Source organism: Flavobacterium cryoconiti, assembly GCF_048158645.1.
GTDB classification, from domain to species: domain Bacteria; phylum Bacteroidota; class Bacteroidia; order Flavobacteriales; family Flavobacteriaceae; genus Flavobacterium; species Flavobacterium cryoconiti.
Window position 1 is genome coordinate 57,672 of sequence record NZ_JBLNKW010000009.1, and the last position, 57,671, is coordinate 115,342.

50 protein-coding genes (2 of these 50 cut by a window edge) are annotated in these 57,671 nt (G+C 34.2%); 25 read left to right on the forward strand and 25 right to left on the reverse strand.

Going from position 1 to position 57,671, the window contains the following annotated elements; translation table 11 throughout:
• The 3 genes from ACM55H_RS13525 to meaB all read left to right on the forward strand — a co-directional run.
• Positions 1 to 263, forward strand: partial view of an RrF2 family transcriptional regulator gene (locus ACM55H_RS13525; RefSeq protein WP_416836995.1) — the 3' portion only. Its footprint begins 145 nt before the window's first position; only the last 263 of its 408 coding nucleotides appear in the window; the start codon falls outside the window, past its left edge; the stop codon is at positions 261 to 263.
• Between the two features lie 56 nt (positions 264 to 319).
• The gene (locus ACM55H_RS13530) at positions 320 to 967 is read left to right on the forward strand and encodes an NAD(P)-dependent oxidoreductase (protein ID WP_416836996.1); all 648 of its coding nucleotides are present in this window, start codon (positions 320 to 322) and stop codon (positions 965 to 967) included.
• Between the two features lie 96 nt (positions 968 to 1,063).
• On the forward strand, positions 1,064 to 2,152 hold the full coding sequence (gene meaB, locus ACM55H_RS13535; protein WP_416836997.1) for a methylmalonyl Co-A mutase-associated GTPase MeaB: 1,089 nt from the start codon (positions 1,064 to 1,066) through the stop codon (positions 2,150 to 2,152).
• A 26-nt stretch (positions 2,153 to 2,178) separates the two neighbouring features.
• Here meaB and ACM55H_RS13540 read toward each other — a convergent pair whose 3' ends face one another.
• From ACM55H_RS13540 to ACM55H_RS13555, 4 genes are all read right to left on the reverse strand, one after another.
• Positions 2,179 to 2,976: a hypothetical protein gene (locus ACM55H_RS13540; RefSeq protein ID WP_416836998.1), complete on the reverse strand. Its 798-nt coding sequence runs from the start codon at positions 2,974 to 2,976 to the stop codon at positions 2,179 to 2,181.
• A gap of 242 nt (positions 2,977 to 3,218) precedes the next feature.
• Entirely contained in the window at positions 3,219 to 3,449 is a 231-nt protein-coding gene (locus ACM55H_RS13545; protein ID WP_039110009.1) for a hypothetical protein, read from the reverse strand.
• Between the two features lie 76 nt (positions 3,450 to 3,525).
• Positions 3,526 to 4,434: a prohibitin family protein gene (locus tag ACM55H_RS13550; protein WP_416836999.1), complete on the reverse strand. Its 909-nt coding sequence runs from the start codon at positions 4,432 to 4,434 to the stop codon at positions 3,526 to 3,528.
• Between the two features lie 82 nt (positions 4,435 to 4,516).
• Positions 4,517 to 5,896: an MATE family efflux transporter gene (locus ACM55H_RS13555; RefSeq protein WP_416837000.1), complete on the reverse strand. Its 1,380-nt coding sequence runs from the start codon at positions 5,894 to 5,896 to the stop codon at positions 4,517 to 4,519.
• A gap of 233 nt (positions 5,897 to 6,129) precedes the next feature.
• On the opposite strand from ACM55H_RS13555, the gene ACM55H_RS13560 reads away from it, so the two are divergent.
• Entirely contained in the window at positions 6,130 to 6,705 is a 576-nt protein-coding gene (locus ACM55H_RS13560; RefSeq protein WP_416837001.1) for a hypothetical protein, read from the forward strand.
• Between the two features lie 45 nt (positions 6,706 to 6,750).
• On the opposite strand, the gene ACM55H_RS13565 is transcribed toward ACM55H_RS13560, so the two are convergent.
• The 3 genes from ACM55H_RS13565 to ACM55H_RS13575 form a co-directional block, all read right to left on the reverse strand.
• Entirely contained in the window at positions 6,751 to 8,523 is a 1,773-nt protein-coding gene (locus tag ACM55H_RS13565) for a cytochrome-c peroxidase (protein ID WP_416837002.1), read from the reverse strand.
• A gap of 90 nt (positions 8,524 to 8,613) precedes the next feature.
• Positions 8,614 to 10,062 (reverse strand): PhoX family protein, encoded by a 1,449-nt coding sequence (locus ACM55H_RS13570; RefSeq protein ID WP_416837004.1) that lies wholly within the window; start codon positions 10,060 to 10,062, stop codon positions 8,614 to 8,616.
• Between the two features lie 187 nt (positions 10,063 to 10,249).
• Positions 10,250 to 11,131, reverse strand: coding sequence for a PPK2 family polyphosphate kinase (locus ACM55H_RS13575; protein WP_416837006.1), 882 nt, complete (start codon positions 11,129 to 11,131; stop codon positions 10,250 to 10,252).
• A 152-nt stretch (positions 11,132 to 11,283) separates the two neighbouring features.
• Here ACM55H_RS13575 and ACM55H_RS13580 point away from each other — a divergent pair, with 152 nt between their 5' ends.
• A complete protein-coding gene (locus ACM55H_RS13580) occupies positions 11,284 to 12,105 on the forward strand; it encodes a DUF6929 family protein (RefSeq protein WP_416837007.1) in 822 nt (273 codons plus the stop codon).
• 147 nt (positions 12,106 to 12,252) lie between these two features.
• Positions 12,253 to 12,969: a 3-ketoacyl-ACP reductase gene (locus ACM55H_RS13585; RefSeq protein ID WP_416837008.1), complete on the forward strand. Its 717-nt coding sequence runs from the start codon at positions 12,253 to 12,255 to the stop codon at positions 12,967 to 12,969.
• Positions 12,970 to 13,042: 73 nt separating this feature from the next.
• On the opposite strand, the gene mtaB is transcribed toward ACM55H_RS13585, so the two are convergent.
• Positions 13,043 to 14,371: a tRNA (N(6)-L-threonylcarbamoyladenosine(37)-C(2))-methylthiotransferase MtaB gene (mtaB, locus tag ACM55H_RS13590; protein WP_416837009.1), complete on the reverse strand. Its 1,329-nt coding sequence runs from the start codon at positions 14,369 to 14,371 to the stop codon at positions 13,043 to 13,045.
• Positions 14,372 to 14,503: 132 nt separating this feature from the next.
• Between mtaB and ACM55H_RS13595 the strand changes: the two genes are divergently transcribed.
• Positions 14,504 to 15,091 carry a hypothetical protein gene (locus ACM55H_RS13595; RefSeq protein ID WP_416837010.1) on the forward strand — a complete coding sequence of 196 codons (588 nt, stop codon included), beginning with the start codon at positions 14,504 to 14,506 and terminating at the stop codon, positions 15,089 to 15,091.
• On the opposite strand, the gene ACM55H_RS13600 is transcribed toward ACM55H_RS13595, so the two are convergent.
• The 9 genes from ACM55H_RS13600 to hisS form a co-directional block, all read right to left on the reverse strand.
• On the reverse strand, positions 15,088 to 15,885 hold the full coding sequence (locus ACM55H_RS13600; RefSeq protein ID WP_416837011.1) for a Cof-type HAD-IIB family hydrolase: 798 nt from the start codon (positions 15,883 to 15,885) through the stop codon (positions 15,088 to 15,090). The genes ACM55H_RS13595 and ACM55H_RS13600 overlap by 4 nt on opposite strands.
• Positions 15,886 to 15,908: 23 nt before the next feature.
• Positions 15,909 to 16,127, reverse strand: coding sequence for a DUF2007 domain-containing protein (locus ACM55H_RS13605; protein ID WP_039110017.1), 219 nt, complete (start codon positions 16,125 to 16,127; stop codon positions 15,909 to 15,911).
• A gap of 16 nt (positions 16,128 to 16,143) precedes the next feature.
• Positions 16,144 to 16,881 carry a DEAD/DEAH box helicase gene (locus ACM55H_RS13610; RefSeq protein ID WP_416837012.1) on the reverse strand — a complete coding sequence of 246 codons (738 nt, stop codon included), beginning with the start codon at positions 16,879 to 16,881 and terminating at the stop codon, positions 16,144 to 16,146.
• A gap of 95 nt (positions 16,882 to 16,976) precedes the next feature.
• Positions 16,977 to 18,140 (reverse strand): sigma-54-dependent transcriptional regulator, encoded by a 1,164-nt coding sequence (locus tag ACM55H_RS13615; RefSeq protein WP_416837013.1) that lies wholly within the window; start codon positions 18,138 to 18,140, stop codon positions 16,977 to 16,979.
• Between the two features lie 137 nt (positions 18,141 to 18,277).
• Positions 18,278 to 19,594: an ABC transporter permease gene (locus ACM55H_RS13620; protein WP_416837014.1), complete on the reverse strand. Its 1,317-nt coding sequence runs from the start codon at positions 19,592 to 19,594 to the stop codon at positions 18,278 to 18,280.
• Between the two features lie 98 nt (positions 19,595 to 19,692).
• On the reverse strand, positions 19,693 to 20,613 hold the full coding sequence (locus ACM55H_RS13625) for an ABC transporter ATP-binding protein (RefSeq protein ID WP_416837015.1): 921 nt from the start codon (positions 20,611 to 20,613) through the stop codon (positions 19,693 to 19,695).
• 192 nt (positions 20,614 to 20,805) lie between these two features.
• On the reverse strand, positions 20,806 to 21,921 hold the full coding sequence (dnaJ, locus tag ACM55H_RS13630) for a molecular chaperone DnaJ (RefSeq protein ID WP_416837016.1): 1,116 nt from the start codon (positions 21,919 to 21,921) through the stop codon (positions 20,806 to 20,808).
• Positions 21,922 to 21,996: 75 nt separating this feature from the next.
• Positions 21,997 to 22,575, reverse strand: a complete 579-nt coding sequence (locus ACM55H_RS13635; protein WP_416837017.1) for a nucleotide exchange factor GrpE — start codon at positions 22,573 to 22,575, stop codon at positions 21,997 to 21,999.
• 300 nt (positions 22,576 to 22,875) lie between these two features.
• Positions 22,876 to 24,246, reverse strand: a complete 1,371-nt coding sequence (gene hisS, locus ACM55H_RS13640; protein WP_416837018.1) for a histidine--tRNA ligase — start codon at positions 24,244 to 24,246, stop codon at positions 22,876 to 22,878.
• Positions 24,247 to 24,588: 342 nt separating this feature from the next.
• On the opposite strand from hisS, the gene ACM55H_RS13645 reads away from it, so the two are divergent.
• Complete coding sequence (locus tag ACM55H_RS13645; protein ID WP_416837116.1) at positions 24,589 to 25,833, forward strand: ABC transporter permease; 1,245 nt, start codon at positions 24,589 to 24,591, stop codon at positions 25,831 to 25,833.
• A 75-nt stretch (positions 25,834 to 25,908) separates the two neighbouring features.
• Here the strand turns inward: ACM55H_RS13645 and prmC are convergent, their stop codons facing one another.
• Positions 25,909 to 26,769: a peptide chain release factor N(5)-glutamine methyltransferase gene (prmC, locus tag ACM55H_RS13650; protein WP_416837019.1), complete on the reverse strand. Its 861-nt coding sequence runs from the start codon at positions 26,767 to 26,769 to the stop codon at positions 25,909 to 25,911.
• Positions 26,770 to 26,816: 47 nt separating this feature from the next.
• Entirely contained in the window at positions 26,817 to 27,302 is a 486-nt protein-coding gene (locus ACM55H_RS13655; RefSeq protein WP_416837020.1) for a GNAT family N-acetyltransferase, read from the reverse strand.
• A gap of 104 nt (positions 27,303 to 27,406) precedes the next feature.
• Here ACM55H_RS13655 and ribD point away from each other — a divergent pair, with 104 nt between their 5' ends.
• Genes ribD through ACM55H_RS13670 form a run of 3 tightly spaced genes read left to right on the forward strand, consistent with a single transcriptional unit; the run spans position 27,407 to position 29,707 of the window.
• Positions 27,407 to 28,471, forward strand: coding sequence for a bifunctional diaminohydroxyphosphoribosylaminopyrimidine deaminase/5-amino-6-(5-phosphoribosylamino)uracil reductase RibD (ribD, locus tag ACM55H_RS13660; protein ID WP_416837021.1), 1,065 nt, complete (start codon positions 27,407 to 27,409; stop codon positions 28,469 to 28,471).
• Positions 28,464 to 29,066, forward strand: a complete 603-nt coding sequence (locus ACM55H_RS13665; protein ID WP_416837022.1) for an HAD family hydrolase — start codon at positions 28,464 to 28,466, stop codon at positions 29,064 to 29,066. Before ribD ends, ACM55H_RS13665 begins: the two co-directional genes overlap by 8 nt.
• Before the next feature lie 11 nt (positions 29,067 to 29,077).
• Complete coding sequence (locus tag ACM55H_RS13670; protein ID WP_416837023.1) at positions 29,078 to 29,707, forward strand: IMPACT family protein; 630 nt, start codon at positions 29,078 to 29,080, stop codon at positions 29,705 to 29,707.
• 29 nt (positions 29,708 to 29,736) lie between these two features.
• On the opposite strand, the gene ACM55H_RS13675 is transcribed toward ACM55H_RS13670, so the two are convergent.
• On the reverse strand, positions 29,737 to 30,141 hold the full coding sequence (locus ACM55H_RS13675) for an acyl-CoA thioesterase (protein ID WP_416837024.1): 405 nt from the start codon (positions 30,139 to 30,141) through the stop codon (positions 29,737 to 29,739).
• A gap of 183 nt (positions 30,142 to 30,324) precedes the next feature.
• On the opposite strand from ACM55H_RS13675, the gene dnaA reads away from it, so the two are divergent.
• The 6 genes from dnaA (at position 30,325) to ACM55H_RS13705 (ending at position 36,258) form a co-directional block, all read left to right on the forward strand.
• Entirely contained in the window at positions 30,325 to 31,752 is a 1,428-nt protein-coding gene (gene dnaA, locus ACM55H_RS13680; protein ID WP_035674283.1) for a chromosomal replication initiator protein DnaA, read from the forward strand.
• Between the two features lie 8 nt (positions 31,753 to 31,760).
• The gene (locus ACM55H_RS13685; RefSeq protein ID WP_416837025.1) at positions 31,761 to 32,228 is read left to right on the forward strand and encodes a low molecular weight protein-tyrosine-phosphatase; all 468 of its coding nucleotides are present in this window, start codon (positions 31,761 to 31,763) and stop codon (positions 32,226 to 32,228) included.
• Between the two features lie 100 nt (positions 32,229 to 32,328).
• The gene (locus tag ACM55H_RS13690; RefSeq protein WP_416837026.1) at positions 32,329 to 33,051 is read left to right on the forward strand and encodes an SAM-dependent methyltransferase; all 723 of its coding nucleotides are present in this window, start codon (positions 32,329 to 32,331) and stop codon (positions 33,049 to 33,051) included.
• Positions 33,052 to 33,501: 450 nt separating this feature from the next.
• Positions 33,502 to 34,020, forward strand: coding sequence for a hypothetical protein (locus ACM55H_RS13695; protein ID WP_416837027.1), 519 nt, complete (start codon positions 33,502 to 33,504; stop codon positions 34,018 to 34,020).
• 153 nt (positions 34,021 to 34,173) lie between these two features.
• Positions 34,174 to 35,301, forward strand: a complete 1,128-nt coding sequence (locus ACM55H_RS13700; protein WP_416837028.1) for a methionine aminotransferase — start codon at positions 34,174 to 34,176, stop codon at positions 35,299 to 35,301.
• A 75-nt stretch (positions 35,302 to 35,376) separates the two neighbouring features.
• Positions 35,377 to 36,258 carry an SDR family oxidoreductase gene (locus ACM55H_RS13705; RefSeq protein ID WP_416837029.1) on the forward strand — a complete coding sequence of 294 codons (882 nt, stop codon included), beginning with the start codon at positions 35,377 to 35,379 and terminating at the stop codon, positions 36,256 to 36,258.
• A 52-nt stretch (positions 36,259 to 36,310) separates the two neighbouring features.
• On the opposite strand, the gene ACM55H_RS13710 is transcribed toward ACM55H_RS13705, so the two are convergent.
• From ACM55H_RS13710 to ACM55H_RS13725, 4 genes are all read right to left on the reverse strand, one after another.
• On the reverse strand, positions 36,311 to 36,622 hold the full coding sequence (locus tag ACM55H_RS13710; protein ID WP_416837030.1) for a hypothetical protein: 312 nt from the start codon (positions 36,620 to 36,622) through the stop codon (positions 36,311 to 36,313).
• A 73-nt stretch (positions 36,623 to 36,695) separates the two neighbouring features.
• On the reverse strand, positions 36,696 to 37,226 hold the full coding sequence (locus ACM55H_RS13715; protein WP_416837031.1) for a YceI family protein: 531 nt from the start codon (positions 37,224 to 37,226) through the stop codon (positions 36,696 to 36,698).
• 50 nt (positions 37,227 to 37,276) lie between these two features.
• Complete coding sequence (locus ACM55H_RS13720; RefSeq protein ID WP_416837032.1) at positions 37,277 to 38,029, reverse strand: pirin family protein; 753 nt, start codon at positions 38,027 to 38,029, stop codon at positions 37,277 to 37,279.
• Positions 38,030 to 38,119: 90 nt separating this feature from the next.
• A complete protein-coding gene (locus tag ACM55H_RS13725) occupies positions 38,120 to 38,701 on the reverse strand; it encodes a Crp/Fnr family transcriptional regulator (protein ID WP_039110040.1) in 582 nt (193 codons plus the stop codon).
• 153 nt (positions 38,702 to 38,854) lie between these two features.
• Between ACM55H_RS13725 and udk the strand changes: the two genes are divergently transcribed.
• The 5 genes from udk (at position 38,855) to ACM55H_RS13750 (ending at position 44,513) form a co-directional block, all read left to right on the forward strand.
• Positions 38,855 to 39,463, forward strand: a complete 609-nt coding sequence (udk, locus tag ACM55H_RS13730; protein ID WP_416837033.1) for a uridine kinase — start codon at positions 38,855 to 38,857, stop codon at positions 39,461 to 39,463.
• Between the two features lie 123 nt (positions 39,464 to 39,586).
• Positions 39,587 to 39,919, forward strand: coding sequence for an FtsB family cell division protein (locus ACM55H_RS13735; protein WP_197056083.1), 333 nt, complete (start codon positions 39,587 to 39,589; stop codon positions 39,917 to 39,919).
• A 42-nt stretch (positions 39,920 to 39,961) separates the two neighbouring features.
• Positions 39,962 to 41,329, forward strand: a complete 1,368-nt coding sequence (locus ACM55H_RS13740; RefSeq protein WP_416837034.1) for a methylmalonyl-CoA mutase subunit beta — start codon at positions 39,962 to 39,964, stop codon at positions 41,327 to 41,329.
• Between the two features lie 59 nt (positions 41,330 to 41,388).
• The gene (gene scpA, locus ACM55H_RS13745; protein WP_416837035.1) at positions 41,389 to 43,527 is read left to right on the forward strand and encodes a methylmalonyl-CoA mutase; all 2,139 of its coding nucleotides are present in this window, start codon (positions 41,389 to 41,391) and stop codon (positions 43,525 to 43,527) included.
• Between the two features lie 425 nt (positions 43,528 to 43,952).
• On the forward strand, positions 43,953 to 44,513 hold the full coding sequence (locus ACM55H_RS13750; RefSeq protein ID WP_416837036.1) for a DUF6642 family protein: 561 nt from the start codon (positions 43,953 to 43,955) through the stop codon (positions 44,511 to 44,513).
• A 259-nt stretch (positions 44,514 to 44,772) separates the two neighbouring features.
• On the opposite strand, the gene ACM55H_RS13755 is transcribed toward ACM55H_RS13750, so the two are convergent.
• Positions 44,773 to 45,447, reverse strand: coding sequence for a TonB-dependent receptor plug domain-containing protein (locus ACM55H_RS13755; RefSeq protein WP_416837038.1), 675 nt, complete (start codon positions 45,445 to 45,447; stop codon positions 44,773 to 44,775).
• 394 nt (positions 45,448 to 45,841) lie between these two features.
• Between ACM55H_RS13755 and ACM55H_RS13760 the strand changes: the two genes are divergently transcribed.
• The 3 genes from ACM55H_RS13760 to ACM55H_RS13770 all read left to right on the forward strand — a co-directional run.
• On the forward strand, positions 45,842 to 49,933 hold the full coding sequence (locus tag ACM55H_RS13760; protein WP_416837039.1) for a M14 family zinc carboxypeptidase: 4,092 nt from the start codon (positions 45,842 to 45,844) through the stop codon (positions 49,931 to 49,933).
• A 349-nt stretch (positions 49,934 to 50,282) separates the two neighbouring features.
• Positions 50,283 to 56,825, forward strand: a complete 6,543-nt coding sequence (locus ACM55H_RS13765; protein WP_416837041.1) for a T9SS type A sorting domain-containing protein — start codon at positions 50,283 to 50,285, stop codon at positions 56,823 to 56,825.
• Positions 56,826 to 57,175: 350 nt separating this feature from the next.
• On the forward strand, positions 57,176 to 57,671 hold the beginning of the coding sequence (locus ACM55H_RS13770; protein ID WP_416837042.1) for a LamG-like jellyroll fold domain-containing protein. The gene runs 4,415 nt beyond the window's last position; the window shows 496 of its 4,911 coding nt (coding positions 1-496); it begins with the start codon at positions 57,176 to 57,178; its stop codon lies beyond the right edge, outside the window.

Sequence of the window (57,671 nt, forward strand, 5' to 3'; positions counted from 1 at the left end):
AAAACAATATTGTAGAAAGTAAAGAAGGTAAAAATGGAGGAACGAAATTGCTGAAATCTGCATCAAATATTTCATTAGATGCCATTTTCAAAATGACTTTTGACACGGTAACGCTAGGTTTTTCAAAAAACGAACCGAATCCAGATTGTCCTATTGGAAAACAAATCAATAAAAATTTAGAAAATTTATATGAAAACATCAACGAAAAAATCAGCTTGCAATTAAGCGGCATTTCATTGGAAGATTTTTCTAATAAATTTTAAACTATTTTTTTGAATTAAACTGTAACATTTTTTATTACTTTTAAATACATACCATTATGAAAATCGCAATTATTGGAGCCACAGGATTTGTAGGTACCGCTATTTTAAATGAATTGGCAAGTCGTAATCACGAAATTACCGCTATAGCCCGAAATCCAAAAAATGATGGAAATGCAACCATCAAATGGGAAAAAGCAGACATCAATAACGTAGAAGAACTTTCTAAAATCATTGCAGGAAATGATGTGGTTATAAATGCTTTCAGTGCCGGATGGACCAATCCAAATTTATACATTGATTTTCTTGAAGGATCAAAAGCGATTCAAGAAGCCGTTAAAAAATCAGGCGTGAAACGATTTATCACCATTGGTGGCGGAGGAAGTTTATTTGTTGCTCCAAATTTACAGGCAGTAGACACACCAGATTTCCCAAAAGAATATTATGCCGGAGCAACAGCGGCAAGAGATTATTTGAATATCATTAAAGAGGAAAAAGACTTGGATTGGGCCTTTTTTAGTCCTGCTTTTGAAATGCACCAAGGAATTACTACAGGACGAACCGGAAAATACCGTTTGGGATTAGACACTCCCGTTTTTGACGAAAATCAAAGAAGCATTTTGTCTGTAGAAGATTTAGCAGTTGTTATCGCTGATGAAACTGAAAATCCAAAACACCATCAAGTACGTTTTACAGCAGCGTATTAATTCATATCTTAATTTCAAGTAAAACAGTTTCATAAAGGCAATGCCTTTTTGAAACTGTTTTTGTTTTCACTACTTTTACTCTTCAAATAAAAAGTTTTGTCGAATAAAAAACAGCATCCTAGCGCCTTACACGAAAAACCTGGAATTTCTCCCCCAGAGATTATCAGTTCAATCGCTGTTGCGCACATTAAAAAATTCAGAAAAATTCAACCTTCCCCGAAAGAATTGGTTGAGGGAATTTTAGCAGGAAATATAACGGCTCTGAGTCGAGCAATTACGCTGGTCGAAAGCACAAATAGTGATCATTTGGCAAAAGCCAACGAAGTTATAAATGCATGTTTAGCACATGCTAATAAATCAATAAGAATAGGTATAACTGGAGTTCCCGGTGTTGGAAAAAGCACCTTTATTGAAGCTTTTGGAAAATACTTAACCAGTTTAGGGAAAAAAGTGGCAGTTCTCGCCGTTGATCCCAGTAGCACCATTTCGCATGGAAGTATTTTAGGTGACAAAACCCGAATGGAAGAATTAGTTAAAGACGAAAATGCCTTTATTCGTCCTTCGGCATCGGGAGAAACATTGGGTGGTGTAGCCCGAAAAACCAGGGAAACAATTACGCTTTGTGAAGCTTGTGGCTTTGATACAATAATCATTGAAACCGTGGGAGTTGGTCAAAGTGAAACTGCGGTTCACAGTATGGTTGATTTTTTTTTACTGCTAAAGATTTCGGGCGCCGGCGATGAATTGCAAGGTATCAAACGCGGCATTATGGAAATGGCTGATGCAATTGTAATCAATAAAGCCGATGGTGATAATATTAGAAAAGCCAACTTAGCAAAAGTAGAATTCAATAGAGCATTGCATCTTTTTCCGGCTAAAAAATCAGGTTGGATTCCTATCACTTCAACGTGTAGTGCAATTACTCATGAAGGAATTAGCGCTGTTTGGAAAACTATTGAGCAATTTCTGGAACTGACAAAAGTGAACCATTATTTCTTTGAAAAACGAAAAGAACAAAATCAATATTGGATGTTAGAAACCATCAACGAGCAGTTGAAATTGAATTTTTATAATCATCCAGAAATTAACCAATTATTGGATTCAACTAAAAAAGCGGTGCAAAATGATGAAATTTCACCCTTTGCAGCCGCTCAATTATTATTGGAAACCTATTTTAAATTTTAGTCACGAATAACTAAATTTTAGAAATATTAACGAATGTTACCCACGGAATTTTTAGCCGTATCATGTTTCGTTTTTAAAACCCCATTTTCTATGGTAAAACCAACGCGAACCTGAGTTTTCAAGGTGTCTTTTAAACCCGAAGTCGCTTTTTCAACTATAACAAATGCTAATTCAAAATCACCTTCTGACAATTCCAACTTAGAATCACTTGCGTTATCTTCCATTTTCCAAACCAGTTTTCCTGTTCTTGCATAGGAAGCTGCAGCTGCACCACCACCAGCACCTCCAGCTAAATTACCCACACTGGAAACTGCTGCCGAAATAATAGCACCACCCGGCAAAGCACCACCCAATAACGAAGCGCCTTGTGATAATGCACCGCCAGCTGCATGTAAACCTTGATTAACTTTTTCTCCAAAAGCAATACTCTCATTTTTCGACAATTCAACAATGTTACCATTGGCTATATTCACTTTATATCCTGTATTAGAAGGAAATAAAATAACACAACCTCCTTCAATTAATGCTACATTTATTTTACCCGCATTTACTTTCTCGCCAAATGTTGCCCCTTGAGTCTGTTTTGGAACGGTAACATTCATCGAAATTCTATTTGGCATCCCTCCATTTATGTTATTTATATTGCTTTTTGCATTTCCTATCGTTACGGGATTTGTCTTTGTATCTATTTCATTTAAAGAATTGTCTATTTCTACCTTTTTTTCTTTTATAGATGTATCATTTTTTTTTAATTGAGCAAAACTATTTTGTGTCAATAAAAGCATAACAATAATAACTTTTGAAATTGTTTTTGTATTTTTCATCACAGTTTAGATTTAATGGTTTATAATACTATATCAATAAAGGTTAGTTTTTGTTACCCCTATTTTTATTATTTTTTTAGTTTTAAATATTCTAAAATCCAGTTAGTTAAAAATATAACTAATTTATTTTAAAATTAATTTTATTTTCAACAATCCAAAAAAATAAAAAAAATGACCGTAAATGATAAAATTTCATCATTTACGGTCATTCAATTTATTATTAGAAACGTGTTAAACTAAACTTACTCTTTTTCGTAGCGTTCCATTTCTCTATCGTAAAATTCATTCGCAAGAACTATTAATCCTTCCATTTCAGCATTCAATTCGCCTTCATCAAGATCTTCCGCTTCTTCCATGAACTCCACTTCATCATCTTTTAAATTGATAATAAATCTTGGGTAATCTAAGTGTATGATGAAAATATCTTCCGGAAAATCAGTATTGTCGCCTAGTAAAAATTTTGGTAATTCCATTTTTTTATATTTAATCGGTTAATCGTTGTTGTTGTTTATTCGATTAAACAAATAACCGAATAAACTTTTAAAAAATCTATTTATCAGAAAGTATAACTGGTGCATTTCCTCTACCATTCATAAAAATGATTTTAGTATTAGGAGAGGCAGCGAGTTCTTTTTGTGCTTTTATTTGTTCGTATTGCAATTGTTTATCTGATAAGCCAGTTGAAATAATTCTTTGATAATCAGCAATACCCTGTGCTTCCACTCTTTTTCGTTCGGCTTCCTGTTTTTCTTTTTGAAGTACAAAAGTCATTTTTTGAGCATCTTGTTCGGCATTAATTTTACTTTCAATAGATGCTTTTACTGATGTAGGAAGGTTAATATTTCTAATTAACAATTGCTCTAAAACCAATCCTCTAGTTTTAAAATCAGCCTCTATCGTTTTGAAAATTCGCTGTTGAAATTCGTTTCTTTTAGTAGAATATAAAGCAACTGCATCATAATAAACAGCGTTATCACGAATACGGGTTCTTGTTACGGGACGAACAATTTTATCGGAATAATCAACCCCAATTTGTTTGAAAATTTTTGGCGCTGACTCTGGCGAAACACGGAATAAAACGGTCAAATCAATTACCACTTCCAGACCGTCATTTGACAAAACACGAATCGCATCGTCACCTGCTTGAGCACCTTCTCCATGAACAGCTGACATGGTGTAGTTTTGAGTTTGAATATCAAAATCAGTTACATCCAACAATGGATTTATCAAATGCAAACCACTTTCCAGAACATCAGGTTGCACACTTCCGTACAGCGATTGAACTCCCACTTTCCCCGCATCAATTTGTTTGAACATCGAAGAAAACAGCCCTAAAGCAATTACTAAAACGCCAATAATTTTTAGAACATTTGCGAATTTTGAAAACGGATTTACATTACTTTTTAATGAAAAACTGGTAATCAATAAAATTATTCCAAGAATAATAAATAGTATCATTTTTTTTATTTGGTTGGTTAGGTTTTGTTTGTATGCTTATTATACGAGGAAAGAAATTAGAAGTTACATTGTAAGAACATTATTATTTATGATTCTTTAAAACTAATTTTCTTGTTAATCTCGCAAAGCGAATATACAAAAATAAAGCGGCAGCTGTTAATCCCGCCAAAAGCCCAATCCAGATTCCTACTGCTTGCAAAGAAGTATATTTTCCTAGATAATAAGAAATTGGAAAACCGATAACCCAATACGCAACAAACGTAATATACATAGGGATTTTCACATCTTGCAAACCTCTTAAAGCACCCAAAACCACTACTTGAATACCATCTGAAATTTGAAAAACTGCAGCTACCAAAAGTAATTTTGCTGTTATAATTATTATTTCCTGGTTGTCCAAAACTTGTGCTGAATCAGTCGTATTCAAAAATAAGTGTGGCAAAAAATTATGAAAAACAACAAAAATAATCCCGAAAAGTGTTTCCAGCATAATCGCTAATAAAAAAATAGAGCGGGCAACAATTATTAAATTTTTATAATCGTTCATTCCTTTGGTATGACTCACTCTAATCATCGCGGTAACACTCAAACCCATGGCTACCATAAATGTTGATGACGCAAGAGTCAGTGCTATTTGATTGGCAGCCTGACTATTTTTTCCCAAAGAACCAGAAAGCCATATTGCCGCAGTAAATAAAGTGACTTCAAAGAGCATTTGCATTGCTGAAGGCAAACCCAGATTGATGATTTTTTTCAAAACTGATTTTCGTATTTCTTTGAAACTAAAATTCTTGAAATAACGTTTCAATGCCTCATTTCTTTTCATCAGATAATGCATAAAAACCACCATCATAATTCTTGAAATTACCGTTCCTAAGGCTGCACCTAGAATTCCTAATTTTGGAAAAATCCAAAATCCATAAATCAACACATAATTAAAAAATACATGCACCACATTTGCCATAAAAATAGCATACATCGAATATTTTGTTTTCGCTAAACCATCTGCAAATTGTTTGTATCCTTGATACATTATAACCGGAATCAAAGAAAAAGCTACCCAATCGATATAAGGCGCAGCCATATCGGCTACTGCTTTTGGTTGGTGCATCAAGTACATTATTTGTTTAGACAATACCGTCAAAATGAATAACGCTACTCCTAAAACGGTACACAGCAATAATCCATGGTGAAAAGTAGTTCGGATTTTTTTATCATCTTTTTCGGCATCAGCCTCAGCAGTCAATGGGGTTATGGCTGTAGAAAAACCTATTCCTAAAGACAATGCAATGAAGATAAAACTATTACCCAAAGAAACAGCAGCCAACTCAGTGGAACCAAGATTACCCACCATAAAATTATCCACAATACCTATTAATGTATGACCGAGCATTCCTAAAATTACAGGATAAGCTAATCTGATATTATAAGAAAACTCTTTGGTATATTGCGATAAATTCACTTTCTAATTTTTTGTTGGCAAAGATAATTAGAAGGTTTCAATTGTATCGATACAATTACAAATATAAAGTCTCTCGATTAGTTATTATTTACACATAACAAGGAATTCTATAACAAAACCCGTTAATTCTATAACATCCCAAGCAATATGGGGTTCTACATTTGTAACGTTGTTTTGAATCAAATAAAAATCAAGACAACACCAAAAAAAATATTAATAAAAAAATTACAATTATGAAAAGCACAGGAAAAATCAAAATGTTATTTGTATTCGCAATAGCAATGATGTTTGCTAGCAATGTACAAGCACAAGAAACAAAAGAAGCAACAAAAGAAGCAACAAAAGAAGCAACAAATTACGATCAAGGATTCCGTTTAGGATTTGGTGTAAATGCAGGATACTCCGTTAGTGATCCATACAAATTAGCACTAGGAGCTGATGCAAGAGTTCAATACGATTTGTCAAAAAGATACTCTTTAACTTTGACAACTGGTTACAGTAACTTATTTGTAAGTAAAGCAGACGGTAATGATTTAGGATTTATTCCAGCTAAAGCAGGTTTTAAAGCTTTCGTATGGAATGATCAATTTTATGTAATGGGAGAAGCTGGTGCTGCTTTTGCAGTAAGTAATGGTTACAACAAAACGTCTTTATTATTATCTCCAAGTATTGGTTATGCTTCAAAATACATTGATGTATCATTGCATTATGAGCACTATTCTGACTTTGCAAAAGTGAACAACAACGGTTCTATAGGAAAAGGTGTTGGACAAGTAGGGGTTCGTTTAGCTTATGGTTTTGAACTATAAAACATATAGTCTTTAAAAAAAATGCCCTGAATTTCAGGGCATTTTCTATTTATAAAACTTTTTATCCGTTAGAGTCTTCATAAAGGCAATGAGTTGTTTTTTTTCCAAGTCAGTTAAATTCAGTTTATCCTCAGGTAAAGTTTGATTTGGTAAATTAAATCCCAATCCGTTCCCGCCACCTTCATTGTAAAAATCAATCACTTTTTCCAAAGTTTTAAAAACACCGTTGTGCATATAAGGAGCTGTTAACGCAACATTCCTTAAAGTAGGCGTCTTGAAAGAATTCCTGTTAATTTCAGCTTTTGTTAATTCGAATTTCCCTAAATCAGCATCCATTTTTTTTGTTGCATCAGGAACGCCTAATACTTCACTTTCGGATTTTACAAAACTCGGTGGTACTGTTCCGTTAGTTAGTGGAATAAAATGGCAAGTAGCACATTTCGCCTTTCCGGCAAATAAATTAAATCCAGCAATTTCATCCAAATCAAACCTTTCATTTCCCTGCATGTATTCATCAAATTTTGAATCATAATTACTCAAAGACCTGATATAAGAAGCCAATGCATTTTTTATTGCAAATTCATCTATTGCTGTTTTTGGAAATGCTTTTTTGAATTTAGTAACATAACTCGCATCCTTTTTTAAAGCCAAAACTGACTTTTTCAAAGAACCGTGCATTTCATTTTCATTTGTAATTACAGCTACAGCTTGGTCTTCCAGATAATTGACTCTGGAATCAGAAAAGAAAACACGTTGAAAAGCAATATTAGACAGCGTTGGCGTATTTCTTTTAACCAACGATTGTCCATCTAACGAAACTGCCTTTTCTAATCCATCAGTAAAAGCTTTGTCAGCATGATGGCAGGAAGCACAGGAACGAGAATTATTTCCGGACAAAATAGGATCATTGAATAATAATTTTCCTAACTCGATTTTTTCTGGAGTAGTTTCATAATCTGGGAATGCTGAAAAAGCTTCGGCATCAAAAGCGTTTTTATCAAAAAGCGTTTGGGCAGTTGTTTTTAATCCTCTCGTTTCTTTAATCAAAGGAATTTTCAAATCCATTTGAGTTTTATATAACCCTTTACTTAACGGATTTAAAAATTTTCGAATAAAAACAGCTCGGTCAAATTCATTAAACTTGACATTCTTTTTCAAATATTCTTTCCCTTCTTCAATTGTTTTTAAAACTGATTTAGAAGTCGAGTCATTTGAATTATCCACATAAATTTGATAATACTTTTCGATACTTTCTAATGATGATACTGCTTCAGGAATGGAGTTTTGGGCAATTGGAGAATCAAATCCGGTAATTCCCAAAGTAATCATCCTAAAAACCTCTAAACGCATCGCATCAAAAACATGGGAATCCGTCAATTCATTGGTTTGCGAAACTTTGTCTAATCTTTTTAAATTGGCAGAAAGAATCCCTATTTCTTTTAAAAGTTCCTCTTTTGATCTATGGTCATACTTAGGGAAAAGAAACTCTTCAATTACCTGAAATCCTTCCGGAGGAACAGTTTTCCCTTCATCTTCTTCAAATTCATCTAGTGCTGGTCCATTAATCGCTTTAGAAACAACAGGAAAATAATATTCACTTATCATTTCTACTTTCTTATAGCTTTGATGTACTTCCAGAAATTGTTTTTGAATTTGTGTCGAAATCGAATCTGATTTCACCAAGAGTTCCAAGTGGGCAACATTTTGAATTAGATCCTGAATATCCGATTGAAACAAATCATTTATTTTTTCGTGCTTCGGTTGGTTTTCACAAGAAAAGAGGAGCATCAATGGTAAAAGAAAAAAGAAATTTTTCATAAGAAATTTTAAAAATGAGGAGAAAAGCAAAAACCACGATTCCTAATAAGAAACCGTGGATTTTTGTAACTATTTAATTTAGATAATCAATTATCTGGCAAGTCCTTTGATGATTACAATTTGGCTGGCTTGATCTTCATTTGGACGATTTGTACCTCCATCAACTCCTTTATATTTTGTTCCTCTCCAAGTATGTGGTTGAACACTCAATAAAAAAGTATCGTCAATTCCTACTTGTTCTGACACATCAATTAATGCTCCATATTCCCAATCACCAAATTTACTTGTTCCGCCTACATTATACTTTGCAGCATCTGTTGCATCACGACGGTGATCTAACTCTACAACAACTTTCAATTGTTTAGTTGCAATATTGTATTGATAAATGTAACCATCATGCGTTTCATCTCCATATCCATTAGCATCTTCCTCAACATAAACATAGTTTTTAGTTACGCAAATGTTATCTGGATTTTGGAATTTTCCCGCAATTCCTGTGCGATCGTCGCCATCAAGGACTACTTGTAAAGTTCCCGTTAACGGATTTGCAGCGTCTAAATTTAACTTGTAAACTCTACCGTATTTGGTTCTTGAAGCATCCGCATTGGTTCCAGTAGTATTTTGTCCTGTAGCATTAAAATAAATTTCACGATCAGCTGCATCGCCTCCTTTTCTATAATCTAAGTCTTCTACTCTACCAAATTTTATCGCTTTTAACGTATTAACTGATGCGTTAATTTGGGCTCCAGTCATTGTAGTATGATTTTCGATTTTTACAAATGAAACAGGATAAGTTTGCCCTGTAACCATGTCTTTTTCTCTTTGATTGTCATCTGTTCTTTTCATCATATACAAAGAACCATTTGCTAAATCACCAACCGTATTGGATACATACATGAATATTTGACCTCCATAAGTTCCAGAATCATCATCACCTATTACAACAACAGTTTTTCCTGCAAAAGCAGTCTTTCTTAAAGGCAAAGCATTCTCTGCACTTAATCTTCCTAAACCAGATAATTCTTTAGAAACTGATGCTGCCCCAACATCTCCATAAGGATTTAAAGCATGAGTACGAGATTCTTCACCTGACTCACCACACGTTAAATAAAGTGGTCCAAAACCATGTTCAGCAACAGTTGCCATAGTAGCACCACACAATCTCCAAGTTCCTCCATTAGAATTCAACAAATATTCTCCTTTTGTAGGTTTGAATGTTTTGTCCAAAGTAATTCTGGAAACCGAAAAATTATCTTCTTGATTTACTAAAAAAGTAAAAGTTCCATCTGAATTTTTCAACAATCCTGATCCGTCAGCTGAACCACCAAAAACATAATTTGGACTACCTGCCAAAACATCATCTGAAGTGATGAGTGAAAAAAGTTCCAAGCTTTCAAAACCTGCTTGCTTTTTCAATAATACTGGAGTTACAGATTGGTTAGCTAAAACTACATCTGTAGTTTCATTCGAAGATTTAGCATCATTCTCACAAGAGATTAATGAAGCTAAAAATAACATTGGTAAAATAATTCTTTTCATCTTGGTCGATAGTTTTAAATTCAAGGCAAAGAAATGCACTGAATTTTAACTTCAAATGAACTGAATATTAACAAAAAGCCAAGAGTTCACTCAGCTTTCCAACTCTAAAAAACAATAAATTTACATCCTAACAGTAAAGTAATACAATGATAAACTTGAAATAACTTTCACGAAAAAACCATTAAAACTATTTCTCTTTCTTCAACATTTCTTTATACATTTCGATATTTCCCCTTATTTTTTCATCCATTTCAGGTTCTTTAATATCGGTATGTTTTTGCATTTCTTCCCAAATAATTTTGGCTACAATATAACGAGCCATTTCTTTATCATCGGCAGGAATAACGTACCAAGGCGCATAATCAGTAGAAGTTTTATTAATCGCTTCTTCGTAATAATGCATATAATCATCCCAACGTTCTCTTTCTTTCAAATCACCCGTTGAGAATTTCCAGTTGTGTTTTTGTTCTTCCAGTCGGCGCAACAAGCGTTGTCTTTGTTCTTCTTTACTCATGTGCAAAAAGAATTTCAGCATAATAGTTCCGTTTTGAGTAATGTGTTTCTCAAAATTATTAATTTGCTGCATTCTATTTTCCCAAAATTTAGGTGTAATATCATCTACCGTTTCAATACCCGGTAAATTTTCATTCATAATATATTCAGGATGCACTCTGGTGACCAAAACATTTTCATAATGTGATCTGTTAAAAACCGTAAACTTGCCTTTTTCTGGTAAAACCAAATAATGTCTCCACAAATAATCATGTTCTAACTCGCTTGAATTTGGCGTTTTAAAACTATGCACTACCACCCCACGAGAGTTAAATTCCTTAAAAACTTCCCGAATCATACTATCCTTCCCCGAAGTATCCATGCCTTGCAGACAAACCAAAACGCCATAGCGATTGTGTGCATACATCACATCTTGTATTTCACTCAATTTCACTTGCACCTTATCCAGTTTCTCTTCTTTATCATCATCACTATTTCCATTAAATAGGTTCGTAGGAATACTTGACAAATCAATTTTGTCAATCACTTTAAAATCGTCGGGATTTATAGACTTCATAAGAAATATTTTATCTTTACATCTCAAATATAAGAAATATTAAGGAGCTTTTTCCTGCTGTACACTTGTATCTTTTCCTTTTTAAAAGAAAAAAAAAGGAAAAGGATACCGCTTCCATCAGGGCTAGGTCGTCCGTTTTCAAAATAAACTTCATGGAAAAATTCACACTCGAATTACTATTTCAAATCAGCGGCATTGGTTCTGCGTCAGGACTCATTCACAAGGATGATTCCTTGTATATAATCTCTGACAACAGCTCTTTTCTTTATGAATACAACATCAAAGAAAAAGAACTCCATAAAATAAAGCTCTTCGAAAACAGTCAGGAAAACATTCCTAAAAAAGACAAATTCGATTTTGAATCCATAACCCAAAAAGGAAATAAATTCCATCTTTTTGGTTCCGGTTCCACGCCCAACAGAAACAAACGCATCAGTTACGATCTTACTTCTGCAGCAATAGAAGAAAAAGATTTGTCTCCTATTTATGAAAAACTAAAACAAACTGCTTCAATCTCGGATGATGATTTAAACATAGAAGGCGCTTTATTTCACAACGAAAAATGGCATTTGTTTCAACGAGGCAATGGAGCACAATCTAAAAACGGTATTTTTATTTTAGACAAAGAAGGAAATGACATTCACTTTTTCCCAATCCCTTTGCCAAAAATCCAAAACATCGAAGCTACCTTTACCGATGCCATTCTCGTGGAAGATAAAATCTATTTCTTGGCAGCAGTCGAAAATACGACCTCAACATATGACGATGGAGAAGTATTGGGAAGTTTCATAGGCGCTTTATCATTAGAAACTTTCGAAGTTGCGTTTACCCAAAAGGTTTCCGAAACCCACAAATTCGAAGGATTAACTTTATTTACGCATTCAAAAGAAAAAATAGAGTTCCTGCTTTGTGAAGACAAAGACACCGAAGCTTTGGAAACGGATATTTACAAATTGACTTTAGATTTAAAGTAAAAAATCAATTAGATCCAAAATCTTTCTTTCAGCCAAAAAACACAACGTTAAATTTAGATTAAATAGAAAACCAAAATAGATTTCAAATTTAAAACGAAGTACTTTTACAATAAAATAAGCCTTTTATTGGCATAAAATAATTAATAAATGACTGACTTAAAAAATAAAAATGCCCTGATTACAGGAGCTGGAAAAGGAATTGGAAAAGCAATCGCTTTGGCCTTAGCCAAAGAAGGTGTAAATATTATTTTGGTTGCGAGAACACAGGAAGAAATAGACAGTGTAGCGGCAAAAGTACGTTCTTTAAGAGTAAAAGCACTGGCAATAACCGCTGATGTTGCTGATATTAATTCGGTAAATAGTGCAGTTGAAAAAGCATTGGCTGAATTTGGAACAATTGATATCTTAATCAACAATGCGGGAATTGCTGCTTTTGGGAAATTCTTAGAATTGGAACCAACTGATTGGGAACGCATTATTCAGGTTAACCTGATGGGAACGTATTATGTGACCCGCGCCGTTTTACCAAATATGATTGAGAGACAAACAGGCGACATCATCAATATTTCTTCAACAGCAGGATTAAGCGGTAATGCTTTGACGAGTGCATACAGCGCTTCTAAATTTGCAGTTTTAGGATTGACTGAATCGTTGATGCAAGAAGTTCGCAAACATAATATTCGTGTGACGGCATTAACGCCAAGCACTGTTGCCACTGGCATGGCCAAAGAATTAAATTTGACCGATGGCAATCCTGATAAAGTCATGCAAGCGGAAGACATGGCCGAATTAATCATCGCGCAACTCAAATTAAACCGACGCGTTTTCATTAAAAACAGTAGTATTTGGTCTACGAATCCTTAATTTTTTTCATTTTAAAACAACAAAAACCCCTCGGAAAAGGGGTTTTATTATTTATAGAAATCTTGACATCTGTCTAAACTAAAACAGTTACAAAATCCATTCGCACACTTCCGTCTTCATCAATTTTTGTCAAATTGATTTCATGTAAGGTATTGACTAATTCTGGATTCCAAGGTGTTTTTACTTTCACGTAGTTTTCGGTAAACCCGTGAATGTACCCTTCTTTATTTTCACTTTCGAACAAAACAGTTCTATTGGTTCCCAATTGACTTTCATAAAAAGCACGGCGTTTTTTAACGGATAATCCACGCATCATTTTGCTGCGTTTTGCCCGAACATTTCCAGGAACAACACCTTCCATTGCTGCCGCCTCTGTATTATCCCGTTCTGAATAGGTGAAAACATGCAAATAAGAAATATCCATATCATTCAAGAAATGATACGTTTCCAAGAAATGTTCGTCAGTTTCACCAGGAAAACCTACAATCACATCCACACCAATACAGGCATGTGGCATAACTTCACGAATCTTATTTACCCTTTCAGTATATACCTCGCGTTGGTAACGACGTTTCATCAACTTTAAAATATCATTACTTCCAGATTGCAACGGAATATGAAAATGCGGTACAAAAGTCCTGCTTTTCGACACAAATTCTATCGTTTCATTTTTCAATAAATTCGGTTCAATAGAGGAAATTCGCAATCTTTCGATTCCTTCCACTTTATCTAATTCCTGAACTAATTCTAAGAAAGTATGTTCGTGTTTCTTATTTCCAAATTCCCCTTTCCCGTAATCCCCAATATTGACTCCGGTAAGAACAATTTCTTTGATATTTTGTTTCGAAATTTCAGATGCATTTTTCAATACATTTTCCAATTCATCACTTCTCGAAATTCCTCTTGCTAATGGAATAGTACAATACGTACATTTATAATCACAGCCATCCTGTACTTTCAAGAAAGCACGCGTTCTGTCTCCTATCGAATAACTTCCCACGTAAAAATCAGCTTCGGCAATTTCGCAGGAATGTACTTCTCCAAAATCATTTTTGGACAAATCATTAATATAATCGGCCAATTTAAATTTTTCAGTTGCACCAAGAACTAAATCTACTCCATCTACACTGGCTAATTCTTCCGGTTTCAATTGTGCATAACAACCTACCGCCGCGACAAATGCTTTATCATTCAATTTCATTGCTTTCCGCACCACTTGCTTGAACTGCTTATCTGCATTTTCAGTAACCGAACAGGTATTAATCACATACATATCAGCCACTTCCTCAAAATCTACCCGATCAAAACCCTCATCTTCAAGATTACGGGCAATTGTAGAAGTTTCTGAAAAATTCAGTTTACAACCAAGTGTATAAAAAGCAACTTTTTTTCTATTTTCCATAATTTGTCTTAAACTAATGAAATCGTTGTCAAAAAATTTAAGTGCGCAAATTTACGAACAATATTCTGGAAAATGAAATCAATAATTTTCTATATATTAGCATATTGTACGCAAATAATTATACTCTAAAAAATGAAAAAAATAATTATAATAATTATATTCCTTTTAATTACGGTTCAAATAAATGCTCAAAACAACATTGAATGGGACGGAAAATACCAACTACAACTTTCCGATTTTCAATCTAGTGCTACTCAAATTGGAAATGTAAAAATCAATAGCATTAATACCGCTTCAAGTCTCGATTTTGCGTTCCAAATGAGCAATATTGAGTTTATGTTCACCAAGAATTTTAATTCTAAAGTAAATTCTACATTTAAGCGTGATGCCGCATCCATTATTGCAACTGATAATAATACAGCACAATATTTATTAAATTTTGCACAATACGAATTTGATTTGTCCGAACTCTATGCCCGAAAATTGCGAAAAGAAATTTACGACCAAAAAGGCACTTTTTCTGACGTTAGTTTTTTACAGATTATCTATAATACGATTGAAAAACAATATACAGAGGAACATGCTATTGCTTCAAAAATAACTGACCTTGGTCAAAATGATAAAAAACTTTTAGAAATTCGAACAGATGTACTTAAAAGAATACAAGAATATCCTGATTTTTGTAAAAGTTGTAAACCTCCTAAAAAACAAAAAAATTAATTCAGAATAAATCGTCTTACAACCTCAGCAACTCCGTGATCATTATTTGAGGCTACAATCACATCTCCTTTATCTCTCAATTCAGGATCTACATTATCTACCCAAACACCCAATCCGGCATATTGGATCATCGTCAAATCATTTCCTGCGTTTCCAACGGCTATGATTTCACTTTGATGAATATTCAATCTTTCGGCTAAAAATTTGATGCTGGCACCTTTATCAATCCCGTTTTGGGCTACTTCCAGAAAGAACGGTTTTGACATACATACACTAAGATGTGGCATGGCTGCTCTCAAGTCTTTTTCAACTTCTTTTAGATAACTTGGCTCTTCCAATAAAATACATTTTATGGCTGCCGATTTAACCTCATTTTTAAAACTTGCAACTTTATTGTGTTCTAAACCGGTGATATTTTTTTCAATATCAATATATTCAGAATCCGTTTCACTCACAATTTTCCCATCAAGGTACGTAATAATATGGGTCTTACTTTTTAAACTGTAATCATACAATTCATGGATTTGTTCTTGGGTTAACGTTTGCTCAAAAATGATTTTATCTTCTTTTAAATCAGTAATTACAGCTCCGTTATACGATATCATATAAGAATTATCCAATTTCAATTCTTTGGCGTAAGCAATCATTGCAGGTGTTGGTCTTCCAGACGCCAAAATAACATAAACTCCCAATTCCTGTGCCTTAGACAACATTGCTGCATTCTCGTTTGAAATCATATGGTCATCGGTTAACAAAGTGTCATCCATGTCCAAAACTAACATTTTATATTTCATTCTATTTTTTATTGTGAATATGTTTAAATACTCATTCTGAATTCTTCAATAACTGGATTTACTTTTGCAAACTCCGTTTCCTGAACGAACAATTCCACCGCTAAATCTGAATTTCCAAAACCGCCTAATCGAGCAGATTGTATGTTATTTTTTAAAACGGTATCTACTCCTATTGCTTCAATTCTCTCTTGCAACGCTAAAGCTAAAATTTCACTTCCCGAAAACACTTTCATTAATCCCATCTTTTTCTTTATTTAATTATTTATTACCATTTTCTTCATCACCTTCTTGCTCCTCGAAGTCATCTCCTGCTTCAGGTTCGAAATCTTCTTCCTCCTCAAAATCTTCATCTGCTTCTTCGTCCTCGTCTTCATCCTCTTCGTCACCATCAAAATCAAATTCAAAAGGCTCGACTAGCATTTTTTCAGCAAGGACTTCTATTCGTTCTGTGAATTGTTCCGAGAAAATAATACGTTGGGTTCTGACAATGCTATTCGAAATGCGCATGATTTTAGTTTCATGACGCAATTTCAAAATCGGATCTGCATCATCAAGGATAAACATTTTCAATCGGTTTACATTATAACCGGCGGTGGTAAACATTTCACTTAACTTATTTGGAGTCCCAATCAACACATCAATTCCGCTAGAAATATAATTTTTATCATATTCCATATCTCCTTTATCATGAACACCATAGACTTCTAAATTAGAATTCTTTCCGTATTTTTCAAAAAGCGATTCCATTTCCAACACTTTGGCTTTATCTTCGACAATAATCAAAGCTCTTGGTGATTCTTCGGTTGCGCCTGCCAATCTCTGAATTACATTTAGCACAATTGTTGTCGATTTCCCGCTTCCTTTTGGTGCAATAATAATACAATCCGAACCACTTTTCATTGTCGAAAATGTTTCTTTTTGCATTGTATTGGCCTCGGTCAAACCGTTTTCAATTAAGGCTTGTTGTAACTCTTCGTTTATTTTTTTTAGTTTCATTTCTTATGATTGAAAGATTAAAAATTGAAAAATTAAAAGATTAAAGCTATTGCCAAATCTTTAAATCATTACATTTTAAAATCATTAAATTAATTTTATTTCGATGCAAATAACTTCACATCATTCTCGGAAATTTCGCTTCCGCCAAGAATAATCAAGCGTTCCACTACATTTCGTAGTTCACGGATATTTCCTGTCCAATCGTATTCTTGCAACAAATGAATCGCTTCTTTTGAAAACTTTTTTATGGCATTTCCTTGCTCTGAAGCAATTTTATCTGCAAAATGCGAAATCAACATCGGGATATCTTCGCGTCTGTCGTTCAATGATGGCACTTTTATCAAAATAACAGCCAAACGATGGTACAAATCCTCACGGAAACGTCCTTCAGCAATTTCTTTTTTCAAATCTTTATTGGTTGCCGCAACAACACGAACGTCGACTTTAATATCTTTATCTGCTCCCACTCTGGTAATCATGCTTTCCTGTAAAGCACGCAATACTTTGGCTTGCGCCGAAAGACTCATATCACCAATTTCATCTAAGAAAATAGTTCCCTTATCAGCGGCTTCAAATTTTCCTGCGCGGTCCTTTACTGCCGAGGTAAACGCTCCTTTTACGTGACCGAATAATTCACTTTCTATCAATTCAGATGGAATAGCAGCACAATTCACTTCAATTAAAGGAAAATTGGCTCTTTCACTTCTTTCATGTAATTGATGCGCGACCAATTCTTTTCCGGTTCCGTTTGGTCCCGTAATTAAAACTCGTGCTTCGGTTTGAGCAACCTTATCAATCATCACTTTAATATGATTGATGGCGTCGCTTTCGCCAATCATTTCGTAGTTTTTACTGACCTTTTTCTTCAGAATTTTATTTTCAACTACGAGTTGTTTTTTGTCTAAAGCATTTCGAACCGTATTCAACAAACGGTTTAAATCTGGCGGTTTTGAGATGTAATCAAATGCTCCCAAACGCATCGTATTGATAGCCGTTTCCATATCGCCGTGACCGGAAATCATAACCATAGGAATTTCGGGTTTGATTTTTTTGACTGCTTCCAACACTTCGACACCGTCCATTTTTGGCATTTTGATGTCGCACAAAACCAAATCGTAATCGTTGTTTTTTATTTTTTCAAAACCTGCAGCACCGTCTTCGGCTTCTTCCACCTGATAGGTGTCGTTTTCTTCGGAGAGTATTTTTGTGAGTACTCTTCGAATAGCGGCCTCGTCTTCTATGATTAGTATTTTTGACATATTTTTATTTTTTTAGCCCCGATTAAAGTGGAAATCCTTTTTATTTTTTCTTTAAAAATAAAAAGATTACAACGGAAAGCGGGAAATAGCTCCATAAATTAATTAAATTTTAACGGAAGCGGAAACAAACCAAGTTATTAATATTTCAACCATCGGTATAATTCGTTCCATGTTGGTTTTTTGCCGTACATGAGTATTCCTACTCGGTATATTTTGGCGGCAAACCAAACCACTGAAAAGAATGTCCCGAATAATAATGTTATTGATATTACGATTTGCCACCAAGGTACGCCAAACGGAATTCGCATCAGCATAACGATTGGAGAAGTAAGCGGAATCATGGAAAAAACAACTGCTATTGTCCCATGCGGATCGTTTATAACCGTAAAAAATCCGATGTAAACGCTCAGCATTAATGGCATAATGATAGGCAAAAGAAACTGTTGCGAATCGGTTTGATTATCTACTGCCGCCCCAATTGCTGCGTAAAATGAACTATACAGAAAATACCCCCCAATAAAATAAATTACAAATCCAATCAAGATACTTGCAATTGGTAAATTCCATAATTCCTTGATATACATTTGGGCTGTTCCGGCAAATTCTTGTTGGGCAGTATGCATTAATTCGGGTGAAATTCTAGCGGTTGGTCCTACATTTACACCAAAAAATATTGACGCAGCAAACATTAAGGATAATCCGATTACTGCCCAAATAATGAATTGCAATAATCCTGCTAATGCAGTCCCAACAATTTTCCCCATCATCAATTGAAATGGTTTTACTGAGGAAATGATAATCTCGACAATTCGATTCGTTTTTTCCTCGATAACGCTTCGCATTACCATGTTACCGTAGATGATAATGAACATCATAATGAGATATCCAAAAGCACCACCAATACCGATTTTTATTTCGTTAAGTCCTTTTACACTTTCTTCGCCCGATGCTTTTGTTAAGCTTATATTGACTTTAGATTCAGCATTTTTTATCGCTAATGTATCGAGATGTGCTTTTTCTAAATTGGTTTTGGTCAACTTCTTTGCAATTACATCTTGGACACTTTCAATGAATGAAATACTAGGACTCTCGTTAGAAATAAATTGAATTTTATTTTCGAAATCTTTCGAATTGCTCTCATTTGGAATGTATAGCAATCCTTCGTAGTTTTCGTTTGTGATGCTGTCTTTCAGAAATTTTAAATCTATTTGAGACAAATCGAGGTATTTATATTCCCCTTTCTTAGCGTTTTGCGAAGTGAATTCCTTAGCAAACAAACCCGATTCATCGTGAATGGCGATTCGTTTGGTATCCGCTTTCATGGAACTTAAATAACCCACAAATGCCGCTATTCCCACAAATAGTAAAGGACTTAGAAAAGTCATAACAATAAAAGATTTATTGCGCACTTTGGCAATAAATTCTCTTTTTATGATTAATGAAATGATGCTCATTTTTTAGACTGCTTAGGTTTTTAGATTACTTAGATTTTTTAGAACAATTTAGATTAGAAGATTACAAAAAAGTCTAAAAATCTAAGAGCTCTAACAATCTATTGTGTTACTGTTTGTATAAAAATATCATTTACACTTGGTATTTTTTCTACAAAGTGCGTTACTTGTCCACGTTGTGTAAGGATATTCAATAATTCGTTAGGCGTGGCGTTTCCTAGTTGAATTTCCAGTTTTAATTCGTTGTTGAGCGATTTAAAATTAGCCGGTCCAACAGTGAATTTTTGTGTAATAGCATACATCAAACCTTCGACATTATCCGATAAAATACCCACTTCAAAACTATTGGTTTTAAATTGTCTCTTGACATCATCCAATTTTCCCTCAATCAATTTATTCGATTTATGAATCAGGGCAATATGATCACATAATTCTTCTACACTTTCCATGCGGTGTGTCGAGAAAATTATGGTAGCTCCTTCTTCTCTCAACGCCAGAATTTCGTCTTTGATAATATTGGCATTTACGGGATCAAAACCCGAAAACGGCTCATCAAAAATTAACAGTTTTGGTTTGTGCAACACACACACCACAAACTGAATTTTCTGTGCCATTCCTTTAGAGAGTTCCTGAATTTTCTTGTTCCACCACCCTTGAATTTCCAATCTGTCAAACCAATATTCGAGTTGTTTCTTGGCTTCAGCTTTAGAAAGTCCTTTCATTTGAGCCAAATACAAACATTGTTCCCCCACTTTCATGGTGTTGTACAATCCTCTTTCTTCGGGTAAATACCCTATATATTGAACATGTTTGGGTTGCAGTTTTTCACCGTCCAAAATAATTTTGCCACTATCAGGTAATGTAATTTGATTTATTATTCGGATAAGAGATGTTTTTCCTGCGCCGTTTGGACCTAAAAGCCCATAGATACTTCCTTTTGGAACAGTTAATGAAACCTCGTTAAGCGCCACATAATCACCATATTGCTTGACGACTTTATTAACTTCAAGTATATTACTCATGCTACATTTTTAATTGGTGTAAAAGTAAATAATTAGTACCGAAATACTTAGAATTGTTACATAAAAAACCCATCCTTATTTTAACAAGGATGGGGGAATGTGTTTTTAAAGATTAGACTCGATAAACGACATCTAAACACGTTTTATTATAAAAAGTTTAGACGCGATGAATCGCGTCTCTACCGTTTTTTATTATGAAAACATATCTTTTACTTTCTCGAAAAATGATTTGTCTGATTTTTCCGGACTTGGAATAAAATTTTCATCCGTAAGATTTTTTTCGAAAAATTGTTTTTGATCCTTGTTTAACGTTTTTGGTGTCCAAACATTTACATGTACCAGTAAATCTCCGTTACCATATCCGTTTAAACTCGGAATTCCTTTTCCTTTTAATCTCAAAATTTTCCCTGATTGAATTCCTTCTTCCAGTTTAATTCTTACTTTTCCGTTTATGGCTTCAATATCTTTAGAAATTCCTAATACTGCTTCAGCAAAACTGATGTATAAGTCATAATGTAAATTCTCCCCTTCACGTTTCAAAAATTCATGCTCGATTTCTTCGATTGCAACAATTAAATCACCAGGAATACTATTTCCCGGAGCATCATTTCCTTTATTGGAAACTTTTAATTGCATTCCATCAACTACACCTGCAGGTATTTTTATTGAAACCGTTTCATCTTCAAGAATCATTCCTTGTGAATCCGCATTTGCTGGTTTTTTGTCTAAAATTTGACCTGAACCATTACAAGTAGGACACGTAGACGCTGATTGCATTCTACCCAAGATTGTATTAGTCACTCGCATCACCTGCCCTTGACCGTTACAGGTAGAACATGTTTTATAGCTAACTCCAGGCGCTTGAACCTTACGTTTTACTTTTACTTTTTTCTCGACACCATTGGCAATTTCTTCCAATGTCAATTTTACTTTGATACGAAGGTTGCTTCCTTTAGAACGACGAACTCCGCCGCCTCCACCGCCTCCGAAACCACCAAAGCCACCTCCGAAAATATCACCAAACTGACTGAAAATGTCATCCATATTCATTCCGCCGTGACCACCTCCGCCAAAACCGCCTGAACCATCAAAAGCTTGATGACCGTATTGATCGTATTTCGCTTTTTTCTGAGGATCACTTAGTATTTCGTATGCCTCGGCTGCTAATTTAAATTTTTCTTCTGCCGATTTGTCTCCAGGATTTTTGTCAGGATGATGTGCTATTGCTTGTTTTCTATATCCTTTTTTAATTTCGGCAGCATCAGCATTCTTTGAAATGCCTAATATTTCGTAAAAATCTTTTTTCATTTTTATTTTTTTATAACGTACAGATGCGATTTATCGCGTCTCTCTAATGATAAGACGCGATAAATCGCGTCTCTACTACTGCCCTATAACAACTTTTGGAAAACGAATGATCTTATCTCCCAATTTATATCCTTTTTCAAGAACATCAACAATTTTACCTTTCATTTTGTCTGATGGTGCAGGAATTTGAGTTATTGCTTCAGCAAAATCTGCATCAAAAGCATCTCCAGCTTTAACCTCAACTTGTTCTAATCCTTTAGAAACTAATGTGTTTTTTAATTTTTCATGGATAAGCTCTACTCCTTTTAATAATAGTTCATCTTCAGATTTGCTTATTTCCACAATAGCTCTGTCAAAATCATCTAAAACAGGCAACATAGCAAGTAAAACTTCTTGATTTGCTGTTTTAAACAACTCGATACGCTCTTTAGTAGTTCTTCGTTTGTAATTTTCAAATTCAGCAAATAATCGTAAATACTTATCTTTCTCTTTGGCTAAGTCTTGAGTTAATTGTTCTTCAACACCTAATTCTTCAACAATAAGCTGCTCACCATTCGCATTTTGTTCTAATGTTAGGTCATCTATTTCTTGATCGATTTCTGTATTTTCAGTAGTCATATTACTTGTGTTTTTAAAAAAATTCTTAAACTTCATTTTTTATTCTTTTCTTTGGATTGCAAAAGTACTGCCAAATCTTATAAAATGTCAAATTGTCACCTTATATTGAAACACTCTTTTGTTTTTAATTCGTTTCAGCAAAATAATTTTAATGGATCGCACTGAAATTTTAATATAATTTTAAGACTATATCGATAAAGATTACATAAATTTGTTAATGTTTTTTTGAAGAAAACACAAAAGGTTGCCCACTAAAAAATTATTAATTCATATTACCCTATATTAAAAAAAGCTTCGTTTAATAAAACGAAGCTTTTTTTATGCTTTAAATATCACTTATGAAAGCGCCTTTTTCAGACCTTCAAAATCCAGCAAAACCTGCTCTCCTGTCACTAAATTTTTAAGCGAAAAAGAATTAGATTCCATTTCTTGCGCTCCTACAATTACTGCAAAAGGAATTCCTCGTTTATCCGCATGTTGAAACTGTTTGGCCACCTTTGCATTATCAGGATACAATTCTACTTTTATTCCGGAAGCCCGTAATTTTCGTATGGCTTGTAATCCATAAAATGCTTCTGTATCACCATAATTAATAAACAACGCTTTAGAAGTTGCGGTTACAGTTTCAGGAAATAAATTCAATTCTTCGATAACCAAATAAATTCGGTCCAATCCAAAAGAAATTCCAACTCCACTCATGTTTTTGAGTCCAAAAATCCCCGTCAAATCATCGTATCGTCCACCACCTCCGATGGATCCCATAGCAACTGATTTTGGCGGAGCCACTTCAAAAATTGCTCCTGTATAATAATTCAAACCTCTTGCCAGTGTCACATCTAAATCTAAAATAGAAGTTTCCAATCCCAATTTCATCACGTTGTCACAAATGAAACGCAACTCCTCAACCCCTTTCATTCCTTCACTGGATTCCGCAAGCAAAACCGAAAGTTGGTTTATTTTTTCTGAAATCGTTCCGGTGAAATTAAATAACGGCTGTACTTTTTCAATAGCTTTTTCCGAAATGCCTTTCTCCATCATTTCTTTTTTCACGCCATCCTCGCCTATTTTATCGAGCTTATCCAACGCAACTGTGAAATCTATTAATTTATCTGATGCGCCAATTACTTCAGCAATCCCAGATAAAATTTTTCTGTTATTGATTTTGATAGTTACTCCTTCTAAACCCAAAGTCGTAAAAACAGTATCATATAATTGAACCAACTCTACTTCCTGCCACAACGATTTAGAACCCACCACATCAGCATCACATTGAAAAAATTCTCTAAAACGTCCTTTTTGTGGACGGTCAGCACGCCAAACCGGCTGAATCTGGTATCTTTTGAATGGAAACTCAATTTCGTTTTGATGTTGCACTACATAACGAGCAAACGGAACCGTTAAGTCATAACGCAAGGCTTTCTCAGAAATACTTGCCGTTAATTTAGTACTGTCTTTATTTTCTAAATGAGTTGCATTGGCTTTGGCCAAATAATCTCCTGAATTTAATATTTTGAAAATCAAGCGATCGCCTTCTTCTCCGTATTTCCCCATTAAGGTTTCGGAATTTTCGAATGAAGGTGTTTCTATAGGTTGGAAACCAAATTTCTCGAAATTACTTTTTATAATCTGAATGATATATTGACGTTTTGCCACCTCAGTTGGTGAGAAATCTCTAGTTCCTTTTGGAATGCTCGGTTTTGATGCCATTTTTTGATTATTGTATTTTTATATTTTCAGATTTAGGAATTGTTGAAAAATTCCAAATTCTATTTCTTTGCAAATATCTTATTTTTAAAATAAATCTGTTTACAAATTTTCGCATTTTATTGCCCGATGCCTAGCCCAGATTATAGCGAAAATAGGGAAGTGAAAAATAATATTGTTTTCTTGCCTGAAAGAGCGACCAAAGGAAGCTCCTTTCAGGCAATTGAAAACAAATTATTTTCACTGACCGATTATAGCGGAAAGCAGGAAATAGCTCCTAAAAATAAATTAGGATTTTTGAAAAGAAAATTTGTAACAAAAATTGTATTTTCGTGTCAAACTCGTATGATGCTAAAATTATTCAAAGAAAATATCCGAATTGCCTTTGGTTCTATCAGAACACAATTGTTGCGAACAATCCTTACGGTACTGATTATTGCGATTGGAATAACTGCTTTGGTTGGGATTCTAACTGTAGTTTCTGCTTTAGAAAATACAATTTCGACTGATTTTGCTTCGATGGGAGCGAATACTTTTAATATTAATCAATATGAAAATGAAGTCCGAAATCGTGGCGGACAGGAACGTGAAATTATAAATCCGATTATCTCCTATCCGGAAGCTGTTGCTTTCAAAAACAAATATAAATATCCTTTCACTGAAACTTCGCTTTCCTTTACAGCTACATCAGCTGCGGAAGTTAAATTCGGAGCTATTAAAACGGATCCCGAAAATTCAATTGTAGGCGTTGATGAACATTTTATTACTAATTCCGGTTTAGAAACCAGCGCTGGACGAAATTTTACCGGTTTTGACATCGATAACAATGCGTATGTGTGTATCGTAGGTTCTGATTTTGAGAAAGGGCTACTGAAAGATGTTAATCCAATTGATAAAGTAATTTCGATTCGTGGCGCCCGATTTAGAGTCATAGGAGTACTGAAAGAAAAAGGCTCTACGTTTGGAAATAGCCAAGATTTACGAGTTTTAATCCCAATTCAAGTTGCTCGTTCTCTTTTTACTGCTCCTAACATCAATTACACCATGAGCATCATGGTTTCTAAAAAAGAATTATTGGACCAAGCCATTGATAATGCCACCAGCACAATGCGCAGGGTACGCAAATTAAGTCCTATAAAAGACAATAATTTTGGTGTCGTTCGTAGTGATGACCTTATCAATAGAATCCTCGGAATCACTAAATATCTAGGGCTTGCTTCCTGGCTTATTGGAATTATCACCGTTCTGGGATCTTCCATCGCTTTGATGAATATCATGATAGTTTCGGTAACCGAACGTACTAGGGAAATTGGGGTTAGAAAAGCATTGGGAGCTAAAAAAACTACGATTGCTTTTCAGTTTTTCATAGAAACATTACTTATTGGACAATTAGGCGGATTGGTAGGAATTATTTTTGGAATCCTGATTGGTTTTGGAATCGCTACCGCAATGAGTTTTGTGTTTGTAATTCCATGGGGCGCTATTATGGCGGCATTTATAACCAGTTTTATTGTAGCAATCGTTTCTGGTTTATATCCGGCTGTAAAAGCTGCTAGACTGGATCCAATTGAAGCGTTGCGATATGAGTAGTTAGCAGATTAAAAATCATTGAATGCTATTTTTTTGATTTTTGAATGCTGATTAACGATTTTTGATTTCAGAAGTTTAAACACTTAAATCTGCTTTCATCATTCTATCATTTCCGTAAATATCCTTACGTAATTCAATAGTTGAAAAGTTCATTTTTTCAAGCAACTCTACCATTTCTTTTCCTAAATATTGGTTGATTTCAAAATACAATTGTCCATTTTCAGATAGATTTTTTCGCGCTAATTCAGCTATTTTTTTATAGAAAATCAAAGCATCATTATCTTCGACAAAAAGAGCCAAATGCGGTTCATTGTCCAACACATTTTTCTTGATTTCCTCTTTTTCTAGATTCCGAACGTAAGGAGGATTCGAAACGATAATATCAAATTGCTGTTGCAAATCTTCGGTTTCAAGAATATTTTGATTTATAAAAGTAACGTTTACAGTATTGATTTGGGCATTTTTTTGGGCTGTAGCCAACGCTTTTTCAGAAACATCAATGGCAAAAACCTGTGCATTAGGAATATTTTTTGCCAATGAAATAGCAATACAACCGCTTCCTGTTCCAATATCTAAAATCTTTACTTTTCGACTTTCGACTTTCGACTTTTGACTTTCTAAAATCCAATCCACCAATTCTTCGGTTTCTTGTCTTGGAATTAAAACGTTTTCATTGACTTCAAAATCCAATCCATAAAAACTGGTTTTACCTAATAAATACTGTATTGGAATCTCCTGTAGCAATTGTTCCAAAATAGAATTCCAAACCGCAATTTCCTCTTCCGAAAAAGCCAAATCAGGATGCAACGCCAAGTCAATTCTTTTCAACTGTTTTTTTTCTTCTAAAATTAAATAGAAAAAACTCTCCGCTTCACCGGCATCGTAAATTGGAGTAAGCGTGTCAATAAATTGAGTTCTGTATTCTTTTATTTTCATTTTATTAGGTAATCGATTCTAATGAATTAATGCTGTCAATTAAAAACTTATAACTCTTTCAACATCCAAACTGGACAACTGGTATGACCGGTACTTCCCATTGGGGAACAAATGTATTCGAAACCTACTTTTTTGTATAACTTCTGGGCATCATGCATAAATGGCATCGTTTCCAGGTAACATTTTTCGAAACCAAAATCGGCAGCACTTTGCAAACAAATGGCCATCATTTTACTGCCAATTCCAAGACCTCGAGTTTCTGGCAAAAAGTACATTTTTTGCAATTCACAAATAGTTTCCGCTTCATTTTCAAGAGGCGCTACTCCGGCAGAACCAATGATTTTCCCATCTTTTTCAACAACATAATAAACAGATTTAGGCTTATTGTACTCTTCAAACATTAAATCCAAATAAGGATCTTCATAGGCCGTTCCTACTTTTGGAATATTCAATTCATCAAAAACGGCTCGTATTAATTGTGCAACTGCTTGGTTGTCTTCTTTTTTTATTTTTCTAATGCTGTACTCTTCCATTTTTATTCCATTCTAATTTTACATACAAAAGTAGAAATTGTTTATTGTTATTTTCGAAAGTTTCAAAACTAAATCGCAAACTCAAAAATTACTACTTTTGTAATGTGAAAATACATGAAAAATATATAAAACGATGCATCGAGTTAGCCAAAAATGGTTTAGGAACAACCTATCCCAATCCTTTGGTGGGCAGTGTAATTGTCTATGACGATAAAATCATTGGCGAAGGCTGGCATAAAAAAGCTGGAGAACCTCACGCCGAAGTAAATGCCGTGAATTCCGTAAAAGATAAATCGTTATTAAAAAAAGCAACTATCTACGTAAGTTTAGAGCCGTGTAGTCATTTTGGAAAAACGCCACCTTGCTGCGATTTAATTATCAAAAATAAAATTCCAAATGTGGTTATTGGTACTATTGACCCTAATGTAAAAGTGGCTGGAAACGGAATCAAAAAACTTATTGAAGCCGGAATACAAGTTACCGTTGGTATTCTCGAAGCAGAATGTCACGAACTGAACAAACGTTTTTTTACCTTCCACGAAAAGAAAAGACCGTATATCATTTTGAAATGGGCCGAAACTCTGGATGGTTTTATTGCACCTGAGGAGATTCTTCGAAAAGCTCAGAATGACACTGAAAAAAAACCAGTTTGGATTACCAATGTTTATTCGAGGCAATTAGTACACAAATGGCGAACTGAAGAACAAGCAATTTTAGTAGGAACGCAAACCGTTATTGATGACAATCCAAAACTAAACGCGCGGGATTGGTATGGAAACAACCCAATCCGATTGATTATAGATCAAAACAATCGCATTCCAGAGGACTGCCATATCTTTGACAATGAGACTAAGACTATCGTATTTTCTAAATTGAAAACAACAATTAAAAAAGAAAACACTATCTTTGAAGTAATCGATTTTAATCAAAATATAGCAGTCCAAATAATAGAAGTGCTTTACAAGCATCAAATTCAGTCGGTTATTATTGAAGGAGGCAAACAAACCTTACAGACTTTTATTGATGAAAATCTTTGGGATGAAGCAAGAATATTTGTTGGAAACATTCCATTTACTACAGGAACAAAAGCCCCAATACTAGATAAAAAACCGTTCGAAAAATATTCGATTGGCAATGATGAACTTAAAATTTCTAGAAACCATGATTAATACCATTATATTTGATTTTGGGGATATATTTATCAATTTAGATAAACAAGCCACAATGGATGCCTTAGAAAAATTAGGCTTGTCAGAATGGAATGAAGATTTAGACCTTTTAAACACTCAGTTTGAAACAGGTCAAATTTCACGTGAAAATTTTCTTCTTGGTATTCAGAAACATGTACCAAATGCTTCAATAAATGAAATCCTAGAGGCTTGGAATGCCATTCTTCTTGATTTTCCATTATATAGACTGGAATTTCTTCAAATGCTTTCCAAAAAATACCGCTTGTTTCTATTGTCCAATACTGATTCTATTCACATAGAAACTTTCGAACAAAAAAACGGGATTTCATTTTACAGTGATTTCTATCAATGTTTTGAAAAAGTTTATTTTTCATTTGAAGTAGAAATGAGAAAACCCAATCCTGAAATTTTTAATTACCTAGCAAACAAGCACGATTTAGCTCCTAAGCGCACTTTATTTATTGACGATAAAAAAGAAAATACTGATGCAGCTCTTGCATTAGGATTCCAAGTTTGGAATTTACAAGTTGGAAAAGAAGATATCGTTGATTTATTTGACAAAAAAATAATTTAGAAAAGTACCTTTTGGAATTTAAAGACACTTACAACACCATTGAGTTTCCCTCTTCAGAAGTATTATTCAAAGAAAAAAACAGCAAATTCTTTGGTTATGCCTACCCCATTCAATCAGAAGATGAAGTAAAACCACTAATCGAAATTTTACGAAAACAACATCCTAACGCAGGACATTTTTGTTATGCTTACCAAATAGGTGCTGACACCATAACTTACAGAGCTAATGATGATGGAGAACCTAGTAACACTGCTGGTACGCCTATTTACGGACAAATTCAGTCGTTTTCTGTAACCAATCTATTAATTGTAGTAGTCCGGATTTTTGGGGGCATAAAACTAGGTGTTGGTGGATTGATATCTGCCTATAAGACGACTGCCCAAATGGTTCTTGAAACTTGTGAAATAATCGAAAAAACTATAAATATTCATTATTCTATAACATTTGATTATAAAAACATGAACAAAGTGATGCGAGTAATTAAGGAGAAAAGATTAGAAATTGTAACTCAAGAAATGGAAATAAATGAAGACTCAGGACTTCCGATAGGAAAAATCGAAATAAAAACACGAAAAAAAAATGCCGAAATGGTATTCGACATTTTTAATCTGATGTTTGAAATCGATATAAAACGACTCTAATTTCTATTCGAAATTGCTGTTTTTATAATTTATTCTATCGTTTTTAACAATTCTAAAATATAATCTGGAGGAGCTGTTGGACGACCCGTTTTTAAGGACAGAAAAACCAAAATAAATTGGGCAGTTGTTAATAACTCATCAGACTCATTATAAATAGCGCAATCAAATTCAATCTTAACAGAACTCTGACTTTTGAAAGTGGTATGAACGGTAAGCAACTCATCATAGCGAGCTGATTTTTTATAATTTATATTCATGGAAACAATCGGCAAAGCAATACCACTTTCTTCCATACTTTTATACGAAATCCCTTTGTTTCTAAGCCATTCCACTCTTCCTATCTCAAAATAGGGAACATAATTCCCATGATAAACCACTCCCATTTGGTCAGTTTCTGAGTAGCGTACACGAACTTGAATTTGATGATCTTTCATTAATTATGTATTAAAAATTTAAAATTTAAAAAGCGCCTTACAACAATAATTTGTAAAATTATTACCCAATATATTTTTTTTTACAGAAATTTGTTCACATATTTGTTACCCCGAAAAAGAATAAAATTTCACACTTTTTTTAGTAAGATAATAATTACCGAATAAAATAATTTAACAAAATATATGAACAAAACTGCTCAATCAGTATGGGAAAACTGTTTGTCTTTTATAAAAGACAACATTCAGGATCAAGCTTACAAAACTTGGTTCGAACCAATCAAATCAGTTGAGCTAACCGACAATGCATTATATATTCAAGTTCCAAGTAAATTTTTCTACGAATGGTTAGAAGAACACTATGTAAAATTATTAAAAGTGGCGCTTACCAAAGAACTTGGAAAAAACGCAAAGTTACTCTATAAAATCAGAATGGAAAACACTTATGGCAACAAACAACCGTTTACGGAACAATTGCCAAGTGCCAATAGAGTACCCATGAAACCGCAAGAGGTTGATGCACCTTTTAAAAACTTAAATCCAGAATTAAAAAATCCTTTTGTGATTCCTGGAATTCGGAATTTAAAAATTGAATCTCAACTTAATGCAAACTACAGTTTTGATAATTTTCTTGAAGGAGATTCCAATAGATTAGCACGTTCTGCAGGTATGGCTGTTGCCAATAAACCAGGAGGAACTTCATTTAATCCGTTGTTAATTTTTGGAGGAGTTGGTCTTGGAAAAACACACTTAGCGCATGCTATTGGTGTGGAAATAAAAGACAAATATCCTGAAAAAACAGTTTTATACATCTCTGCTGAAATTTTCACACAACAATATATCGACTCGGTAAAGAAAAATAATCGAAATGATTTCATCCACTTTTATCAATTAATTGATGTTTTAATTATTGATGATGTACAATTCCTTTCTGGAAAATCAGGAACTCAGGATGTATTTTTCCATATTTTCAATTATTTACACCAAAATGGAAAACAGGTAATCTTAACATCAGATAAGGCACCGGTTGACATGCAAGATATTGAACAACGTTTATTATCTCGTTTCAAATGGGGATTGTCTGCAGAATTGCACCAACCAGATTATGAAACCAGAATTTCTATCCTTAAAAATATATTGTATAGAGATGGTGTAGAAATACCTGAAGAAATAATAGAATACGTTGCAAGAAACATCAAATCAAATGTAAGAGAATTGGAAGGAGCCATCATTTCCTTGATTGCACAATCCTCTTTCAATAAAAAAGAAGTTACATTAGAACTGGCTAAAAGTGTTGTTGAAAAATTTGTGAAAAATGTAAAGCGCGAAATTTCTATCGATTACATTCAAAAAATTGTTTCCGATTATTTTCAATTGGATTTAGAAACGCTACAATCAAAAACTCGGAAGAGGCATGTTGTACAAGCGAGGCAATTGGCTATGTTTTTTGCTAAAAAATTCACAAAAGCATCTTTGGCGAACATTGGTTCACAAATTGGAGATAGAGATCACGCTACAGTATTACATGCTTGCAAAACCGTTGACAATTTAGTTGCTACAGACAAACAATTCAAAAAATTTGTTGAAGATATCAATAAAAAATTAACGCTATAAAAAGCATCATGTCCATAAAAATTTTAATGGTTTGTTTAGGAAATATTTGTCGGTCTCCCTTGGCCGAAGGCATATTAGCATCAAAACTCCCAAAAAATAAATTTACAGTTGATTCAGCAGGAACAGGTTCATGGCACATTGGTCATTCTCCTGATGAACGTTCCATTGCTATTGCTAAAAAAAATAAAATAAATATTTCAAATCAAAAAGGACGTCAATTCAGTACAACTGATTTTGATACTTTTGATTATATTTATGTGATGGACAACTCAAATTACAGTGATGTGATTGAGCTTGCCAAAAACCAAGATCAAAAAGAGAAAGTCTATCTTATTTTGAATGATTTGTTTCCAAATGAAAATGTAGATGTCCCAGATCCTTATTTTGGCTTACCAAATGGATTTGAAATCGTTTACAATATGCTGGATGAAGTTTGTGATGTAATTTCAAAAAAATTAATAGAGAAACACCAATAACCTTTTGGTTTTATAATTTTGTTTTATCCCAATTAAAAAACCTAATATTTCATCAAAATACATAATATAAAATTTACTTTTGAACCACAAAACAATCCCAATGCAACCAAAAACCAGTCTAGGAAAACTCTATTTAATACCAACGACAATGGGAGATTGCAACCCTATGGATGTTTTACCTCAAACCATAAAAAGAAGTATTGATTTTATTGATTATTATATCGTTGAAAACGAAAAAACTGCCCGAAAATCCATCAAAGGAGTTAGTCCTGAAAAGAAACAATCGGAGCTGAACCTTTTTGTTTTAAACAAACATACTGAAACCAAAGAGCATTTAGATTTTATCAAACCTTTATTAGAAGGGAAAAATGTAGGATTAATGAGTGAGGCAGGCTGTCCTGGTGTAGCTGATCCTGGCGCAGTAATTGTAAAACTGGCACATGAAAAAGGAATACAAGTTATTCCGCTCGTAGGACCTTCCTCTATTCTTTTGGCAATGATGGCATCTGGAATGAATGGACAAAGTTTTACATTTAATGGGTATTTGCCCATTGAAAAAGGAGAAAAGAAAACAGCTCTAAAAAACTTGGAAAAACTATCTCAAGACAAAAATCAATCTCAACTTTTTATAGAAACACCTTATAGAAATAATAAAATGTTGGAGGATATTTTACAAGCCTTAAATCCTGCAACCTATCTTTGTATCGCAACGGATATAACTCTACCAACAGAATATATCAAAACTATGCGCGCTTCTGACTGGAAAAAAACACAGGTAGATTTACACAATCGTCCTACTATTTTCATCATTCATAAAATGTAACAGTTAATTCTGAATTTAAAACACTTCCGCTTACAATAATTCTTCTAAGATTGTCTCATTCCCTTGTGGCGACTGATTAAATAATAAATGAACCTATAAAATGTTCTTTGTTGGACGATTACTTTTCATTAGACAAAAACCAACAATTCCCCGCTTTTTATTTATAGCTACAAGTGGATTTTCTTCCTAAAAATAGACACAGAATTTCCACTTATATTAACTTTATTTATAGAAAAAGTTAACTGCATAATTTTCAAAAAAACACTAACTTTACTAGTCCCCAATATAATTTTTTGACTTAATACTCAAAAAATATAACCACTAATGTTTTGAATTATAATGATTTAAATAAATTAAAAACAAAAAGGGGAAGAAAATAATAAGCCTTACTAAATTTATTTTAATCATAGCTATTGGCTTGACTTAAATATAATTTTAAAACTAAATATCATGAAATCATTTATTATTGTTGTGCTTTTTTTAAGCATGACCATTACGTCATATTCACAAGATATGGATGGAAATATAAGGATGGAAGAATTACCCGGAGTCGTTATTAAAAGTGCTGGAAAAGACTTCTCTATATATTTACCAGATAAAAATCCGGATAAAGGTGTAAGAGCTTTAGAAGAAAAATTTATAGCTTATGATTTGGGGAAAGATTATGAAGGATATGAAAACTATTTAGTAATTATGGAAACCAAAAATGGATCATTGAATGCTACTTACAATGAAAATGGAAAATTAACTCGGGTTGTTGAAAATTATAAAAACGTAAGACTCCCAAGTAGTGTAATTTATTCTGTTTATAAAGCTTTTCCCGGATGGCAAATTGTAAATGACAAATATTTATATACTCAAAAAGAAGGTGATGTCATTAAAAAAGAATATAATCTCCGAATAAAAAAAGATAACGACGTTCGCAAATTAGTTGTTAATGCAAATGGGGATATTGTGAAAGGAATGTAATCGAAAACCACTAATAAATTAAAGGCTATCATTCGGGTAGCTTTTTTTTTGACACTTAGACAACTATTTATTTTTGAAAATTTTAATCTTCAAAAAAACCAAAAATCACCCTTAAACCAGTTATATTTATCGAGTAATAAATGAAATTATTTTATGAGTAAACTTCCACATATCAGTACCAGTATTTTTACAGTAATGTCTAAAATGGCCGCTGAACATAACGCAATTAATCTATCACAAGGCTTTCCAAATTTTCCTGTCGATGAAAGATTAACAACCATAGTTGCCAAACTTGCTAAAGAAAATGTACACCAATACACACCAATGTCAGGTTATCCTCCACTATTATCAAAAATAGTAACACTTGTCAAAAAATCATACGGTAGAACCCTTCAAGCTGATACTGAACTATTAATAACAGCAGGTGCAACCCAAGCTATTTTCACCACAATACTAGCTTTAGTGAAAACTAATGATGAAGTTCTTATTTTAGATCCAAGTTATGATTGTTATGAAGCACCAGTTTTACTTTGCAATGCAAATCCGGTTCGAGTGGCTTTAAATGATGACTATACTCCAAATTGGGAAATTATAGAAAAAGCTTGTACACCAAAAACGAAAATGATTATCATTAACAATCCGCATAATCCAACAGGTAAAATTTTAAAGCAATCTGATTTTGAATCATTGGAAATTCTACTGGAAAAATATCCTGACATTTTAGTTCTATCGGATGAAGTGTACGAATACATCACTTTCGAAGAAAAACATATTTCTGCTCATACTCGAAAAAAACTACTTAATCGTTGCGTGATGATTTCCTCTTTTGGAAAATCGTTTCATGTAACCGGATGGAAAGTAGGCTATTTAGTAGCACCAGAATACCTAATGAAGGAAATCAAAAAAGTCCATCAGTTTTTAGTTTTTAGTGTAAATAGTATATGTCAAGTAGCTATTAGTGACTATTTAGACTTAGTTTCTGTGGATGAAATCGGGAAATTCTATCAAGAAAAACGAGATTACTTCAGGCAATTACTAAAAGACAGTCGTTTCAAACTCATGCCTTGCGAAGGAACTTATTTTCAAGTTGCTTCTTATGCAGCTATTTCAAATGAAAATGATGTTGATTTTTGCAAACACCTAATCGTCGAACATGGTGTTGCTGCTATCCCTATTTCTACTTTTTATGACGATGGGAAAGACCTAAAACTAATTCGATTTTGCTTTGCCAAAGACAATGCAACGCTGGAGGAGGCCGCTAAAAGATTGTGTGCTATTTAAAAGCGTAGATTTTATTTTTTTATATGCATGCATACTATTTAATTTGTTATATTTACAATAAAAAAATATCAAAACATGAGTTATACAGATAAAATGTTACGGGACGATGCCCTAAAAGGCAAAGTGATTGTCGTAACCGGTGGAGGAAGTGGCTTAGGAAAAGCTATGACTAAATATTTCTTGGAATTGGGTGCGCAAGTTGCCATTACATCCAGAGATTTAGAAAAACTAAAAAATACAGCTGCTGAACTCGAAACAGAAACGGGCGGAACCTGCCTTCCAATTCAATGTGATGTGCGCCATTATGAAGAAGTCGAAAACATGTTACAAGAAGTTTTGAAAGCTTTTGGTAAAGTTGATGTTTTACTTAATAATGCTGCCGGAAATTTCATTTCACCAACCGAAAGATTATCTGCAAATGCTTTTGATACTGTAATTGATATTGTTTTAAAAGGAACAAAAAACTGTACCCTTGCTTTCGGGAAACATTGGATTGACACCAAACAAAAATCAGCTACCATCTTAAATATTGTAACGACTTACGCTTGGACAGGTTCTGCTTATGTGGTGCCAAGTGCTACTGCAAAAGCTGGAGTTTTGGCCATGACACGAAGTCTTGCTGTAGAATGGGCTAAGTATGGGATTCGTTCCAATGCGATTGCTCCAGGACCATTCCCAACTAAAGGGGCTTGGGACAGATTATTACCAGGAGATTTAGCCGAGAAATTTGATATGGCCAAAAAAGTGCCGTTAAAACGTGTGGGAGATCATCAGGAATTAGCCAATTTAGCGGCTTATTTAGTTTCTGATTTTTCAGCCTACGTAAATGGTGAAGTCGTTGTTATTGATGGAGGCGAATGGCTCAAAGGCGCCGGACAATTCAACATTCTCGAAGCTATTCCCGAAGAACTTTGGGATCAGTTGGAAATGATGATCAAAGCAAAAAAGAACAAATAATAGTTCTAAAATAAAAAAGAGAGTCAAATAAATGGCTCTCTTTTAGTTTCAGTTAATTTTTATTGTTTTCCAAGGCAACTAAAATTTCACTTTTTAGCAAGCCACTTCCACCTCCATAATGTTGTACAACAATTATATTTGGATTTTGTTTTTTGAAAAAAGCGCATAAATTAGCTTCACTTTCTTTCTGAATTCTGGAACCCAATAATACCAGTGAAAACTCTTTTTGGCAAAAAATTTCCTTTGCCTCTTCATCATTCATAACACCTACTCCATTCCAATCTTCATTAGAATTAATGAGTCGGACAACAATTGCCAGAATTTCGATATGTCTTCCTATGTAAAGAATATTGGTAGTTTCCATAATTCAACTTTTATAAAATAGCAACCTCAAAGATTATAATCTTTTGAGATTGTTATTTCAGTTCTTGTGAAAATTATAATTTTATAAATTGCAATTCTATATTCAATCGAACTTCTTCCCCTACTAAAACTCCTCCAGTTTCAAGTGCTGAATTCCAATTCAGTCCCCAATCTTTTCTATTGATTTTTCCTTCTAATGAAAAAGCTAATTTTGTGTTCCCCCATGGATCTTTCATTAATCCACTAAATTCTGCTGCCAGTTTTACTGATTTTGTAACGCCATGCATTGTTAAATCTCCAACCAATTCATATTCACCTTCATTAACTTTAGTAAATGATGTCGCTGTGAATTTGATTTCGGGAAACTGCGCTGCATCAAAAAAGTCAGGACTTAATAAATGGGTATCTCTATCTGTATTTCCGGTAGATATGGAATCGATTGCTCCGGTAAATTCAATTTTTGCATTTTCAAAATCAGTATCTTCTGATTCAATTGAAGCGTCAAATTTTGAAAATTTTCCTGAAATAGTAGTAAACATCATGTGTTTTACTTTAAAACCAATTTCTGAATGTGTTGGGTCTATTGCCCATTTTGTTGTTGACATAGTAGTATTATTTATTTATTATTAGTTATTTCTATTGTTTTTTTATCTGATTATAATTTCATTGGTACTTCCATCAAAAGAATTTCAGCATCGGCAGAATTTGCGGCGATTGAAATTGTATCGGTATCCCAAATTCCTAATCCGTCACGTTCATTTAAAGCGATGTTTCCTATTGTGAAATCACCTTTCAAAACAAAAGCATAAATTCCATTTCCTGGTTTTTTCAATTGATAAGAGGTAAAAAAATCTTTGTCGAATTTCCCGATATGAAACCAAGCATCCTGATGAACCCAAACGCCTTCGTCTTCTGCATTTGGGGATAAAATTTGTTGTAATTTATTGTGACGATCCTTCAAGTCTAACGTAACTTGATCATAACGCGGGGTTACATTTTTTTGATTCGGATAAATCCAAATCTGTAAAAATTTAACCAACTGGTCTTTATTCTTGTTGTATTCGCTGTGAAAAATCCCTGTACCGGCACTCATAACCTGAATATCACCTTCTTTGATTACGGTAGTATTTCCCATACTGTCTTGGTGTTCTAAATCTCCTTCGAGCGGAATAGAAATAATTTCCATATTATCATGCGGATGTTTCCCAAAACCCATTCCTTGACTAACTCTGTCATCATTCAAAACTCGTAAAACACCAAAATTCGTGCGCTCCGGATTGTGATAATTAGCAAAGCTAAAAGTGTGATAGGATTCCAACCAACCATGATTGGCGTGACCACGAGTATTGGCTTTGTGCAAAACTGAATGAGTGATAACTCCGTCTTTTATTTTATCTGTATTTTCCATTGTTCTTTTCTTTAATATTATGGTACAAAGTTGCGTCAAAAAAAAAGCGCATGCATTGAACTAGGACAAGAAATGAAAAACAATGAAAATTTAGAGTTTGGCAATTTTGGTTCTTACTTTGCTTAAAAACTCGGCAGAAATGCCAAGATAGGAAGCAATGTAATGTTGGGCAACACGTTGTGAAAGTGTAGGATAATGTTCGAGAAACTCTAAATATTTCTCGGTAGCCGTTTTAGAAATGGTATTGAATAAACGATCTTGAGTAACTGCTAAATTGCGTTGCATCAATATTCGGAAAGCTCTTTCAAACTTGGGTGCTTTGGCAAATAAAGTCTCTTTTGTTTCAGGACTAAACATAAAAAACTCACAATCTTCCAATGTTTCGATAAACACACGACTCGGTTTATCTTCATAAATACTAAACGAAATATCGCTTATCCAAGCATTTTCAATGGCAAATTGAAGAATAACTTCAAAACCATTGGCATCAATATAATATTTCCTGACACAACCCTTGATTACAAATGCTTCAAAGTTGCACATTTCACCTTCATGAAGCAGAATCGTTTTCTTAGGAACGGTTTTATATTCCAATAAAGAATTGAAAATTTCCATTTCTTTCGGTTCAAAAGCCACATAGCGACTGATATTTCTATTAATTTGTGAGTACAAAATGCTACGATTTTTAGAAAACTAAAGGTAGAAAAAAATGCTAATTAATAACGCCCAATAAATATATTAAATTAGCAACATTTCCTCAAAAAACAAAAACCACTCGCAATTAAATTCCTATTTTTGCTTTGATAAATAAATAATACATCTTTTATGCTCATTATAGGAATTGCAGGTGGAACAGGAAGCGGAAAAACAACCGTAGTTCATCAGATTATGAATGAATTACCGGAAACAGAAGTAGGTATTATTTCACAAGACTCGTATTACAAAGAAAACCACGGGCTATCATTTGATGAAAGAGCACTCATTAATTTTGATCATCCTCGTGCTATTGATTTCGAATTATTGGTTACCCATCTTAAAGAACTAAAAGAAGGAAACAACATAAACCAACCCGTTTATTCCTTTGTAACGCACAATAGAACTGACGATACCGTTTTTACACATCCTAGAAAAGTGATGATTGTAGAAGGTATTTTAATTTTGGCAAATCCAGAATTAAGAGATTTATTTGATGTAAAAATATATGTTCACGCTGATTCTGACGAACGATTAATCCGTCGTATGAGACGTGATATTGCAGAACGTGGCCGCGATATGCACGAAGTCATCAATAGATACCAAACGACATTAAAGCCTATGCATGAGCAATTTATAGAACCAACAAAAGCATTTGCAGACATTATTATACCAAATGACAAATACAATACCGTAGCCATAGACGTAGTTCGGGCGGTAATAAATCAAAAAATACTATAATTTAGTTGTAATTTTAATCTAATTAATTATTAGGAGCTATTTCCCGCTTTCCGTTACAATCTTTTTATTTTTAAAGAAAAAATAAAAAGGATTTTCACTGTAATCGGGGCTAAAAAAATAAAAATGACAAATCCGTATAAAGACAAATCTTGGTTTAAATTTTTGAGTAACAAGTACATTTGGGTCTTGTTATTTTTTGCTACTTGGATGATTTTTCTGGATAACTATTCCTATTTCGACCATCGTTTTCTGGACAAGCAAATTGAAGAACTGGAAGATAATAAAAAGTATTACCAAGACGAAATAAAAAAAGACCAAGAGAACATCAAAGAATTAAAGAATTCCGAACAAATAGAAAAATACGCCCGCGAAAAATACTATATGAAAAAAGATAGTGAAGATATTTATATCATTGAATTCGAAGGTGACACGATTGAAAAAAAAACAAATAATTAAAGATTTTAATTATTCAAAACCATAAAATAATCAACAAACAAAATGGCTGCAAACCTTTTCGATGATTTCAATCCTATTTCTTCCAAACAATGGAAACAAAAAATCCAATTTGAACTCAATGGAGCTGATTATAATGAAACCTTAGTTTGGAACTCCCCCGAAGACATTCAGGTAAAACCATTTTACCACAAAGATGAATTCAAGAAAGCTTTTGCGGTTACTACAAAAGCCACCCAATTCAAAATTTGCCAAAACATATTTGTTTATGATTTTGAAAAATCAATCGAAAGAGCGTTGGATTCGTTAAAACGTGGTGCGGACAGTATTCGGTTTACAATAGAAAATGAATCGATTGACATCACAAAACTATTGGAGAAATTACCTTTAGAAAAAGTTACCGTTTACTTCCATTTGAGTTTTATTTCAATCGATTTCGTTAAAAAAATTGATGCATTTGCAAAGAAAAATAATACTCCCATTTTCTGCAATCTGGATCCAATTGGGCAATTAGCCAAAGACGGGAACTGGTTTGTAACCAAAGAAAAAAGTGATTTTGAAACGCTGAATTTACTTTCGGCAGCAGCAACATCAGTATCTTTAATAAGCATCAATGCTGCTTTGTATCAAAACGCAGGTGCTAACATGGTGCAACAAATTGCCTATAGTTTAGGCCATGCCAATGAATATTTCAACCGAATTGAATCTATAAATCAACCAATCGTTTTCGAAGTTGCCGTTGGAACAAATTACTTTTTTGAAATAGCAAAATTGCGCGCTTTACGAGTACTTTTTAATCTAATAGCCAAAGAATACAGCCATAAACTGGATTGCAACATTATCGTTTCTCCAACAAAACGCAACAAAACATTATACGATTATAACGTAAATATGTTGCGAACTACGACTGAATGTATGTCGGCAATTATTGGTGGAGCTGACGCTATTGCGAATTTACCTTATGATGCGTTGTATCACAAAGACAATGAATTTGGAGATCGAATCGCGAGAAATCAATTATTGATTCTCAAAAACGAAAGTTATTTTGACAAAGTCAACAATCCGGCTGACGGAAGTTATTATATAGAAAGTCTTACCAATCAATTAGCCGAAAAATCGTTGACTTTATTCAAGGATATGGAGTCCAATGGTGGTTTTCTGAAACAACTTAATGACGGAATCATCAAAAGAAAAATTCAGGAAAGTGCTGATACGGCTCAAGAATTATTTGACAATGGTAAAGAAATTTTACTTGGCACAAACAAACATCCAAACAAAGCCGATAAAATGAAACACGATTTAGAACTGTTTCCTTTTGTAAAAGTAAAACCGAGAAAAACACTAATTACGCCAATAATCGAAAAACGACTGGCCGAAAAAATAGAACAAGAAAGATTAGAGAAAGAAAGCTAAGAGTTTAGTATTCCGTTAAAAAAATATTTACAAAATATTATAATTCATTGTTCAAAAAAATGAAAAGAAAAGATCTTCAACATATTCAATTAGAAAGCCAAAAGTCAAAAGTAGAAAGTGACAATTTACGCGCTAATGCATTTCTCACAGCCGAAGGAATTGAGCTAAAACCAACCTATTCAGAACAAGACATTGAGCATCTTACTCATCTTGATTTCGGGGCTGGTTTTGCACCAAATTTACGCGGACCATATGCTACGATGTACGTTCGCCGACCTTGGACAGTACGTCAATATGCAGGATTTTCGACTGCCGAAGAAAGCAATGCTTTTTATAGAAGAAACCTGGCTGCTGGTCAAAAAGGACTTTCCATCGCTTTTGATTTACCTACGCATCGCGGTTATGATTCAGATCACGAACGAGTTGTAGGCGATGTAGGGAAAGCGGGAGTAGCAATTGATTCCGTGGAAGATATGAAAGTATTATTCGACCAAATTCCTCTGGACGAAATGTCAGTTTCCATGACCATGAATGGTGCCGTTTTACCCATTATGGCTTTCTATATTGTCGCTGCCGAAGAACAAGGCGTAAAACCCGAATTACTTTCAGGAACGATACAAAATGACATTCTGAAAGAGTTTATGGTTCGTAACACGTATATTTATCCACCAGCCCCTTCGATGAAAATCATTGCTGATATCTTTGAATTCACCAGCAAAAAAATGCCAAAATTCAACTCGATTTCTATTTCAGGCTATCATATGCAAGAAGCGGGAGCCACTGCTGATATTGAGTTAGCTTACACTCTAGCCGATGGATTGGAATACATTAGAACCGGATTAGCAACCGGAATGAAAATTGATGAATTCGCTCCACGATTATCATTTTTTTGGGCGATAGGAATGAACCATTTTATGGAAATCGCCAAAATGCGTGCAGGAAGAATGATCTGGGCAAAACTAGTAAAACAATTTGAACCAAAAGACGATAAATCATTAGCATTGAGAACCCATTGTCAAACTTCGGGTTGGAGTTTAACGGAGCAAGATCCTTTCAACAATGTGGCTCGAACCTGTATTGAAGCTGCGGCAGCCGCTTTTGGAGGAACACAATCTTTACATACAAATGCTTTGGATGAAGCTATAGCTTTACCAACAGACTTCTCTGCAAGAATTGCCAGAAATACGCAAATTTTTTTACAAGAAGAAACTAAAATCACTAAAACCGTTGATCCTTGGGCTGGAAGTTATTATGTAGAAAGTTTAACGAATGAAATTGCCGAAAATGCTTGGAAGCTTATTGAAGAAGTGGAAGAACTGGGCGGAATGACAAAAGCCATTGAATCCGGAATTCCAAAACTTAGAATCGAGGAAGCGGCAGCCAGAAAACAAGCGAGAATAGACAGCGGTCAGGATATTATTGTTGGCGTTAATCAATACCGATTAGAAAAAGAAGATCCTTTACAGATTTTGGATGTGGATAATCAAATGGTTCGCAAACAACAACTGGAACAACTAGACCGAATAAAAGCGACCCGAGATACTGAAAAAGTACAAAACTCTCTAAAAAAATTAATTCTTTGTGCTCAAACTGGAGAAGGCAATTTATTGGAAATTGCCGTTGAAGCTGCCAGAAACAGAACAACATTAGGAGAGATTAGCGATGCGCTGGAAACGGTTTTTGGAAGATACAAAGCACAAATTAAATCCTTTAGCGGTGTGTATAGTAAAGAAATAAAAGACGACAAAAATTTTGAACAAGCAAAACAATTAGCAGATGAATTTGCTAAAAAAGAAGGACGCCGCCCTCGAATTATGATTGCCAAAATGGGGCAAGACGGACATGATCGTGGAGCAAAAGTTGTTGCTACCGGTTACGCCGATGTAGGTTTTGATGTTGACATCGGCCCACTTTTTCAAACACCGGCTGAGGCTGCCAAGCAAGCGATAGAAAACGACGTTCATATTTTAGGGGTTTCCTCACTTGCGGCAGGACACAAAACCCTTGTCCCTCAAGTAATCGATGAACTTAAAAAATACGGTCGAGAAGATATCATGGTGGTGGTTGGCGGAGTAATTCCTGCACAAGATTACCAGTTTTTATTTGATGCTGGTGCAGTTGCCGTTTTTGGACCTGGAACAAAAATCAGTGAAGCAGCCATCAAGATATTGGAAATTCTAATGGAAAGTTTCGAATAGAAAGATTCCTTTTACCACCAATTCCAAAAAACATCAATCGAAAGGTTGGTGTTTTTTTGTTTAAAATCTGACCAATTCCTCAGACTCTAAAACTGGAAGTCGCCTTTATGTTCAAAAAAAATGGGGCTTCAACGCCCCATCTTTGATTGAGAGTTATTCTTATTTTAAAAAAAATGCAATAAAACCAGCTCTGAGAGTTTTTACCAAAAGGTTAATAACTATTTATTGCTAAATGCTAACAACGAATTTTATTCTTCAGTAATTTTGATATCAGTTACAGAATCCAAGCACACAAACATAATTAGACCCGTTCATTTAATTTAATTACATGACGAATCAATCTGTGAAATCTGTGGCAAAGAAATTTAGGACTGCATTAAAAATACAACATTAAATTTTAGTCATTACTTAGATAAACTAAATTCATGGATTCCGATAAATTTATTTTCTTTCTCGAAGCCGTTGCCGATGTAGAAACTCATACCACTACTGAAGTCGTTAAAAACTTAGAGCAATTAGCCTTTGAACAAGGTATTACAAGCATTTATAAAACATGCGACACTATTGAAGGATTAGAAGAAAGTTTAAATACCTTGTTATATGAGGATCATAATTTTACCGATTATGAAATCATCTACTTAGTCATGCCAGGTGAAAGAAACAACATTTGCCTCAATGACTATTACTATAGCTTAGAAGAAATAGCCGAACTTTTTGAAGGAAAAATGACAGGTAAAATTTTGCATTTCGCAAATGCAAAGGTATTAGACTTAGACGAAGAAGAAGCACAATACTTTTTAGATATTACTGGAGCAAGAGCTGTTTCTGGTTATGGAACGGGATTTAATAAATTAACCAGCAGTTCCCTCGACAAAGTTTTTTTTAGCTTATTTGAAGAACAAGATAATATTGTTGAAATTGTAGAAGAATTATATGAGAAACACTATGCCCTTTGTAAACTGCTCGATTTTAGATTGTATTATTAAAAATTGAAGCCCCTCATCTCAAAAGCTAAAATTAATTCAGATAATTAACAATCTGCTAATTATTCAAATAAATAATAACCCGTTAAGTATAATTACTTTTTGATAAGTATACTTAACGGGTTAAATAATAGAATTTACTATTTGTTTTTACATTCCTTTCTTCATAAAACAATCATCATCATATATTAAAGATTCAGTAACTATTAAGATAGTCAGATTTATTATACAATTACAGAGTCTTCTAATTACTTTCTCAAAACTATTTAGTCTTAATTACAATAACTCCTGCAGAAGCCTGTGATCCATAAATAGAAGCATCTGCTCCCTTTAACACACTTATATTTTTCACATTATTAGGTGATATATAATCGATATTAGATACAATCATTCCATCAACAACAAATAATGGTTCCGAAATATTACGAATAGAGCTAACCCCTCTAATAGTTATTTTATTGTCCCTTGAAACTGTAACTCCAGATAAACGACCTCTAATCATATCGTAAATTGTGTTATAAGTAATCGCATTTTTATCGTTTGGCAAACTAATGCCTTCTGAATTATTAACCTTATACTTTTTATCTACTTCAGAATAACCAATTGAAATTTTATCTCCTTTTTTTGTACGTTCTTTTATGGACTTTTCTGATTCCAGAAACATAAAATTCATGATACTCTCATTGCTATATTTAGAAGATAGCAAACCATATTCATGAGAATAAACATTAATCACGCTAACCTTTTCTGGAAGTTGAACCTCAAAATCTCCATTTTTATTCGTTTCTACATTTGAATAAATGGAATCCAAATATATTTTAGCATTTGCAACGGGTTTATTATTACTATTCATCACTTTTCCTGTTAGCTTATTTTGCGCATAACCAAAACCAACAAATAGTAACAAAATAAACAACAGTGTTTTAGAAATTTTCATATTTTTTTGATTTATAATTTTTTATTAAATATATAAAAAAAGTGAGACTTTCTAATAATTATGATTAACTCAATTAAAAATTCAATTAATTAACAAATAGCTTCTATTTTTAATAGCTGACCAATAGTGACAATCTCACCGCAATCCAAACCATGCAAGCTGATTTCGTACAATTTATACTAAGCTTAATAATCACAATTAAGAAATTAAAAAAATAAGATTATTCTTTCTTTTTAAAATTATTTTAATTTTTTAATTTAACTAAAATCCAAACTATTTAACATATTTAACAAGCTAAGATTACTTTTAATCGGTTAAATAATACATTTTATCGATTATTTTTTTGTTTTTACAAAAAAAATATTTTATGTTTGAAAACCCAAATCTAACAAACATGAAAAAAACTACCCTACTCATTCTTTTATTTTCTTTTAGTTTCAACTCTGTATTACACTCACAATCGGGAAATAAATCTATAAAAGCAGAAAAAGAACCAAACGAAATCTACAAAAAAATTAAAATCAAAAAACCTTCTTCTGATTTAATGAACAAATTAGGAGCAAGTGGATTAGATTTAGAATGCGGTTCTCAATTCGATACTAATGGAGATCTACTCATCGAAGTTTCGTCTCATGAAGAAGCCAAACTTAAAAAAATAACTTCTTTTAAAGTTGTAATACCAGATCTAGAAAACTACTATTCTAAAAGAGCTTTAAAGAACCTTCCTCAAGCTAAATCAAACTTAAAAACTCTAAAATATCAAAAATTGACAAATAAAAGTAGTAGCCTAAAAAGTACCACTTATGGAAATATAACCCATCGATTTGAAAATGATGAAATTGATTGGGCAGTTCCAACTAACTATCAATTAGGTGCTTCTTTTGGAGGATGTTTAACTGTCGATGAAACCTATGCACAATTGGACAAAATGCATGCTTTATATCCAAACTTAATTACAATTAAAGCCGATGCATCTCCTTCAAATCAAAAGACGATAGAAAACAGAACCATATACGTGGTGAAAATTTCAAATTCAAATATTACGGGGACAAAACCAGAAACACTTTACACAGGAATGACCCATTCTAGAGAGGTGGTTAGTTTAATGAATCTTACCTACTATATGTGGTATCTTTTAGAAAATTATGCAACTGATCCAGATGTAAAAAATCTAGTAGACAATCACGATTTATATTTTATTCCTATAGTAAACCCAGACGGATTAGCTTATAATGAAGCACAATCGCCTTCTGGCGGAGGAATGCAACGTAAAAATCGTAGAGAAACTGGTGCTTGTACTACCTATCTTGACGGTGTAGATTTAAATAGAAATTGGGGAACTTATTGGGGATATGACAATACCGGTTCTTCAAATATTGGATGCGATGACACTTACAGGGGTACTGCAGGATTTTCTGAAGCAGAAACTTCAATTGTAAAAGACTTTTTTTTACTTCATGATTTTAAAACTTCAGTAAATCATCATAGTTATAAAAATGCTGCGCTTCATGGTAGAGCAGCTTACTATTACACAAATAACAATCCCGCTAGTGCAGAAAACAAAACAGGACGAGAAGATGAATACTACCAATATTCACATGACATGACCCAATACAGTAGGTATGCCTATGGTTCTAGCCCAAACATTAGCTATTGGAATAACGGTAACTCAAATGACTGGATGTTGACAGGCTCAGGAAAAAACACTTTAGGTTGGACTCCTGAAAACGGAGCAGCTAATGAATCTACAATTCTAAACAACGGTTTTTGGCCAGACCCTATAAACATAACCGCTATTTCTAAAAGAGCTATGAGAATGAATTTTATAGCAGGTTTTTATAGTGGTGTTTATGCTAAATTTCATGACTTAACTAAATCTGATGTTACGACTACAAATGGTACTTTAAATTTTGGTTTAGAAAGAGTAGGTCAAACTCCTGGTGATTTCACTTTAACAGTAACACCAATTTCTTCTAACATACTTTCAGTTACTAATCCAACTGTACAAACTGGAATGACAATTTTAGAACAAAGAAATCTTAATGTGAACTATACCTTAAACCCTGGTATAACGAATAAAGAAAAAATTGAATTTGAAGTAACTTTATCAAATGGAAAATATATAATTTACAAAACAAGATTGGTAAAATACTATACTCCAACCGTTTTATTTTCTTCAACTCCAGACACTAGTAACCTAACAGGCTGGACTGCTAGTCCTACAACTGGAGCATGGGCTGTTACCTCAACTGGAGGATTTGGAGGAACAAAAGGAATTACAGCAAGTGCAGCTATTCCTTATGCAAATAATATTAATAGTACACTAACACAGACTACAGGAATATCTTTATTAGGAAAGCAGCAAGTTGTAGTACAATTTAATGCTAAATGGGATATAGAAAGAAGTTTTGATTATGTGGAACTTCAAGGTTCTATAGATGGAACAACATGGATTCCTTTGAAAGGGAAATATACAAAACCTGGAGCTACTGCTGTCACAAATGACTATTCTTCCACCCTAACTACTGCATCAAAAACTACTGCTGATAAAGCATTTCAACCTGATGCAGAGCCATTATTTGACGGAAATAAGATGAATAAATGGGTTCTTGAAGAATTCTTTATTAGCGCATCGGAAAACTCTGGACTATTTAATAAAGCAGCTTTAGTTAAATTCAGATTTATATTCAAAACAGATTCGAGCAATCGTAAACATGGATATAACGATACCTTTGATGGATTCACCTTTGATGATTTTAAGGTAATTGAAATAAAATCATCTTCACCAATTGCCATTTGCAAAGACGTAACTTTATCATTAAACAGTAGTGGTACATTAACCGTTTTACCTGCTGATGTGAATAATGGTTCCACTGATGATGTTGCAATTACATCTATTTCGGTTTCACCAAATACATTCAATTGTTCACACCTAAACACGCCACAAGCCGTAACTCTTACCGTAACGGATGCTGATGGTCAAACTGCTACATGCACGTCGAATGTAACAATAAAAGATACAACTGCTCCGGTAGTTCCTACTTTAGCCACTGTAATCAGCCAAAATGATGTAACTCTTACTGCTCCTACAACTACTGATGTATGTGCAGGAACCATTACTGGAACAACTGATACAGTATTTCCTATAACTATGCAAGGTACAACTGTTGTAATTTGGACTTTTAATGATGGAAATGGACAAATTGTAACTGCTAATCAAAATGTTGTTATAGACAATACAGCTCCAACAGCTCCATCATCATTAGTAGCCTCTGGAACAACTCAAACTGCAACCAATTTATCTTGGATAGCATCAACTGATGACACAGCGGTAACAGCTTATGATGTATATCAGGGAACCACTTTGAAAGCTACGGTAACAACTACTTCCTATGCCGTAACTGGATTAACAGCCTCTACAGCCTACACTTTTTCTATAAAAGCTAAAGATGCTACAGGGAATATCTCAACTGATAGCAATATTCTAAATCTAACAACTTTAGATCCCGTTATAGATACCACTGCTCCAACAGCCCCTGCAACATTAGTGGCTGCTGGAACAACTCAAACCACAACCAATTTATCTTGGACTGCTTCTACAGACGATACAGCTGTAACAGCTTATGATGTGTACCAGGGAGCTACTTTGAAAGCTACGGTAACAACTACATCCTATGCCGTAACCGGATTAACAGCTTCAACTGCCTATACTTTTTCTATAAAAGCCACAGATGCTGCAGGAAACATTTCGACTTCTAGCAACGTTGCAAGCATAACAACATTAGCGCCTATTGCAACTTATTGTACTTCTAAAGGAAATAGTGTTGCCAGTGAAAAAATTGGCAAAGTAGTTTTTGGAACTATCAGCAATACTTCAACAGGCGGAACGGGTTATGAAAACTATACTGCACTTTCAACAAATGCGACTAAAGGAACGGCATACACTATAACAATAACACCATCTTGGACCTCAACAAAATACAAAGAAGGATATGGTGTTTGGATCGATTATAATGGTGATGGTGATTTTGCAGATACTGGAGAACAAGTATGGACAAAAACTGCTTCAACAACAAATCCAGTTAGTGCAACAATTACTATTCCTACAACAGCAACAATTGGAGCTACCAGAATGAGAGTTTCCATGAAATACAATGCAATCCCAACTTCTTGCGAAACATTTGCTTCAGGACAAGTGGAAGATTACACCATTAACATTGTTAGTTCTGCAGCTAAAATGATTGAAAGCAATAAAATCATTACAAATGAGATTGTGCTTTATCCCAATCCAACAAAATCAATATTAAATGTAACTTCAATTTCTGAAAATGCCACATTCCAAATTTATAACTTAATAGGTCAAACTATTATGAAAGGTAAATTTTCTGCTAGTTTCATTGATGTTTCTGCTCTAAATGAAGGAAATTATATTCTGGAAATTACAGATAAAGAAACAACTACAATAAAGCGATTTATTAAAAAATAATGCCTTACTAATCAAAACTAAAAAAGCTATCCTAATCCGATAGCTTTTTTTGTTATAGTAAAGAAGTCTCCTACTTAAAAAAACAACTCCTATTTCGCATCACATTTTGATGAAAAACGATTAAAAATCACAAAACACTGAACTTAAACGCTATTATTAGCTTTTTATCGTTAAAAAGGCATTGAAATTAGAAATAAATATTTTACTTTTGGCCCATTAAATTGATTTTTTTTAGGTAGTAATTAACTGATAATTAAAACCAAATAAAAAATAAAGACGTAAATGATAGTGTACTCGCTCCATTTTCAAAACTATTACGGTCCTACTATAAATACCACATCAAGATTATATGAATAGAACTATACTTTTCACAAAAAAAATATTTCTGGCTTTAGCTTTTTTATTTATTACTTCCGTTGGATTTTCTCAATCTCCTAAAACTTATTCTTCATCTGGTACATTTACTGTTCCCGCTGGTGTTACTTCTGTAAGCGTTCAGGCATGGGGAGCTGGTGGTGGTGGGAGCAATGCTAGCAACAACAGCCGTGGTGGTGGTGGTGGTGGTGGTGGTGCTTATGCCACAAATCCAACAGTTGCAGTATCGGCATTATCGGCAGCCTACTCAATAACCGTAGGGACTGGAGGATCAACAAATACTGCTGGAACAAACTCTTCATTTAACACAACTTCTGTTGTTGCCGCTGGTGGTGGTGGCGGTACTTCTAATTCAAATACCGCTGGAGCAGGTGGAACTGTTGCAGCATCAACAGGGACAACAAGACTTGCTGGTGGAGCTGGAGTTACTGGATCTAACAGCACCTATAGTGGTGGTGGTGGTTCCTCCGCTGGTACTGTATTAGCTGGTGTTACTGGAGCCACTCTTACAGGAGGTATCGCTCCCGCTGGCGGTGGAAATGGCGGAAATGGAAAAGCAGCAGCAGCCGAAGGAGTTGGTCTTCCTGGTGTTATACCGGGTGGTGGTGGTGGTGGTGCGTATAAAAGTAGCAACTCCTTTTCTGGAGGTTCTGGAGCTAACGGTCAAGTAATCATTAGTTGGACTTGTCCAGCATCTGGATATAGTATAACAAATACGGCAATAGCATCACCATTATGTACTACAAATGGAGCCTCAGTAACACTTACTGGGGGAACTGGTTTACCCATAGGAAACTATACCGTATCATACACCCTCACAGGAACCAATACGGGATCTAGCACCGCCACCATGAGTGTAACTATAGCTGGATCTGGAAATTTTACCACAATGGCATTAGCCAACATAGGACTTACCAATATTCAAATCACTAATCTATCCAGCGGTGTATCACCTGACAATTGTAGTGCTGCTATAAGTTCAGGTAATACGAGTAGTGTTACCCTAACTACAACAACTGTTGCTGCTGGTAGCGCATTAGCCGATATTTGCAAAGGCGGTACAACTGTAGGACTTGGAGGCTCTTTTGGAGGTTCTGCAACTGCAGCTGTATGGTCTGATGGTGGTGTGGGAGGAACTTTTGCAAACAATACAGGAACAACGCCAGGTACAACCACTTGGACACCTCCTGCAGCATATACAGGAACTGCAACCTTAACATTGACCACTTCGGGTGGAGCATGTGGTACTATAGCAGCCAATAAAACACAAATAGTAACTGCACCTACAGCTGGGGCTGGTAGTGCGTTAAGTACACTATGTCAAGGAGCTACCACCGTAGCGCTTGGAGGTTCTTATGGAGGATCTGCCACTAGTGCCGTATGGTCTGACGGTGGTGTGGGAGGAACTTTTACAAACAATACGGGATCAACTCCTAATACCACAACTTGGACTCCCCCATCCGCCTATTCAGGGACAGCAACCTTAACACTAATTACTTCGGGTGGTTCTTGTGGTACAACAACTGCTTCAAAAACACAAGTCGTAATAAATACAACGGCAACAGTAGGAAGTGCCATTACTATCACTGGTTCACTTACCTCTACCTCATTAGGAGGAAATACCCCAAGTTCAGGATCAGGAGCTTGGACTAAAATTTCTGGACCAACAGGAACAGTAAATTTTAGTAATAGTACAAGTGGTACATCGACTGCTACAGTGCCATCAATAGGAACTTATGTTTTTAGATGGACAGTAACTAGCACTTGCGGAACCAGTACAGCTGACATTACAGTCACATATGTAGATGCTAACAACCATAGAAATTATACTCTTTTTTATGAAGATTTTGATGCTACAAATGGTGGATGGACTAATAATACTAATACAAATGGCTCGTGGCTTTGGACATCTTCATTTCCAACATTAACAATTAATGAAATTGGAGAAAACTCCTTTTGGAGAATTAACAACTTTAACGATTATGCTAACAATGCAACTATAGAAATTGAAAGTCCTGTTTATAATTTTACTGGATATCAAAATTTAATATTCAACATAGATGTAAGACACAATACACAAAAAGATGTAGATGGAATGCGAATTTTATATTCTATTAATGGAGGTGCCTATGTTCAATTAGGAGCAAACGGTAGTGGAATCAACTGGTATAACTCTTCATCAGTAAGCGCATTAGGATCTAATGGATGGAGCGACAACAATGTTGACATTACGGCTGCATCCGAGCCATTAGCCTTTGGACCTGCAAATAGATTCTTTAGAGCAACAACAGCATTAGATGATCCCACATTCAAGAATCAATCTAATGTACGCTTCAAAGTACAATTCAAATCAAATGGTTCTACTACAGCCGACGGTGTGGCTTTTGATAATGTATCTGTAGAAGGTGATGCAATGGTATCGTTAGCATTATCGCCTAATGCCCCTGCCAAAGTAAACCAAAACCTAAGCCTCTGGTTTAAAACCAATGCAGGAATAGCAGTAACAGACGGAACAGCATTAACAGCATGGGAAGACCAAGCCTATGATACCACTAGGGCTGATTTAATTAACAAAGAAAGCGTAAAAGCTTTAGCTTCTGATGCTCCTACTTTTCGCGATAATAGTACACGAAACATAAATTTTAATCCCGTTGTTGATTTTAACGCAACAAACAAGGATTATATGAATGGTAAAGGAGGCCTGTACTCTCAGGATTATTTTGTGGTGGTATATAGTGATGATGTTGTACAAAACACTATGGGAACGAACGGAAGACAAATTCCTTTGGGAGGAAAAAGTGACGACAAAAGTTTCCATGAAGACCCAACTGGATTGGGGTTAGGAAATACAACTTCCCGCTATACCCCAAGCGAAGTTATAGCACACAACGTTGGAGCCTATTCCCCAGGTACCGGTTCACCTACACCAAGCACAGACTCATACGGAAGAGCATTTACTTCGACTACCATTACATATAACGAGCCTTTAATAATCAATGTAAAAACAAATACAACGGGTACGCAAACCGAAATATATAAAAATGGGATACAAATAGACAACACAGCTGGTAAAACAGGAAACAATGGCGACCAACAGGCTTTAAACTTTTATGAATATAAAAATCTTCCTTTCTATTTAGGAACAGGACGAAGTGGAATCAGTGGTAGGACATTTTCAGCCTTAAATGGAAGACTTTCGGAAGTAGTTGCTTATACTGCTCCAAATAGTGCCTTAAACCAACAAAAAATACAAAGTTATTTAGGTATAAAATACGGAATAACTTTACATACTACAGGAAGCAGCAATGCATCTGGAGTAAGCACAACAAGTAGGTTAAATGATGTCAATTATATTGATTCAGCAGGGAATATCATTTGGGATACATCTGTAAATACAGGCTATAATTATGACATTGCAGGAATTGGTAGAGATGATGATTCTCAATTATACCAAAAGCAATCTAAAACTGTTAATACTACAGATGATATTACTTTAGGGTTAGCCGATATTTTAGCTACCAATAACTTAAATACAAATACATGCAACGATAAAAATTTCTTAGTTTGGGGTAATAATCAAGGTAATTTGGCCGCACAGACTCCGGTAATAGTAAATATAAGCTCCGGAATCACTTCACCATCTACTGTAACCAGTGATGTAAGTTTTGTTTCTGTAGGAAGAACTTGGAAAGTAGTGGAAACAGGTGGAAATGTTGGTACTGCTAAAGTATCTATACCTGCAACTATGCTTACTGCAACTATAACCCCTCCCGGAGATTACTTAATGTTTATATCAAGTACACCCAATTTTGACCCCACTGCTGAATATCGTATCATGACAGTTAATGGTTCAAATCTGGAAACTACCTATGATTTTGACGGAACAAAATACATCACTTTTGGTTATGCACCAGAAAAAACGTTTGTACGTTGCATAAAATTTAATGGAGTCAATAATTATTTAGATGCAGGAAAAGTGCTAGACTTAACCACTTCCTTTACCGTTTCGGCTTGGGTGAATAGAAATAGCACCAATCAAACTATTATTTCTAAAAGAGACAGCGGCTTCACTCAAGGATATGACCTAAGCATCAATGCAGCAGGAAAAGCAGAAATGAACTGGTATGTGGGCGCCACTAAAAAAACAATCACTTCTAATGTGATAATACCATCCGGATACTGGCATCATATAGGAGTAACTTTTGATGGTACTACAGCTAAAATGTACATAGATGGTGTGAATAAAATAAGTAGTGCCCTGGCAGGAGTTCCTACTGCAACAACACAATCTTTTCTTGTAGCTGCCGCTGACGGAGTAACTCCAACATCTTTCTTTAATGGTTCAATTGATGAAGTACGTGTTTGGGATGTTGCCTTAACTGACGCTCAGTTTCGTTATGTGATAAATCAAGAGATTTTAAGTAATGGTACTTTAACAAATGGTGCTATTATTCCTAATACAATTACATTGAATAATATCAGCAGTATTCCTTGGGCAAATCTAAAAGCCTATTATCCAATGTCAACCTATACCTATACCAATGCAAAAGACATTTCGAATAATCATTATACCGCTGCACTACGAAATCTAACAACTGTAGATTTACAAACAGCTCCATTACCTTATGAATCAGCTGCAAACGGAAATTGGCAAACTATTGGAACTTGGACAAACAGCACCTTACAAGATTTACCAAACAGTTCATCAATAGAAGACAATACAAAAACTATTGATTGGAATATTGTAAAATCATCCCATACCATTACTTCAACAGGAAACAAAACTGTTTTGGGATTGTTTGTAAATAGTAACACACTTACAGCAACTTCAGCTTCAGGATTACAAACTGACGGAACAAAAATTGAAGTTTCGCATTATTTAAAATTAGATGGAAAAATTGATTTAGTGGGAAGATCACAATTGGTACAAACTGAAGGCAGCGACTTAGATGTAACTAGTGCCGGCTCAATTGAAAAAGACCAACAAGGACAATCAAATAAATTCAATTATAATTATTGGAGTTCTCCTGTAAGTCCTATAAACACAACTGCAAATAATACTAATTACACTGTAGGTGGTGTATTAAAAGATGGAACAAATCCAGCTGCTCCAGTCAACATCAATTGGGTTACAGGTTATGATGGTTCAGCAACAACTCCTATCAGTTTAGCAAAATTTTGGATTTATAAATTTGATAATGCCGCAAATCTTTATGCCAATTGGAGTCAAATTTTTGAAACTGGAACTATTCCCGTAGGACAAGGATTTACATTAAAAGGAAGTGGAGCTGCTACTGCAACTCAAAACCTAACTTTTACAGGAAAACCAAATAATGGTACTATTAGCAGGTCAGTAGGAGCCACACAATTATTACTGGTAGGAAATCCATATTCATCAGCATTAGATGCTAATGCTTTTATAACAGATAATAGTGGTTCTATAGATACTACAACACCAACCTCGACTGATGGCGCTTTGTATTTCTGGGAGCATTATACCGGAAACAGTACTCATGTTTTAACTGGCTATCAAGGTGGGTATGCTGTTCGAAATGCTGCTGCTGGTGTTCCACCAAGTTCAGTAGGAGTAGATTTTATTGACACTTCAGGTGTTTCCCTTCGGGCAGCCCCAAATCAATACATTCCTGTAGGACAGGGATTCTTTGTTATTGGGAATGCAACAGGAGGAACAGTCACTTTCAAAAATAGCCAAAGAGCGTTTTTTAAAGAAGATAATGCCGCTTCACAAACTATGTATCGTATTCCAACGAAACCAAAAGGATTGGACCATTGGACAGATAATAGTGACGACCAAATTGCAAAAGACACGTACAAAAGAATTCGTTTAGGATTTAACAATTACAATGAAGTTTTTCATAGACAAGCAGTCATTGCCTTTATGGATGATAAAGCAAATAGTGAGATAAATGAAGGATATGATGCCGAGAATATAGACGATGTTGATAACGATATGTATCTGGTAAATTCAGACAAAGAGTTAATCATTGAAGGAGAAGGGTATTTTGATGAAGATGCCTCCTACCCTATTGGTGTGCGATCAAATGCTGAAGGAAAAGTATCTTTCGTTTTAGATGGCTTAGAGAACTTTGATGAAAATCAATCTATTTTTATTTATGATAAATCAGATGACACCTACCATAGTCTAAAAGATGCTTTGTATGAAGTAGAACTTCCTGAAGGAACTATTGATGATCGCTTCTATCTGCGCTTCACTGACAAAACCCTAAGTGTAAAAGATCAAGTCTATGAAAATGCAATCCAAGTAGACTATATTCGCTCTACTTCTATTTTGACTATTATAAATAATTCTAAAGACAATACTGTTAATACCGTATCCCTTTTTAATATTCAAGGAAAATCTATTTCTAAATGGGATGTAAAAGATAAAGACCAAACTAATATTAAACTGCCTATTCAAAGCATTGCTTCAGGAGTTTATATCGTAAAATTAAAAACATTGAAAGGAACAATTAGCAAAAAAATTATTATCAAATAATAAATTAAATATTGCTTTACATAAAAGACTTCTCAAATTGAGAAGTCTTTTTTTTGTTTTTTAATGCTATAAAATTTAAACGACAAATACTATTCCTAAGTATTAAATAACATTTATTTATAAATCCTCCGAAAAAAATAAATTATCAAAACTTCTTTATTGTTTAATAATATTTTATAGCTTTTAACTTACTAATTAAATAAAAAGATTCACTTAGTCGATTATATTAGCTTTTAGTCTGAAAAATAAAATAGATTATTTAAATTTAGTATCGCTATTACAATTACTTTTCTGAACTCATCTCATTCATAATAAAAAAAACATCATAATTAATTAAATCAATAAAAATTATGAAGAAAATTTACTCTAAAAAAAGAAATTGCAATTTAATATACTTAGCATTTTTAATACTATTTTTTGTTATCCCTTTTCAAATACAAGCGCAACAAGCACCAACTTCTCCGCAAGTTAATTTTGCGCAAAGAACTGCCGCAGCCACGCCGGCCCAAACGGTTTATAATGTCAAGGGAGATTTTACAATGTTAGGCAATACCAATTTAACGCTTGTTAATTATGGAATCGCTACTAATAATGAAGGAAATGCGATGAAATATGTGGATATTGACGGAGACGCAAATACCTTAAATTCTTCAATGGCGACTCTTGAACTTTCTAATTCGGGAGAAAATGGAGCCAACCCAAATTGTTCTACTGTTCTTTTTGCGGGTCTTTATTGGACAGGAAAATCCGATGATGCAAATGAAACCTTTACAGTAAACAACTATACTGCTATAGACAATTCTAGCATCAAAAACACAAATTATATTATGACCGTTTCTAGAAGTG

What these genes read in the sequence shown, in the direction of transcription:
- ACM55H_RS13530 (WP_416836996.1), top strand. Translation starts at nt 320, where the DNA reads ATGAAAATCGCAATTATTGGAGCCACAGGATTTGTAGGTACCGCTATT.
- ACM55H_RS13540 (WP_416836998.1), bottom strand. Translation starts at nt 2,976, where the DNA reads ATGAAAAATACAAAAACAATTTCAAAAGTTATTATTGTTATGCTTTTA.
- ACM55H_RS13545 (WP_039110009.1), bottom strand. Translation starts at nt 3,449, where the DNA reads ATGGAATTACCAAAATTTTTACTAGGCGACAATACTGATTTTCCGGAA.
- ACM55H_RS13550 (WP_416836999.1), bottom strand. Translation starts at nt 4,434, where the DNA reads ATGATACTATTTATTATTCTTGGAATAATTTTATTGATTACCAGTTTT.
- ACM55H_RS13560 (WP_416837001.1), top strand. Translation starts at nt 6,130, where the DNA reads ATGAAAAGCACAGGAAAAATCAAAATGTTATTTGTATTCGCAATAGCA.
- ACM55H_RS13565 (WP_416837002.1), bottom strand. Translation starts at nt 8,523, where the DNA reads ATGAAAAATTTCTTTTTTCTTTTACCATTGATGCTCCTCTTTTCTTGT.
- ACM55H_RS13570 (WP_416837004.1), bottom strand. Translation starts at nt 10,062, where the DNA reads ATGAAAAGAATTATTTTACCAATGTTATTTTTAGCTTCATTAATCTCT.
- ACM55H_RS13575 (WP_416837006.1), bottom strand. Translation starts at nt 11,131, where the DNA reads ATGAAGTCTATAAATCCCGACGATTTTAAAGTGATTGACAAAATTGAT.
- ACM55H_RS13580 (WP_416837007.1), top strand. Translation starts at nt 11,284, where the DNA reads ATGGAAAAATTCACACTCGAATTACTATTTCAAATCAGCGGCATTGGT.
- ACM55H_RS13585 (WP_416837008.1), top strand. Translation starts at nt 12,253, where the DNA reads ATGACTGACTTAAAAAATAAAAATGCCCTGATTACAGGAGCTGGAAAA.
- mtaB (WP_416837009.1), bottom strand. Translation starts at nt 14,371, where the DNA reads ATGGAAAATAGAAAAAAAGTTGCTTTTTATACACTTGGTTGTAAACTG.
- ACM55H_RS13595 (WP_416837010.1), top strand. Translation starts at nt 14,504, where the DNA reads ATGAAAAAAATAATTATAATAATTATATTCCTTTTAATTACGGTTCAA.
- ACM55H_RS13600 (WP_416837011.1), bottom strand. Translation starts at nt 15,885, where the DNA reads ATGAAATATAAAATGTTAGTTTTGGACATGGATGACACTTTGTTAACC.
- ACM55H_RS13605 (WP_039110017.1), bottom strand. Translation starts at nt 16,127, where the DNA reads ATGGGATTAATGAAAGTGTTTTCGGGAAGTGAAATTTTAGCTTTAGCG.
- ACM55H_RS13610 (WP_416837012.1), bottom strand. Translation starts at nt 16,881, where the DNA reads ATGAAACTAAAAAAAATAAACGAAGAGTTACAACAAGCCTTAATTGAA.
- ACM55H_RS13615 (WP_416837013.1), bottom strand. Translation starts at nt 18,140, where the DNA reads ATGTCAAAAATACTAATCATAGAAGACGAGGCCGCTATTCGAAGAGTA.
- ACM55H_RS13620 (WP_416837014.1), bottom strand. Translation starts at nt 19,594, where the DNA reads ATGAGCATCATTTCATTAATCATAAAAAGAGAATTTATTGCCAAAGTG.
- ACM55H_RS13625 (WP_416837015.1), bottom strand. Translation starts at nt 20,613, where the DNA reads ATGAGTAATATACTTGAAGTTAATAAAGTCGTCAAGCAATATGGTGAT.
- dnaJ (WP_416837016.1), bottom strand. Translation starts at nt 21,921, where the DNA reads ATGAAAAAAGATTTTTACGAAATATTAGGCATTTCAAAGAATGCTGAT.
- ACM55H_RS13635 (WP_416837017.1), bottom strand. Translation starts at nt 22,575, where the DNA reads ATGAAGTTTAAGAATTTTTTTAAAAACACAAGTAATATGACTACTGAA.
- hisS (WP_416837018.1), bottom strand. Translation starts at nt 24,246, where the DNA reads ATGGCATCAAAACCGAGCATTCCAAAAGGAACTAGAGATTTCTCACCA.
- ACM55H_RS13645 (WP_416837116.1), top strand. Translation starts at nt 24,589, where the DNA reads ATGATGCTAAAATTATTCAAAGAAAATATCCGAATTGCCTTTGGTTCT.
- prmC (WP_416837019.1), bottom strand. Translation starts at nt 26,769, where the DNA reads ATGAAAATAAAAGAATACAGAACTCAATTTATTGACACGCTTACTCCA.
- ACM55H_RS13655 (WP_416837020.1), bottom strand. Translation starts at nt 27,302, where the DNA reads ATGGAAGAGTACAGCATTAGAAAAATAAAAAAAGAAGACAACCAAGCA.
- ACM55H_RS13665 (WP_416837022.1), top strand. Translation starts at nt 28,464, where the DNA reads ATGATTAATACCATTATATTTGATTTTGGGGATATATTTATCAATTTA.
- ACM55H_RS13675 (WP_416837024.1), bottom strand. Translation starts at nt 30,141, where the DNA reads ATGAAAGATCATCAAATTCAAGTTCGTGTACGCTACTCAGAAACTGAC.
- dnaA (WP_035674283.1), top strand. Translation starts at nt 30,325, where the DNA reads ATGAACAAAACTGCTCAATCAGTATGGGAAAACTGTTTGTCTTTTATA.
- ACM55H_RS13685 (WP_416837025.1), top strand. Translation starts at nt 31,761, where the DNA reads ATGTCCATAAAAATTTTAATGGTTTGTTTAGGAAATATTTGTCGGTCT.
- ACM55H_RS13690 (WP_416837026.1), top strand. Translation starts at nt 32,329, where the DNA reads ATGCAACCAAAAACCAGTCTAGGAAAACTCTATTTAATACCAACGACA.
- ACM55H_RS13695 (WP_416837027.1), top strand. Translation starts at nt 33,502, where the DNA reads ATGAAATCATTTATTATTGTTGTGCTTTTTTTAAGCATGACCATTACG.
- ACM55H_RS13700 (WP_416837028.1), top strand. Translation starts at nt 34,174, where the DNA reads ATGAGTAAACTTCCACATATCAGTACCAGTATTTTTACAGTAATGTCT.
- ACM55H_RS13705 (WP_416837029.1), top strand. Translation starts at nt 35,377, where the DNA reads ATGAGTTATACAGATAAAATGTTACGGGACGATGCCCTAAAAGGCAAA.
- ACM55H_RS13710 (WP_416837030.1), bottom strand. Translation starts at nt 36,622, where the DNA reads ATGGAAACTACCAATATTCTTTACATAGGAAGACATATCGAAATTCTG.
- ACM55H_RS13715 (WP_416837031.1), bottom strand. Translation starts at nt 37,226, where the DNA reads ATGTCAACAACAAAATGGGCAATAGACCCAACACATTCAGAAATTGGT.
- ACM55H_RS13720 (WP_416837032.1), bottom strand. Translation starts at nt 38,029, where the DNA reads ATGGAAAATACAGATAAAATAAAAGACGGAGTTATCACTCATTCAGTT.
- udk (WP_416837033.1), top strand. Translation starts at nt 38,855, where the DNA reads ATGCTCATTATAGGAATTGCAGGTGGAACAGGAAGCGGAAAAACAACC.
- ACM55H_RS13735 (WP_197056083.1), top strand. Translation starts at nt 39,587, where the DNA reads ATGACAAATCCGTATAAAGACAAATCTTGGTTTAAATTTTTGAGTAAC.
- ACM55H_RS13740 (WP_416837034.1), top strand. Translation starts at nt 39,962, where the DNA reads ATGGCTGCAAACCTTTTCGATGATTTCAATCCTATTTCTTCCAAACAA.
- scpA (WP_416837035.1), top strand. Translation starts at nt 41,389, where the DNA reads ATGAAAAGAAAAGATCTTCAACATATTCAATTAGAAAGCCAAAAGTCA.
- ACM55H_RS13750 (WP_416837036.1), top strand. Translation starts at nt 43,953, where the DNA reads ATGGATTCCGATAAATTTATTTTCTTTCTCGAAGCCGTTGCCGATGTA.
- ACM55H_RS13755 (WP_416837038.1), bottom strand. Translation starts at nt 45,447, where the DNA reads ATGAAAATTTCTAAAACACTGTTGTTTATTTTGTTACTATTTGTTGGT.
- ACM55H_RS13760 (WP_416837039.1), top strand. Translation starts at nt 45,842, where the DNA reads ATGAAAAAAACTACCCTACTCATTCTTTTATTTTCTTTTAGTTTCAAC.
- ACM55H_RS13765 (WP_416837041.1), top strand. Translation starts at nt 50,283, where the DNA reads ATGAATAGAACTATACTTTTCACAAAAAAAATATTTCTGGCTTTAGCT.